The following is a 54,194-nucleotide window of genomic DNA, read 5'->3' as shown; positions in this document are numbered from 1 at the left end:
GGCGTGGTGGCCGAGCTGGCGGAGGGCGGGGCGGACGCTGCCGCCGTTCTCGGCGGCATCCTCGCCGACCTGGAGCCGCACCTGGCCGACGGCGGAGTCGAGCTCACCGTCGAGGCGATCAGCAGCATCCTTCCCGAGGGGATGGACACCGACGCGGTCGCCGACCTGGAGGCGCTCGCGCACGCGCTGGATACCCTCCCGCCCGGCGTCAGCCTGCGTTTCGACCCGACGCTGGTGCGCGGAATGGGGTACTACACGGGCACGATCTTCGAGATTTCGCACCCGGGGTCGGGCAGCTCCGTCGGCGGCGGTGGCCGCTATGACGGCATGATCGGGCGGTTCCTCGGCACCGACGTGCCCGCGGCCGGCTTCTCGATCGGCTTCGAGCGCGTCGTCGACCTGATCGAGCTGCCGGAGGACGCCGTTCAGGAGTCGGTCGTTCTGGTGTTCGACCCGGCGGTCCCGCTCGACCGGCTGGTCGCGATCAAGTCGGAGCTCGTCGCCCGCGGGTGGCGCGTCCGCCTCGACCGGCGCGCGAAGAACCTGAAGGCGGTGCTCGACCGCGCGGCCGCCACGGGGTTCCGGTCGTTCGCGTTCGTGAATGCGGACACCGCCGACGCGTCGGCGCTCGAGGTCAAGCCGCTCGCGTAGGCGTTTCGCGCCGCCTCCGGCTCGGGGTCGGGTCGGCAGCCGGCCCCGGGCGAAAGGGAGGATTCTCGGCCCTTTCCGGCCCGCGGCGCCTCCGAACCACGTGATCCGGCCGTCCTGAACTCCATAGCTCCTCCGTTTCGGGGTGGGCCGCCTCAGGTGCCACCGGGCAGGAACGCCTCACTAGACTGACTTCGGAATCCCCGAAAAAACCACGCAAGGAGACAGTTGTGGCTGCAATCGAAGCTGTAGGCGCTCGCGAGATCTTGGACTCGCGCGGCAACCCGACCATCGAGGTCGAGGTGCTCCTCGAAGACGGCACGGTCAGCCGTGCCGCCGTCCCGTCCGGTGCCTCCACCGGTGCCTTCGAGGCCTACGAGCTGCGCGACGGCGACAAGGAGCGCTACCAGGGCAAGGGCGTGCTCAAGGCGGTGGATGCGGTGCTCGACGAGCTCGGCCCCGCTATCGAGGGCTTCGAAGCCGCCGACCAGCGCCTCGTCGACGAAGCGCTCATCGACCTCGACGGTACCGACAACAAGAAGCGCGTCGGTGCGAACGCCATCCTCGGCGTCAGCCTCGCCGTCGCCAAGGCCGCGGCCGACTCGGCCGACCTTCCGCTGTTCCGCTACCTCGGTGGCCCGAACGCGCACATCCTCCCCGTGCCGATGATGAACATCATCAACGGTGGCGCTCACGCCGACACCGGCGTCGACATCCAGGAGTTCATGGTGCTCCCGCTCGGCGCCGAGACCTACTCCGAGGGCCTCCGCTGGGGTGTCGAGACCTACCACTCGCTCAAGTCGCTGCTGAAGTCGAAGGGCCTCAACACAGGCCTTGGCGACGAGGGCGGCTTCGCCCCCGAGCTCGAGAACAACCGGGCCGCGCTCGACCTGATCTCCGAGGCCATCCAGCAGGCCGGCTTCACGGTCGGCCGCGACATCGCACTCGGCCTCGACGTCGCCTCCACGGAGTTCTTCGAGAACGGTTCCTACCGGTTCGAGGGCCAGGAGCGCTCCGCCGCCGAGATGAGCGCCTACTACGCCGAGCTCGCGGCGAACTACCCGCTGGTCTCCATCGAGGACCCGCTGGCGGAAGACGACTGGGAGGGCTGGGCCCACCTCAACTCCGAGCTCGGCGACAAGCTGCAGCTCGTCGGCGACGACCTGTTCGTCACGAACCCGAAGCGTCTCGCACAGGGCATCGCGCTCAAGGCCGCGAACAGCATCCTCGTCAAGGTGAACCAGATCGGCACGCTCACCGAAACGCTCGACGCTGTCTCGCTCGCTCAGCGCAGCGGCATGACCGCCGTGCTCTCGCACCGCTCCGGCGAGACCGAGGACACCACGATCGCCGACCTGGCCGTCGCCACGAACTCCGGCCAGATCAAGACGGGCGCCCCGGCCCGCTCGGAGCGCGTCGCCAAGTACAACCAGCTGCTCCGCATCGAGGAGGAGCTGGGCGACGCCGCGGTCTACGCCGGTCGCAGCGCCTTCCCGCGCTTCACCGCGTAACGCCTTCACCGCCTGCAACGGCCCCCGGGGATCCGTCCCCGGGGGCCGTCGCGCGGCCCGGCCGCGCCTCCCCGCTTCCCCCCTCGCACATTCGTGACGAATGTTCCTTCTCGCGCCTCCAAAAGGGACATTCGTCACGAATCTGCTCGCCCCGCACCCAGCCCGCCTCGCAGATTTGCGCCAATTCGCGGTTATGGCGCCGCTGAAACCGCGAATTGGCAAAAATCGAGTGGTGCCCCCACGAGCAACATTCGGCACGAAAGTCGCTTTTGGTGCCCCGATAACGACGATTCGGCACGAATGTCGCTTTTGGTGCCCCGATAACGACGATTCGGCACGAATGTCGCTTGTGGTGCCCGCGCTCGCGAGCGGCGCGAGCGGCGTGGTGATCCGAGAACGACATTTGGCGCAAATCTGGCGGGCGCGACGGCAGGGGCAGTCGCGCGGGCGGGCAGAGCGCGCGGCGTGCAGAATGAGGGGATGGTCCGAGTTGAGTCGGAGGTCGTGCCGCTGGCGCTGTTCGTGGCGCTCGCCGTGCTGTTCGCCGCCCTCGGCGTGTTCTGCCTGCTGCGGCCGGAGCGGGCGGCCGCCTTCTTCGCCGACGAGGATGCGCGTCGACCGTTCCGACCGAGGGATGCGCGAGCGCTCGGCGCCGTGTTCGCGCTGGGCGGTGCGGCTCTCGCCGCGGTCGGGATCGTGCGGCTGGTCACCGTCCTGAGCGCGGGCTGAGCGCATCCCGACACCCCGCCGCGCCGTCGGCCGGACGACCGTCATCGCCTACGATGGGAGGGGGCCGACCGGCTCCAGTCCGTACGCGCTCACGACCGGGAGGGCCCATGCCGAAGTCGCGCACGCGCCGCGTCCCGGTGCGCATTTCGCGCCCGACCGGCACTGGTCGGTGGCTGCGTCAGCTCCACTTCTCGGCCTTCTCGCTGGTCATGATGGGCGTGCTCGTGCTTGCCGTCGTCATCCTCGCGCCGACGGTCCAGGCGTTCCTCTCGCAGCGCCAGCAGATCGCCGACCAGCAGCACGCGGTCGACCAGCTGGCGACGCAGGTCGACACGCTGAAGGACCAGCGCGCGCGCTGGAACGACCCCAGCTACCTGCGCGCCCAGGCGCGTGACCGGCTGTACTACGTGCTGCCCGGCGAGGTCAGCTACCTCGTCATCGACGACCGCGCGCCTGCTGCGAAGCAGGACACGACCCCCGTCAGCTCCAAGCTGCAGAAGACCCAGACCGACTGGGTCGGCTCGCTCTTCGGCTCCTTCATGGGCGCCGGCCTCACCGAGGCCACGCCGCAGCAGCTGAACGGCACGCCGGCGCCCGGCCCGACCCCCACCCCGACCTCCGCACCGAAGAAGTAAGCCCGCATGACCAGACCACCCTTCGATCCCGTGACCGACGAGGACATCGCCGTCGTCTCCGAGCAGCTCGGCCGCCCGGCGCGCAACGTCGTCGGCATCGCCGCCCGCTGCGTCTGCGGCCGTCCCACTGTGGTGTCCACGGCCCCGCGACTCGACGACGGCACCCCGTTCCCGACGTTCTACTACCTGACGCATCCCGCAGCCACCGCGGCGATGTCGGCGCTCGAGGCGACGCAGGTGATGAACGAGTACAGCGAGCTGCTGGCCGCAGACGACGAGCTGAGCGCCCAGTACCGGGTCGCGCACGAGCAGTACCTGTCCGACCGCGAATCGGTCGCCGTGGTGGAGGAGATCGCCGGAATCTCCGCCGGGGGGATGCCCTCCCGCGTCAAATGCCTGCACGCCCTGGCCGCGCACGCGCTCGCGGCAGGGCCGGGAGTGAACCCGATCGGCGACCTGGCGCTCGCCCGCGGCAATTGGTCGCCGACGGTGTGCGAGTGCCGCATCGACGTCGCCGGCTAGGACCGTTGTGCGGGGGAGCAGCGTCATGCGGGGGAGCGGCAGCGGTGAAGGACGGATGCGGCGGCTGGCCGCCACCGTCGCAGCCGCCGCGCTCGCTGTCGCAGCGGCGGTCGTCCCCGCGACCGCTGCTCATGCCGACCAAGTGCGCGACCTCGAGTACTGGCTGAACGACTACGGCTTCTCCGAGGCCTGGAACACGACCCGCGGAGCCGGAGTGAAGGTCGCCGTCATCGACACCGGCGTCGACGGCTCGGTCCCCGACCTGGCCGGTGTGGTGGTGGGCGGCACGGACGTCTCCGAAGTCGGTGCGGCCAACGGCCAGAAGCCGATCGGCGACGCGGAGAGCGCCAACCACGGCACCTGGGTGGCGTCCCTCCTCGCCGGTCGCGGAACGGGCCCCGGGAGCGGAGTGCTCGGCGCGGCCCCCGAGGCGAGCATCCTCACCGTCTCGGTGGCGCTCGGCAAGGCGATGGGACCGGTCGGCAGCGACGAGCAGATCGCCCAGGCCGTGCGCTGGGCGGTCGACAACGGAGCATCCGTCATCAACATGTCCCTCACCCGGAACACCCTGGACTGGCCGGCCAGCTGGGACGACGCGTTCCAGTACGCTTTCGCCCACGACGTCGTCATCGTTGCCGCCGCGGGCAACCGGGGCAGCGGCACGAGCGAGGTGGGCGCGCCCGCCACGATTCCCGGCGTGCTGACCGTCGCCGGCGTCGACCGGGAGGGCAAGGCCAGCTTCGACGCCTCGGCGCAGGGCATCACCATCGGGGTCTCCGCGCCGAGCGAGCAGCTCGTCGGCGCGAATCCCGGAGGAGGCTACGTGCAGTGGGCCGGCACGAGCGGTGCCGCACCCCTGGTCTCCGGAGCCGTCGCCCTGGTGCGGGCGGCGCATCCCGAGCTGAAGGCACCGGATGTGATCGAGCGAGTCATCCGGACGGCAAAGCCTGCGGGCGGCACGGTTCCCAGTCCGATCTACGGCTACGGGCTCCTGGATGCGGCCGCCGCCGTCACCACGGACGTGCCGCACGTCACGGCGAACCCGATGGGCGACCTCGGCGACTGGATCCGCATCCACCGGCGAGCTCAGTCGCCGTCGGCCACCGCGCCGCCGTCGTCGGACGAAAACGCACAGGCCGTTCCGGCCCCGGCGAAGCTGACTCCCGAGCGCGCGGTACCATGGAGGCAGATCTTGTGGCCGCAATGGAGCGTCCTCACCGCTTTCTGGCTTCCATTCGCTCTGATCGCCGGCTTCCTCGCCCTCGTCGCCCTCGGCGGCGTCGGCGCGTGGCTGCATTTCAGGCGAATGCGGAGCAGGGAGTAATGTAGGCCCAAACTTTCGTGTTGAGGAGACGCATCACTGTGCCCAAAATCCTGATCGTCGGCGGCGGCTACGCCGGCTTCTACACCGCGTGGAAGCTCGAGAAGCAGCTCCGCCCGGGCGAGGCCGAGGTCACCATGGTCGACCCGCTGCCGTACATGACGTACCAGCCCTTCCTCCCCGAGGTCGCGGTCGGTTCCATCGAGCCGCGTCACGCGGTGGTCGCCCACCGCCGCCACCTGAAGACGACGAACATCATCACGGCGAAGGTCACCTACGTCGACCACGCGCGCAAGGTCGCGACGATCCAGCCGCCGGTCGGCGAGGCCTACGAGCTCGAGTACGACATCGTCGTGGTCACCGCGGGCGCTGTGTCCCGCACTTTCCCGATCCCGGGCGTCGCAGACCAGGCCGTCGGGCTCAAGAACATTGAGGAGGCCGTGTACATCCGCGACCGCCTCCTGACCAATTTCGACAAGGCGGCCGGCCTGCCCGCCGGCCCGGAGCGCGATCGCCTCCTGACCGTCGTCGTCGTCGGCGGTGGCTTCGCCGGCATCGAGATCTTCGCCGAGCTCCGTTCGTTCGCGAGCGCGCTGCTGAAGCGCTACCCGGAGCTGTCGTTCGAGGACACCCACTTCCACCTGATCGAGGCCATGGGCCGGATCATGCCCGAGGTGTCCCTGAAGACCAGCCACTGGGTGATCAAGAACCTCGCGGAGCGCGGGGCGCAGATCCACCTCGACACGCAGCTCCAGAGCGCGGTGGACGGCGTCATCCAGCTGTCGACCGGCGAGACTTTCGAGACGGACCTCATCGTCTGGACCGCCGGAGTCATGGCGAACCCGACGGTCGTCCGTCACACCGACCTTCCCATCGAGGAGCGCGGTCGTCTGCGCGTCCGCGCCGACCTGCGCGTGGGCACCGACGAGGAGATCATCGAAGACGCGTGGGGCGCGGGCGACGTGTCCGCCGTCCCAGACCTCACCGGCGCCGGTGTCGGCGGCTACTGCGTCCCGAACGCTCAGCACGCGGTGCGCCAGGGCAAGCTCCTGGCGAAGAACATCGTCGCCACGCTGCGCGGCGAGCTTCCGCGCCAGTACTACCACAAGAGCCTCGGCGCGGTCGCGGGTCTCGGTGTCGGCATCGGCGTGATGCAGTCCGGCAAGCTCGCGATCAAGGGAGTCGTCGGCTGGCTCGCGCACCGCGGCTACCACGGTCTCGCGATGCCGTCGTGGGAGCGCAAGTGGCGCGTCATCTGGGGCTGGTGGAACAACTTCTGGCTCGGTCGCGACATCGTGTCGCTGCAGGCCGTGCAGAACCCGCGCGCCAGCTTCGAGGAGTTCGCCTCCCGCCCGAAGCCGGCCATCGAGGCCGCTCCGCCCGCTGAGGAGCCCGCCAAGAAGGCGCCCGCCCGCAAGAAGGCGGAGGCTGCGAAGCAGCCCGCCGAGGTGACGGCTAAGTAGCGTCAGCGTTTCGTGACGGTGGTCGCGGCGCCCTGGTTCACCGGGGGCTGCGGCCACTGTTTCGTTTAAGCCCGCGAAGCCGGCCGACGTCGGAGGTCTCTGAACCGCTGACGGTGCGCGCATTCCTCCGTTTCGGGGCGGCCGCAGGAATCGGAGGAGAACACTCTCGAGGCGCGTCCCGACGAGCGGAAGGGAGGAGAAAAGGGGCTCGGCGAGCAACGGCTCCTCCGTCAGCGAGCGGTCACGCGTGTGTCCACGGCTGAGCGAAGCAAAGGACCGTACCCCCAGTGGGACTCGAACCCACACTCGAGCGAGTTTAAGTCGCGTGCCTCTACCGATTGGGCTATGGGGGCCGAAGCCGACGGCGTCCGCGCGACGGCGCGGTCGGAGGGTCTACCGGTTGCGGTACGGCGAACGGACCATCTGGATGACGGCCGCGGTGGCGAGGATTCCTCCGACGACCACGACGAGACCGATGAGACCGATGAGCAGACCTTCCATGCCTTCAACGCTACACCGTCGCCGCTGTCGGCCGCGTCTGCGAACACCCTCAGGGCATCCCAAGTCCCTGTCCAACCTGGCGGCTCACACTGGCGTCGACACCCTTTCTGGTGAGGTGTCCCTGACCCGGCCGGTGCCCGAGATCCCCCCGATGCGGCCACCGGCCGGGTTTTCATGCCCGGCCTGGACCGCGACGCAGACCCGCGCGGCTAGGCTCGACGGATGATCACGCGCTGCCCGTGCCTCAGCGGCGAGACGTACGACGCCTGCTGCGGACCGCTCCACCGGGGCGCTCCGGCGCCCACGGCCGAGCGACTCATGCGCTCCCGCTTCAGCGCGTTCGCCCTCGGTGACGCGCCCTACCTGCTGCGCAGCTGGCACCCGTCCACCCGGCCCTCCGAGCTCGCGCTCGATCCAGGTCTGCGCTGGTACCGGCTCGACATCGAGCGCACCGAACGCGGAGGCCCCTTCGACACGGACGGTGTGGTGGAATTCATCGCGCACTACAAGGGCGACGAGCGCGGCAGCCTCCACGAGGTCTCCCACTTCGTGCGCGAGGGACGCGACTGGTTCTACGTAGAGGCGAACCAGTAACCGTGGCGCGGCGGCAACGTCAGTTCTTGGGGAGGGTTCCCACCTTCTGACCGCCGTTCGCGTAGATCACCAGCTCGTCGCCGGAGACCTTTGCGGTGTGTGCGCGGCTCAACCACGGATTGACGCCCTCACACGCTTTCAGCGTGGAGGCGAACGGGCCGAAAGTGTAGGTATCCCCGCTCACTGTGCCCGTGCCCGCCAGATCGTTGCAGCCGTCGGATCCCTTGAACGCGCCGTCCGCGGTGATCGTGAGGTGCGGCTGTCCGGAGGCCGTCGACCCCCAGGAGCCGGTGAACGGGGACCCGGACGGCGAGCAGCCGCTCAGGGCGAGCATCCCGGCCACGATGACGGCGGCGAAGGTCAGACGGAGCGGGCGGGCGCTGATCATGCGCTCACAGTAGGATGCCGCGTCTTCGCCTCGCAAGACTCCACCGGCGGTCGCCGCGTCCGCGTCAGCGTCCGCGTCCGCGTCAGGCGTCCGCGTCAGGGGAGGGTGCGGTCCAGCGCGGGCGCGACGTAGCGCTCCCACAGCCAGAAAGCGACGCTCGCGGCCGCGAACCCCACCGCCACGCCGACGATCACCGTCACGCCGACTCCCCGTTCGACGAGGGATGCGACCGGCAGGAGGAGCGCGAAGAGCACCGTGTAGACGACGAGGCTCAGCCCTCCCCACAACCATCGCGACCACTGGGCGATCGCGCGCCCCGCCAGGCCGCCGATCGGGAGGAGCATCACCGCGGCCGAGCCGATGCCGACAAGTGCGAGCACGTTGACCAGCACGGAAAGGAACGCGGCGAGGGGAGTGGTCGGCGCGGCGACGAGGCCGACGGCGAGCCAGGCGAGCACCCCGAGGGCGGCCACCGCGGAGACCTGCAGGGCGGCGATCCGGCCCCGGCGCGCCCGGCCCGCGTGCGGACCGACCGCGAGGCCGAGCACCAGTACGAAGAGCAGCGCGGGGGAGAGTCCGAGCAGCCGAGAGCCGATCGCGGCGACGGTGACCACGAGCAGCAACCCCGGGCGGAGGGTGACCCGCGGCACCGGGAGGTGCAGGTGCGGCGCCATGCCGCGACCGGCGAGCACCCACACGGCGTTGACCGCGGCGACCGCGACGATCACCGCGAGGAGAACTGCCGGGTACGCGGCGGCATTCGGAACCGGCGTCGAGAGCGTCACCAGCACGGCGGTCACCAGGCCGGCTGCTGCGGCGGGCCAGAGCGGCAATCGGCCACCAGCCGACGTGCCGGCGGTGGATGCTGTTGCTGCAGCGGTCGCCGTCCCTCGGGCCGTTGCGCCGGATGCTGCCGGTGGCCGCCCGAACAGTGCCGAGGCGTCCGAGACATCCGACCGGGGCCGGTTGCGCCCGAACACCGAGGCTCTGCCGCCGTGGCGTGCGCGGTCGCGCCGTCCGCGGGCGAGGGCGGCGGCGAGCAGTCGCGCCGGGAGCACGAGCAGCAGGAGGGCGGCGACGGCGAGTCCGGCGGAGCGGATCCACCCCGGGAGCGCCTCGGCTGACACGGTCGGGGCGGCGGCGGTCGTGAACGGCGCGTCGAGCCATCCCCTCGGCTCGGGATGGTTCGGCCCGGTCGGCGGCACGGCGCCCGGTGCGGCAGGCACGGGCGCCGTCGGTGAGGGCACCGGCGTCGGTGTCCGTGTGGTCGATTGTGATTCGGCGGCGCTGCCCGCGGGGACCGTCAGCGCTACCGCGTTGCTGCCGGCGCTCACGTTGCCCGCAGCGTCCCGCTGTAGTGCGGACAGTGTGTAGGCGCCCGTTCCGAGCGAGCCCTGGCAGGACCAGGCGCCGGCAACCACATCCGCCGTGCAGACCACAGCAGCGCCCTGGTCGGTGGAAGCATAGAGGGTAACGTGCGCTCCGGTCTCTCCGGCGCCTCCGAAGGCGAGCGGTGCGCCCGGCGCGGGGGAACCGGCGGTCGGAGTCGTGATACTCGGCGCGGCGGGCGCCGTGCGGTCCACGTCGATGGAGACGCGGTCGCTGGTCGCCGAGCGCTGCGACGAGAAGTCGGCGACCTGGGTGGCGGTCACCGTGTGACGGCCGTCGGTCAGGTCGCCGCTGAGGACGCATCCCCAGCTGCCGTTCGAGTCGGCTGGGAACGTGCAGGCCGCGCCGGTGTCGGCCGTGACGGTGACGCTCGCGCCCGGGTACGCCGAGCCCCGGACGCCGCCGGTGGTGGGCACGACACCCTCCCCGGCGATCACGGGCGGGTGCAGCACCCGCACCCGGCCGCTGTCGCTGCCGCCCGAACGCGCCTCCGCGCGCACGGCGACCCCCGGACCGTCCGGGAGGGAGGCGATGCCGCAACTCCAGCGCTGGTCGTCGTCGACGGTCGCCTGGCAGCTCTCGGCCGCACTCGGAGCGGAACCGCCGGAGACCGCCACGACGTCGCCCGGCGTTCCGGAGCCGGCGACGGTGAACGGGAACGTGGTCACCACGCCGGAGGGGAGGGCGTCGAGGGTGAGCGGCCGCGAGGTCGGCGGCGGCGATGGTGTGCTCGACGGTGGGTCGGTGTCGGCGGGCCTGGCCGCGGACGGAGCGGCGGAGACGGTGGATGCGGTGGCGGGCGTGTGGACGCCGGTTGCGGACTGCTGTGGTGCGGTCGTCGGGGAGGCTGCCGCAGCGGGCGGCGCGTCTCCGATCAGCCCGACGGCGCTCAGCAGCAGCGCGGCGAGGGTGGCGACGGTCGCAAAAGACACCAGTCCGATCGACCCCCTCGGGCGGACTGGTGGTGACACGTCGCTCGTAAATCCCCGCATTCCACCCCATTCCAGGGGGTAGCGGAGGTCGCTGTCAAACGAATCGCCGCGATTTACGGCATACTTCCATCTGGGTCAACTGTCCCACTTTCTCCCGCGCGACGAAGCGCGGCGGAACCTTCAGGAGTCCGGATGACGCGCATCCCGGTCGCAGACCGACGCACGGCGCTGGTTCAGGCCGCGCTCCGCGTGGTCGCGCGCGACGGGGTCGCGGCTGCCACCACCCGCCGGGTGGTCGCCGAGGCCGGGATGCCGCTGGCCAGCTTCCACTACGTCTTCGCCTCGCGAGACGAACTGATGGCCGAACTCATCGAGGCAGCCGTCGCGAGCGAGCAGCGCGATCTTGCGCCCGTGCTCTCCGGCGACACCGGCGGTCTCGGCATGCGCGACGCGCTCCGCGCCGGGCTGCAGCACTACTTCGACGGCCTGCGCGCCGACCCCGACCGCGAGAAGGCGATGCTCGAACTCACTCAGTGGGCGCTGCGTGAGCCCGGATTCGAACCGCTGGCGCGGCGCCAGTACGCGCGCTATCACGAGGTCGCAGGGCAGGCCGCCGCCGGTGCCGCGCGTCTGACCGGGTGCGAGTGGACGCGTCCGCTCGCCGAGGTCGCGCGCATTCTGGTGTCCTTCACCGACGGTCTCACCGTCGCCTGGCTGGTCACCCGCGACGACGCAGCCGCGGCCGCGACGATGGACGTGGCCGCCGACGCGCTGGCCGCCCTCGCCCGCCCGCTGGACGCCTCCGCCCCCGCTCCCGTTTCCACCCTCGCTCCGTCGCCCCCCACCGAGAACGCAGGTACCCGATGACGAACACCTCGACGCCGGCCGTCTTCGCCGAGCCGACCCGCAAGGTCCCGGGCCGCTGGGTCGCCGCCTTCGCCGTCGCCTGGCTGGGCGTGTGGATGGCGCAGCTCGCGCCCATCCAGAAGCTGCTGCCCGACCAGGTGCAGACCGAGCTGAACACGACCTCGTGGGTCGACAACGTGGTCGCTTTCGGCGTCATCTCCGGGATCTCGGGCGTCTGCGCGATCGTCGCCTACCCGGTGACGGGTGCCCTGTCGGACCGCACCACGAGCCGCTTCGGCCGGCGCCGGCCGTGGATCGCCGCGGGCGCGGTGGTCTTCGCCGTCTCCCTGGTCCTCCTCGGGCTGCAGACCTCCATCGTCGGGATGGGCGTGTTCTGGTCGCTCGCGCTGACCGGTTTCTGCATCCTGACCGCCGCTCTGACCGCGACGATCAGCGACCAGGTGCCGGTGGATCAGCGGGGGTACGTCAGCGGCTGGATCAGTGCGCCGCAGGCCATCGGGATCATTCTGGGCGTCGCGCTCGTCACCTACGTCTTCGTCGGTGCGGTCGTCGGGTACACCGCGATGGCCGTGCTCCTGCTGGTGCTCGTCGTGCCGTTCCTATTCCTGCCGGATGCGGTGCTCGCGCCCGAGCTGCGCGAGCGGATGTCGCTGCGCGGCATCATCGAGGGGCTGTGGATCAGCCCGCGCGAGCATCCCGACTTCGGCTGGACGCTGCTCAGCCGGGTGCTCGTGAACTTCGGCAACGCGTTCGGCACGTCGCTGCTGCTGTACTTCCTCGAGTTCGGTCTGCGCGACCCGAACGCCGACGACGACCTGCTGATCCTCATCCTCATCTACATGGTGTTCGTGATCGTCTCGTCGCTTGTGCTCGGCCGGCTGTCCGACCGGCTCGGGCGCCGCAAGGTCTTCGTCTTCGTCTCGTCGGCCGTCCAGGGGGTCGCCGCGCTGCTGCTGGGCTTCGTCCCGGAACTCTCCGTCGCCTTCGTGGCCGCGGCCCTGCTCGGCATCGGGTACGGCTGCTTCCTCAGCGTGGATCAGGCCCTCGCCACCCAGGTGCTGCCCGATCCCGAGACCCGCGGCAAGGACCTCGGCATCATGAACATCGCGCTCGCTGTGCCGCAGGCCGTCGCTCCGCTGTTCGGCGCGATGATCGTCGCGGCCCTCGGCGGCTTCGCCGGCCTGTTCGTCCTGTCCGCCCTGTTCGCGTTCGCGGGTGCGCTCGCGGTCGCCCGAGTGAAAGCGGTGCGCTGATGCCGGACCTCGACCTCTCCACCCCGCCCGTCCCTTCCGAGCGCACCTGGACGACGCCGGAACTGTACTGGCCGTCGCTGTCGGCGGCGACGGCCCGGCTCGACCCGCCGCTCGCCGTTCTCCACCTCCCCGCCCTCCGGCACAACGCCCACGACATGCTGCGGCGCGTCGGAGGGCCGTCCGGGCAGCCGCCCAAGGCGATCCGCGTCGCCTCCAAGTCGGTGCGGATCCGCTCGGTGCTGGATGCGGTGCTCGCGTTACCCGGGTACGCCGGCGTGCTGGCGTACACGCTGCCGGAGGCGCTGTGGCTGGCGGAAGGGGATGCGGAGCACCCACCGATCGGGGACATCGTCGTCGGCTACCCGACCGCCGACCGCGCCGCGATCCGCCGGCTGGCGGCCTCACCCGAGCTCGCCTCCCGCGTCACCCTGATGGTCGACTCCGTCGCCCACCTGGACTTCATCGACGCCGTCGTCCCCCCGGGGCAGCGCGAGACCATTCGGCTGTGCCTCGAACTCGACTCGTCGTGGCAGGCCCCGGTGCTCGGCCACATCGGCGTGTTCCGCTCGCCGTTGTACTCGGCCGCATCCGTCCGCGAGGTCGCGGAGGCGATCGTCCGCCGCCCGGGCTTCTCGCTGGTCGGGATGATGGGGTACGAGGCGCAGATCGCCGGGCAGGGGGACAACCCGCCCGGGAAGCCGGCCTGGGGCGCGACGCTGCGCTGGGTGCAGAAGAACTCCCGCGAGGAGCTGCTCGGCCGGCGCGGTGAGGCCGTCGCGGCGGTTCGGGGACTCGCCGAGCTGGAGTTCGTGAACGGCGGGGGGACCGGCTCGATCGAGTTCACCGCATCCGACCCGTCCGTGACGGAGATCGCCGCGGGGAGCGGCCTCCTCGGCGGGCATCTGTTCGATACGTACCGGGGGTTCCATCCCGCGCCCGCAGCCGCCTTCGCGCTGTCGGTCGTGCGTCGCCCGGCGCCCGAGACGGCTACCCTGCTCGGCGGAGGCTGGATCGCCTCCGGGCCGCCCGGACCCGACCGCATGCCGAAAGTGGAGTGGCCGACCGGCCTCTCGATGGTGGCGCGCGAGATGGCCGGCGAAGTGCAGACTCCCCTCACCGGGGCCGCTGCCGGTGTCCTGCGCATCGGTGATCGGGTCTGGCTGCGGCACACCAAGTCGGGCGAGCTGAGCGAGCACGTCGACGCCTTCCAGCTGGTGGACACGGTCGACGGCCGCGCCCGCGTGGTGGGCGAGGCGGCGAGCTACCGCGGCGACGGGCAGGTGTTCCTGTGACGGCTGCCGGAGGACTCTGGCGCAACTGGGGACGCACCGAAGCGGTCCGCCCGCAGCGTGTTGAGCGGCCGGCCTCCGCCGAGGCGGTGCAGCGCGCGGTCCAGGCCGCCGCCGGCAAGGGGATGCGGATCAAGGCGGTCGGCGCGGGCCACAGCTTCACCGGCATCGCGGTTGCCCCGGGCGTTCAGCTCGACCTCGAGGACCTGAGCGGCATCGTGGATGTGGACCTCGAGCGAGGCCGCGTCACGCTCGCTGCAGGGACGCACCTCCACCAGCTCCCGAGGCTGCTCCATCCGCACGGGCTGGCGCTCGAGAACATGGGCGACATCGACCGGCAGACGATCGCCGGGGCGACCTCGACCGGCACGCACGGGACGGGCGGGTCGTTCGGCGGGCTCGCGACCCAGATCGTGGGCCTCACCCTCGTGACGGGGGAGGGCGAGCTGCTCCGGATCGACGAGACGCAGAACGCCGAGCTGCTCCCTGCCGCGCGCCTCGGTCTGGGCGCGCTCGGCGTCATCGTCGACGTCACGCTCCAGTGCGTGCCCGCCTACCTGCTCCAGGCGGTCGAACGCCCAGAGCCGTTGCAGGCGACCCTGGAGTCGTACGTCGAACGCTCGGCGGCTGAGGACCACTTCGAGTTCTACTGGTTCCCGCACACCGAGACCGCGCTCACCAAGACCAACACCCGGCTGCCGCTGACTGCCGAGCGCAAGCCGCTGTCCCGCACCGGGCGCTGGATGGACGACGAGCTGCTCGCGAACGGCCTGTACCGCGGCGTCTGCGCGCTCGGCACCGTGGCGCCCGCGGTGATCCCGCCCTTCAGCCGGCTCGCGCAGCGGCTGACCGGCAACCGCGACTTCGTCGACCATGCGCCGCGGGTGTACGTGACCAACCGGACGGTGCGTTTCCGGGAGATGGAGTACGCGCTGCCGCGGGAGGCCGTGCCCACGGCGCTCGCCGAGGTGAAGGCGCTCATCGAGCGGCGCGGCTGGCGCATCTCCTTCCCCGTCGAGGTGCGGAGCGCCGCGGCCGACGAGAACTGGCTGTCGACGGCGTACGGGCGCGAAAGCGGCTACATCGCGGTGCACCGGTACTACCGCGAAGACCAGCGCGAGTACTTCGCGGCGGTCGAGGAGGTCATGGTCGCCCACGACGGCCGACCGCACTGGGGCAAGCTGCACGGCCGGGATGCGGACTCCTTGCGGACGGTCTACCCGCGTTTCGACGACTTCGTCGCCGTCCGCGACCGGCTCGACCCGGAGCGCCGGTTCGAGAACGCCTACCTCCGCCGCGTGCTCGGGCCCTGACGCGCGGTATCCCGCCGAGTGCGACATCATGTCGCAACTCGACGCCCGAAGGAGCAACGACTCACCGCTCGGCACAACAGACCGGGGCGGAGACTAGAAGGTGCCGCCCATGGTCTCCAGGCGCTCGACGCGCTGCGGGATCGGCGGGTGGGTGGAGAACAGTCGAGCCATCAGGCCGGGCTTCAGCGGGTCGTTGATCCACAGGTGCGCCATCGACGAGTTCTGCTTGCGCATCGGCCGTCCGTACGCCTCCAGCTTGAGCAGGGCGCTGGCCAGCGCGTCCGGGTGACGCGTGGTCATGGCACCGGTCGCATCCGCCAGGTACTCGCGCTGCCGGGAGACGGCCAGCTGCACCAGGGTGGCGACGAGCGGCGCCACGATCGCGGCCGCCAGCCCGAAGATCAGAACGACCGGGTTCCCGCCGTTGTTATTGTTGTTCCGGTTGCCGCCGAAGAACGCCATCCGCAGGAAGATGTCGGCGATGAAGCCGATCGCGACCGTGAGCCCGAACACGATCATCCCGAGCCGGATGTCGTAGTTGCGCACGTGTCCGAGCTCGTGCGCCATCACGCCTTCGAGTTCGGCGTCCGTCATGATGTCGAGGAGCCCGGTGGTCGCGGCGACCGAGGCGTGCTGGGGGTCGCGGCCGGTGGCGAAGGCGTTGGGGGCCGGATCGTTCACGATGTAGACGGCAGGCATGGGCGTGCCGGTGGCGATCGACAGGTTCTCGACGACGTTCCACAGCCGGGGATTGTCGGCCTTCTGGATCGGGATCGCCCCCGACATGCTCAGCGCCTGACTGCTCGCCAGGTAGTACTGGAACAGGGCGTAGAGCACGGCCCCGATGACCACGACCACCAGGATCGTGTAGCTCTGGTAGATGTACGACGCCAGCCAGCCGAGCGCGCCGATGATTACCAGGAACAGCAGGATGATGAAGACGGTGTTGCGCTTGTTCCTGGCGATCGCCCTATACATCTAGGCCCTAGAACTGGACGCGCGGGGGCTCAGCGATCGCGGCGAGGTTGTCGACCTCGAAGAACTCGCGCTCGGTGAAGCCCAGCCGTCGGGCGAACAGGTTGTTCGGGAACACCTTGATCTTGGTGTTGAACTCGCGCACGCCACCGTTGTAGAACCGGCGCGACGCCTGGATCTTGTCTTCGGTGTCGACCAGGTCGGCCTGCAGACGCAGGAAGTTCTGGCTCGCCTGCAGCTGCGGGTACGCCTCCGCCACCGCGAAGATGCTCTTCAGCGCCGTCTGCATGTGGTTCTCGGCGGTGGATGCCTCACCCGGCGTCTGCGCGGACAGCGTCTCGGCACGCGCACGCGTCACCGACTCGAACACGCCCTTCTCGTGGGCCGCATAGCCCTTGACCGTCTCGATGAGGTTCGGGATGAGATCGGCGCGCCGTTTCAGCTGCACCGTGATGTCGCTCCACGCCTCGTCGACGCGGACCTTCAGCGTCACCAGGGAGTTGTAGGTGGCCCACAAGTAGATCCCGATGATCGCCACGATCACGACGACGATGATGACCGGAATGAGCCATTCCATGTTCGCAGAACTCCTTGTGTGCAGGGGGTGGATCGAGCAGATTCGCAGTCCATATCCTAGCTTCGGGGTGCTCTGCGCTCACCGCGTTCCCATCACACTCGAAGCAAGCGCCTCGGCGACGGACAGACGCGCGACAGGTCGCGCGCGGGTGCACAATGGCCTCGTGAGTGAGCTCGCCGAACGCCGTCGCCCGGGCCGTCCGCGCAAAGAGCGAGGCGCCGCTTCCGCGCGCTCGGCGATCCTTCGCGCCGCCGCCGACGAGTTCGCCGAGCGTGGCTACGAGGCCGCTTCGCTGCGGGCGGTCGCCCGGAGAGCAGGCGTGGATTCGGCGCTCGTCCACCACTACTTCAACGGGAAGGCCGACCTCTTCGCGGCCACGCTCGAAGTGCCGCTCCGACCGGACCGGCTGCTGGATGTCGTCCTCGCGGGCCCGCGCGACGACGTGGGGCAGTCGCTCGTCCGGTACGTGCTCGAGCGCCTCGACGACGAGAAGTCCGCGCGGCGGATGATCGTCGTCATGCGGACCGTGCTCGGGAGCGGGCCGGGGACCCGGATGGTGCGCGAGTTCCTGGCGCGCGAGGTGCTGTCGAAGCTCGCCTCGTTGAGCGATGCGCCCGACGCGGCATTGCGCGGTGAGCTGGCCGCCGCCCAGCTGGTCGGGATCATGATGACCCGCTATGCCCTCCAGGTCGAGCCCATCGCGAGCGCCCCCGCGGACGAACTGGCCCGACGGGTGGGCCCGGTACTCCAGTGGCACCTCTTCGGCAGCCCGGATGCACCGCTCTCTTGACGGGAGCCGCACGGGGGGCGAATAATTCAGCACATGATGAATTCGCCGGATGCGGCGGAGCCCGCCGTCGCGATCGAGGGCCTGCGCGTGCGCCGTGGCCGGACGGATGTCCTCCACGGGCTCGACCTCGACATCCCGCGCGGACAGGTGGTCGGGCTGCTCGGCCCGAGCGGATGCGGCAAGACCACCCTCATGCGGGCGATCGTCGGCGTGCAGAAGGTGAAAGCCGGCACGGTCTCGGTTCTCGGCCAGGCCGCCGGGTCGTCCGCGCTGCGACACCGGGTGGGTTACGTCACCCAGGCGGCAAGCGTCTACGACGACCTGACCATCCGCCAGAACCTGGAGTATTTCCGCCGAGTGCTCGGAGCCGGCCGCGCCGACGTCGACCGTGCCATCGCAGCGACCGACCTCGAGGAGCACTCCGCACGCCTGGTGTCGACGCTGTCCGGCGGCGAGCGCAGCCGCGTCTCCCTGGCTGCGGCGCTGCTCGGCTCTCCCGACCTCCTGGTGCTCGACGAACCGACCGTGGGGCTCGACCCGCTGCTCCGCGTCGAGCTGTGGGCGCTGTTCCACCGCCTCGCGGAGTCGGGGACGAGCCTCCTGATCTCCAGCCACGTGATGGATGAGGCGAGCCGCTGCGACCGGCTCATCCTGATGCGCGAGGGTGCGGTGCTGGCCGACGCGACGCCCGACGAGCTGCTCGCCGAGACCGGCGCGGCGGACGCCGAGGGTGCCTTCCTGGCGCTGCTGAGGCGCCGCCACGCCCGCCACGCGCTGCCCGGCGCGGAGGCGGACGAGGGGGGCGCCGGAGACTCCGCCGATCCCGAGGAGGGCGCGCGATGAACCCGACCCGGACGCTCGCGACCACCGGCCGCGTCCTGAACCAGATCCGTCACGACCCGCGCACCGTGGTCCTGCTGCTGATCGTGCCGAGTCTCCTCATCGGGCTGGTCGCGTGGATCTTCACCGACACCCCGGTCTTTCAGACGATCGGTCCGGCCATGCTGGCGCTGTTCCCCTTCATCGTGATGTTCCTGGTCACGTCCATCACCACGCTGCGGGAGCGGCGAACCGGCACGTTGGAGCGACTGCTGTCGATGCCGCTCGGCCGCGGCGACTTCATCCTCGGCTACACGATCGCGTTCGGAATTATCGCGATCGTGCAGGCGCTGCTCGCCTCGGGGTATGCCCTCTGGGTGTGCGGTCTCAACGTGAAGGGCGAGCCCTGGTTGCTGGTGGCCGTTGCGGTGACGGACGCGGTGCTCGGCAGCACGCTCGGCCTGTTCGCGAGCGCGTTCGCACGCACCGAGTTCCAGGTGGTGCAGTTCATGCCGCTGCTGATCTTCCCGCAGATCCTGCTCGGCGGGATCTTCCTGCCGCGTGACCAGCTGCCGGCCGGGCTGAAGGAGCTGAGCGACTGGCTGCCCCTGTCGCACGCGGTCGATGCGCTCAACGCTGTCGCGACGGATTCGCACGACGCCGCCTACGTCGGCGGCCAGCTTCTGATCATCGCCGCCTTCGCCATCGCCGCTGTCATCCTGGGCGCGCTGACGCTGCAGCGGCGCACGGCCTAGCGCCGCCGCCCGGCCCCGGATCGAAGGAGAGGGGTCAGGTGGTGGCGTCGTCGGGCGCCTGCAGCTCGGCCGTGCCGGTGTAGCGGTAACGGACGCGCGTGCCGGTCGTCGGCTCGTCGAGTCGACGCCACTCGGTGCCGACGTTGTCGCCGCCCACGATCGAGACGTCGCGGATGCTGTCTTTCGGCTGCCCGTCGACGAAGGACTGGATGACCTCGGCGTAGACCTCGGAGTCCGGGTTCAGCAGCACGGCCACGTAGTGGTCCGACTGCTTCACCTCGCGCGCCGGCACCCAGAGCCGCTCGTCGAACTGCACCAGCGTCTTGCCGTCCGAGGTGCCGCCCGGCTTCACGCCGGTCACGATGCCGTCGAGCCAGGTATCGCCGTCGTGGTACGCGTACAGCTCGCGCATCGGCGACTCGTAGTCGGCCTCGTCGGCCCCGTTCTCATCGAGGTAGTCCAGCGGTGACGTCATGTGCCGAACCCTACCCCCGGGCGCAGCGCGTCGGCGAGGAGCGGTGCGAGGTCGCCGCGGGCACCCTCGGCGACGGTCACCGATTCGAGCCCCTGCCAGGAAGCCGTCTCGTCGAGGAGGGGCAGGAGGCGGTCGAGCGTCGCGGGCGGGGCGCCCGGTTCGGTCCACGCCGACTGAACGCGCAGCACCCCCGCCTGGCGGTCGCTCTTCAGGTCGATGCGCCCGACCAGAGCGTCGTCGATCAGGATCGGCAGCGAGTAGTACCCGTAGACGCGCTTCGGCGCGGGCGTGTAGATCTCGATCCGATAGTGGAAGCCGAACATCCGCAGGGCCCGGTCGCGATACCAGACCACCGGGTCGAACGGCGACAGCAGCGCAGCCGCCTCGACCTGCCGAGGCTTCCGTGCGTCGCGGTGCATCCAGGCCGCGACTGGCCGGCCGGCGCTCTCCCAGCCGGGTACCCGCACCGGGATGAGGTCGCCCGCATCTTCCAGCTCCTGCAGGGCGACCCCGACGCGCGGCCCCTTGATCCGGTAGTAGTCGGCGAAATCGCGCGCGGTGCCGATGCCGTGAGCGACGGCCGCCCGGCGCAGGAGCTCACGGATGGCGTCCTCCTCGGACACCGTCCGGTCGAGCACGCCGGAGGGCAGCACCTGCTCCGTCAGCGCGTACCGGCGCTGGAATCGCATCCGCCCCGCGACCGCCACCTCGCCGAACAGGAACATCCGCTCCAGCGCCCGCTTCACCTCCGACCATCCCCACCATGGGCCGGTGCGGTGGTTCGCGTCGTGCTCGATCTCGCCCGCGACCAGGGGGCCGTTCGCCGCGAGTTCGCCGCGCAACCATTCCACGGTGTCGTCGTTGACGTCGAACCAGCTTCCCGGACCGCCGTAGCGCTCGCGGTACTCGCGCATCCGCCACGCGAACAGCGGCCAGTCCTCCTTGCGCATGAAGGCGGCCTCGTGGGCCCAGTACTCGGTGTGGGGGCCGCGGGCATCGAAGGTCAGCCGGTCGAGCAGGGTGCGGTCGTAGGCCCCGAGCCGAGCGAACGCCGGGAGGTAGTGGCTGCGTTCGAACACGTTGACCGAGTCGATCTGCAGCACCCCGAGCCGATCGACCAGTCCGTTGAGCTGGCGCGTGCCCACGACGGCGGGCCGCGGCCTCCCGAAACCCTGGGCGGACAGCGCGATGCGTCGAGCGAGTGCGGGGGAGACCTGTTCGACCACGCCTGAACCTTATCGACAACCTCGGACATCGGACGTTCACCGGTTCGTCACCGCTGCGCGGCCGCCCGGACGCCTGGCCTTCCTACCGTGGCGACGTCCGGGCGTTCCGCCCGGGCGACACCCTGCACTGGAGGAAACCCGTGATCAACAAGCGCGCACGTGTCGCCGGCCTCGCCGCCGCGGCAACCGTCGTCGCACTCTCGCTCGCCGCCTGCTCCGGCGGCGCGAGCGCCAGCTCCACCGACAACGCCTCGATCGCCACCGCCACGGACGCTGCGTCGGCCGGCGGAATGGATGCGCTGGTCGCCGCCGCGAAGAAGGAGGGCAGCCTCAACATCATCGCGACGCCCGGCGACTGGGCGAACTACCAGGAGATCTTCGACGGCTTCACCAAGAAGTACGGCATCACGATCAACCCGAGCCAGGACAGCGCCTCCAGCCAGGAGGAGATCGACGCCGCGAAGAAACTCAAGGGCCAGGACACCGCGCCGGACACGTTCGACATCGGCTCGTCGGTCGCGCTGGCGAACACGAAGTACTTCGCCGCGTACAAGCCGACCGGCTGGGACGACATCCCGGACGGCCAGAAGGAGAAGGACGGCCTCTGGAAGGTCGGCTACTACGGAGTGATGGCGGTCGGCTACGACGCCAACAAGATCAAGACCGCGCCGAAGTCCTTCGACGACCTGCTGAAGCCCGCCTACAAGGGCGCCGTCGCACTGAACGGCAACCCGACCCAGGCGGCCGCTGCGGCCGGAGCGGTCGCGTACGCGGACCTGCAGAACGGCGGAACGCTGGACGACCTGACCCCGGGCGTCGACTGGTTCTCGAAGCTCAAGAAGGCCGGCAACTGGAACGCGGCCGACGGCAAGCCGAACACCATCGCCTCGGGCGAGACCCCGGTTCTCCTCGACTGGTCGTTCAACCAGAAGGGATACGCCACCTCCGACACCATCAAGGGCGGCGGCGTGAACTGGAAGTACGTCGTCCTGCCGGGCACCGCGTACGTCGGCTACTACAACCAGGCCATCAGCAAGGACGCCCCGCACCCCGCGGCCGCACGCCTGTGGGAGGAGTACCTCTACAGCGACGCCGCCCAGAACGCGTGGCTGAAGGGCGGCGCCTACCCGGCGCGCGTCGACGCGATGGAGAAGGCCGGGACCGTGAACAAGGACGAGTTCCCGGGCAAGCTGGACAAGACCGCTGTCATGACCGACAAGCAGGCCACCGACGCCGGCACGCTGCTGGGCGCCAAGTGGGCCAACGCGGTCGGCTGATGACCGAGACCGTCACGGGCGCCGCGGCGCCCGCGGTCGACCGTGCTGCCGCCGGAGTCTCCGACACGGAGACCCGGCGGCAGCCGTCGTCGGCCCGGCCCGCGGGCGCGCGGGCCGGGCGCCGCCGCCGCACCGGTGTCGCCGCCGTGCTGGGGCTGACCCCCTTCGCCTTCTACGTGGTGATCTTCCTCGCGATCCCGACCGTCGTGGCCGTGGGCAGCGGCTTCGTGGACGGCGAGGGGCGGTTCACCCTCTCGAACCTCACCGGGCTGGCCGAACCGGCGATCGCGGGATCGTTCTTCGGCGCGTTCTGGCTTTCCGCTGTCACGGCGATCGTCGGCGCGATCGCCGGCGCCGCTCTGTGCTTCGCCATGCTGCGCTCGCGTCCCGGCGGGGTTCCTCGCTCGCTGGTGGATTCGGCCAGCAGCGTTCTCGCGCAGTTCGGCGGCGTCATGCTCGCGTTCGCGTTCATCGCCACGATCGGCGCGCAGGGCCTCGTCACCGTACTGCTGCGGAACGTCGCCCACATCAACATCTACGAGAACGGCGTCTGGTTGTACACCGTGCCCGGCCTCATCCTGCCGTACCTCTACTTCCAGATCCCGCTCATGGTGATCACCTTCATGCCCGCGCTGGAGGGACTGCGCCCGCAGTGGCTGGAGGCGACCGCGACCCTCGGCGGCAGCCGCTGGACGTACTGGACGCGCGTCGGCGGCCCCATCCTGCTCCCGTCCTTCCTCGGCAGCCTGCTGCTGCTGTTCGCGAATGCGTTCTCGTCGTACGCGACGGCCGCCGCCCTGGTCGGGCAGGCGAACAACATCGTGTCGCTGCAGATCCGTCAAGCCCTCATCAGCGAGACCGTGCTGGGGCGGGCGAATCTCGCAGGCTCGATGGCGCTCGGGATGCTGCTGGTCATGGTCGTCGTGCTGCTCGCCTACTCGGCACTCGTGCGCCGCACCGCGCGGTGGCAGCGATGACCCGGGCCGTCGACACCCGCCCTGCGCGCCGCCGCAGCGGGCAGCAGCTGCGGCTCGGCCCCGGCCCCGCCGTCCGTGCCGTCATCTGGACGCTGCTCGGGCTCTTCTTCCTCATCCCCCTGTTCTCGATGGTGGAGTTCACCCTCCGCACCGCGAAGCCGGGCGTGTACAACTTCGACCGCTGGGTCGCCGTGTTCTCGGGGGAGACCACCCGCTACGACCGCGTCTACCAGGGCCTCGGCAACTCGCTCGTGCTCGCGGTCGTGACCGTTGCGATCGTCCTGCTCGTGCTGCTGCCGACGATCGTGCTCGTCGAGTTGCGTTTCCCGAAGCTTCGCCGGGTGCTGGAGGCGGTCTGCCTGCTGCCGATCATGATCCCCGCTATCGTGATGGTGGTCGGTCTCGCGCCGACCTACGCCGTCGTCACGCAGATCTTCGGTTCGGGCGCCTGGACGCTCGCCTTCGCCTACGGCATCACCGTGCTGCCCTACGCCTACCGGGCCATCCAGAGCAACGTCGCCGCCGTCGACATGATCACCCTCAGCGAGGCCGCCCGCTCGTTGGGCGCCGGCTGGACGACGGTGTTCTCGCGCGTCCTCGTCCCGAACCTGCGCCGCGGTATCCTCGCCGCCGCCGCGCTCTCGGTCGCGGTGGTGCTGGGCGAATTCACGATCGCCTCGCTGCTCTCCCGCGTCAACCTGCAGACCTCCCTTCTGCTGGTGTCGCAGTCCGACCCCTTCGTCGCGGTCATCTTCGCGCTCCTCGCGCTGGTGTTCGCGTTCGTCCTCCTCGTCGTCGTCGACCGCCTCGTGAGCGTGCGACGGCGGCGTCCTGCGAAAGGCTGACATGACCGCCCTCGATTCCCCCGTGCTCTCCTCCCGTACCGGGTCCACCGTCGAGCTGCGCGAGCTCGTCCGCGACTTCGGCGGCGGAGCCGGGCTGTCCGGCTTCGACCTGGCGGCCGCGCCGGGCGAGCTCATCGCGCTGCTCGGCCCGAGCGGCTGCGGCAAGACCACCGCGTTGCGCTCGCTCGCCGGACTCGAACGGGTCGACAGCGGCAGCATCCTCATCGACGGCCGGGATGTGACCGACGAGCCCACCAACCGCCGCGACCTGGGGATGGTGTTCCAGTCGTACTCGCTGTTTCCGCACCTGACGTCCGGCCAGAATGTCGAGTTCGGTCTGCGGATGCGGAAGGTCGCCCCGGGGGAGCGCCGCCGCCGCGCCGCCGCAGCCCTCGAACTCGTCGGGCTCGACCACCACGCGGACCGGTACGCCCACCAGCTCTCCGGCGGTCAGCAGCAGCGCGTCGCCCTCGCCCGCGCTCTCGTCACGGAGCCGCGCGTGCTGCTGCTCGACGAGCCGCTGTCGGCACTCGACGCGAAGGTTCGCGTTCAGTTGCGGGATGAGATCCGCCGCATCCAGACGGCGCTCGGCATCACCACGTTCTTCGTGACGCACGACCAGGAGGAGGCGCTCGCCGTCGCCGACCGCGTCGCCGTGATGCGAGCGGGCCGGATCGAGCAGATCGGCAGCCCCGAGGAGCTGTACCACCGCCCGGCGAGCGCGTTCGTCGCCGAGTTCGTGGGACTGACGAACCGCCTGGAGGGCACGGTCGCCGACGGCCGTGTGCGAGTGCTCGGTCAGGAGGTGCCGCTCGCGTCGCCCGTTGCCGACGGCCCGGTCACGGCCTACCTGCGGCCGGAGGACGTGCTGCTCGCAGCGGACGGCCTCCCGGCGGTGGTCCTCACCACGAGCTTCCTCGGGGCGCTGCGCCGCACACGCGTCCGTCTGGAGGACGGCAGTGAGCTGGCCGTGCAGCACGGCACGCGCGAGCGGCCCGAGCCGGGCGAGCGGGTGTCGGTGGCGCTAAGCGGTTCGCCGGTGACGGTCGCGCCGCGGTAGCCGCGTGGCGCTGCCTGGGAAGGGGCTGGCCGCAATGCGCGGGTGTCGTTGACCGGGGGTCGCCCCGGCCTACACTGACGGGCATGCCAGACACCGACCGCCCCGTCCCGCCGCCCGCCCCTGCGCCCGGCCCCGGACCCGGACCAGCGGAGAACCGAGCCCCCGCACGCTCCTGGTTCCAGCGCCGCGGCCGCGCCCTCGGTGAGCCCGTCGAGGCCGTCGACGAAGCCCTCCCGCGCGGGATGCGGATCGCCGGCGCGTGGTCCTGGCGTCTGCTGGTCGTCGGGGCCGTCATCGCCGTGGTCATCTTCCTGATCATCCAGCTCAAGCTGATCGTCATCCCGGTGCTGATCGCGGTTCTGCTGGCCGGGCTGCTGGTCCCGTTCAAGGACTTCCTGATCCGCCACCGCTGGCCCAAGTGGCTGTCCATCCTCGTGGTGCTGATCACTCTCGTCATCGTGGTCGGCGGCCTGTTCTACCTCGCGATCTGGCAGGTGACCCGGCAGAGCGGGCAGCTCCGGCAGCAGTCGGTCACCGCCTTCAACGGGCTCCAGGACTGGCTCACCACCGGGCCGCTCGGCCTCAGCCACGATCAGATCGGCAACGCGTTCTCGTCGATCGGGAAGTCGATCCAGCAGGACGGCCAGGTCTTCCTCTCCGGTGCGCTGTCGGTCGGGTCCACGCTCGGGCACGTCTTCGCCGGCGCGCTGCTGGTGCTGTTCAGCACGATCTTCATCCTCATCGACGGCAAGAGCATCTGGGGCTGGATCGTCCGGGTGTTCCCCAAGCGGTCCCGTGCCGCCATCGACGGTGCCGGCAAGGCCGGATGGGTGACACTCCGGAACTTCGCCAAGGTGCAGGTCCTTGTCGCTTCGATCGATGCGCTCGGCATCGGCCTCGGAGCCTTCTTCCTCGGGCTGCCGCTGGTCATCCCGATCGCGGTGTTCGTCTTCCTCGGTTCGTTCATTCCGGTCGTTGGAGCCGTGGTCACCGGCGCGCTCGCGATCTTCATCGCCCTGGTCTTCAAAGGATGGGTGTTCGCGCTGATCATGCTCGGCGTCGTACTCCTCGTGCAGCAGATCGAGGGACACATCCTTCAGCCGCTGATCATGGGCAGCGCCGTGAAGGTGCACCCGCTCGCCGTCGTGCTGGCCGTGGCTGCCGGATCGCTGCTCGCGGGCATCCCCGGCGCCCTCTTCGCCGTGCCGTTCGTCGCGGTGCTCAACGTGATGGTGCACTACATCTCGAGCGGAGTCTGGCGCTCTGCACCCGCGGTCACGGCGTGGGACGAACCCGACCGCCCCATCTGGGAGACCGTCCCTCGACCCGTGCGGAGGCCACCGGAGAAGGGGTGACCGGTCGTTCCATGCGGTGCGGAGAATACGACCGCCGCTAAGCTGGCCCCGTGGAAATCGCGACGGATCACACGCGGACCCCGTTCGCCGGCCCCGGCCTGGACGAGTTCGAGGCTGCGCGCGCGATCGTCGCCACGGTAGCGCAGCCGACGCCGATCGAAAGCTCGCGGTACCTCACCGAACTGCTCGGCGCTCCGGTGCTGCTCAAGTGCGAGAACCTGCAGCGCACCGGCTCGTACAAGATCCGCGGCGCCTACAACCGGATGTCGAAGCTGACCGCCGAGGAGCGGGCGCGCGGAGTCGTCGCGGCGTCGGCCGGCAACCACGCGCAGGGCGTGGCCTTCGCGGCGCGAGAGCTCGGCATCCACGCGACGATCTTCATGCCGGTGGGTGTGGCCATCCCCAAGTTCCAGGCGACCCGCGCCTATGGGGCGGATGTCGTGCTCAGCGGCAGCTACGTCGACGAGACGCTGCGTGCGGCCGCCGACTTCGCCGCTGACACGGGCGCGGTCCTCATCCCTCCCTTCGATCACCGGGATGTGGTGGCCGGTCAAGGCACGCTGGGCCTCGAAATCCTCGAGTCGGTTCCGGATGTGCGAACCATCGTCGTGCCGATCGGCGGCGGCGGGCTCATCTCGGGCGTCGCCAGCGCGGTCAAGCAGCGAGCCGCCCTCGACGGGAGGCAAGTGCGCGTGATCGGCGTGCAGGCGGCGAACGCGGCCTCCTACCCGCCCTCGCTCGCCGCGGGGGAGCCGACGGACATCTCGCTCGTTGCGACCATCGCGGACGGCATCGCCGTCAGCAGGCCGGGCGCGCTGAACTTCGAGATCATCCGCGACGCGGTCGACCAGGTCGTCACGGTGTCCGAAGACGACATCGCGCGGGCGATGGTCGTGCTCCTCGAACGGGCGAAGCTCGTCGTGGAGCCGGCCGGTGCGGCGGGCGTTGCAGCCATCCTCGCCGGGGCGGTTCCGGCCGACGGCACCACCGTCGCCATCCTCTCCGGCGGCAACATCGACCCGCTCCTGATGCAGCGGGTGATCAGCCAGGGGCTCGCCGCCTCCGACCGCTACCTCAAGCTCACGATCATGATGCCCGACCGGCCCGGCCAGCTCGCGCGGATCGCGGAGATCCTCGCCGGAGTCAACGCCAACGTGGTCGAGGTGCTGCACACCCGGCACGGGCGCGGAATCCAGCTCAGCCAGGTGGAGCTCGACGTCAGCGTCGAGACCCGCGGTACCGACCACCGCCGTCACGTCATCGACGCCCTGCGCGCCGCCGGCTACGACCCCGTCGTCGACGACGACTAGCCCCCGCCTGGTCGCGGGCTACTGGCCGGTGTAGGTCTCGACCTTGGTGACCTGCACGGCGATCTGACGGCCGTTGGGGGCGGTGTACTCGGTCTTGTCGCCGACCTTGAGGCCGAGGATGGCGGAGCCGAGCGGGCTCTGCTCGCTGTACACCGGAAGGTCGGTGCCGGACGCGATCTCGCGGTTGCCGATGAGGAACACGCTCTCGTCGCCGGCGATGGTCGCGGTGATCACGGTGCCGGGCTCGACCACTCCGTGGCTTTCGGGAGCGGCGCCGACGGTGGCGCTGCGCAGCAGGTTGGTCAGCTGGACGATGCGGGCCTCGATCTTGCCCTGCTCCTCCTTGGCCGCGTGGTAGCCGCCGTTCTCCTTGAGGTCGCCCTCCTCGCGGGCTGCTTCGATGCGCTTCGCGATCTCGTTGCGGCCGTTGACGCTGAGCTCCTCGAGTTCGGCCGACAGACGGTCGTACGCGTCCTGGGTCAGAAACGAGACCTGAGACTCCTGAGACATGATGAAACTCCTTCGCGCCTGCGGCGGTCGCCACCGCAGCTGAACCCACCGCAGTTGAGCGCAGTGGCAGATGTGCCGGTTCTTAGCCGGTTCTAAAGTCGACGCCCCGGTCACAGCCGGGGCGTATCCGCACAATACTAGGTCAGCCAGCAGCTGTTGATCAAACCCGTGTTGGGCGTCATGATCGTCCGGATCGACTCCTTGTACGCGGTCAGACGCGTGTCGGATCCCGGCAACTCGACGATGCGCCAACCCACGATAGCGAAGTCTTCGTTGAGCGCCTGTATGGCGCACGTCACCGGCGTCCCCGGAGGGGCGTTGATCGAGAAGGAGATGTCGACGTGGTGGTCGTCCGGGATCGTGAAAGCGGTGTCCGTCGTCTCGAGGTTCGCCTGATCGTTGTCCCAGCCGGCCCAGAACACCCAGGCGGTGACGATGGCGACCAGCGCCACCAGGCCGCCGGTCAGCAGCCAGCGGTCGCGCCGCTTCCGCTCGCGCGTGCGGCCGTAGCGGGTGTCGAGCGTCGGGGTCGCCGTCATGCGTGCACCGCCATGCCGATCCAGCTCCGCTTCCCGCTCAGGGGCCTGCCGCCGGGCGACGGTAGGCTGAGACCAGACTAGGAGAGAAAGCTGTGAATGATGACGCCCGCCGCCTGCCGGCCGAGCTGCCCGAGACCGCCATCGTCGCGGGGGTGATGGCCGAGTGATCGCGGACGCCCTGCTCCGCGCCTCCGTCTGGCTTGCCGCGACTCCGACTCCGGCCCCCTCCGGCACGCCGGACGACGACTCCGTCACCCCGGGCGTGCTCGGATTCGTCGTCACGTTCCTGCTCGCCGTGGTCGTGGTGCTCCTCGTGCTCGACATGGTGCGCCGCATCCGCCGCGTGCGGTACCGCGCGGAGATCGCCGAGAAGTTGGATGCCGAGACGTTGGATGCGGAGCTGACGAGCGAGCCGGATGCCCGGTCCGACGACGGGCCGGACGCGCCGACGCGCTGATCGCACCGGTTACAGCCCCTGCGCCACCCGCTCCGCCAGGAGCGCGACCCCGATGAGCGTCATGGCGATCGCGGAGACGCGCGCCATCACGATCGTTCCTCGCGGCCGCGCTGCCAGCAGCTTCCGCGCGAGCACCGCGACGGTCAGGTAGACGACGGCGCAGGTCGCCACGAACAGTCCGCCGAGCAGCAGCATCTGCGCGGCCGGCGCCCATCCACCGCTCGCCGTGGTGAACTGCGGCACGAGCGCAACCAGCACGAGAAGGCCCTTGGGGTTGAACCCGCTGACGCCTGCACCACGCAGGAACGACGTCAGCGGTGAAGCCGCCGTCTCGGTCGAGTGGGCGGTCACCGGCCCGGCAGACCGGACCAGACCGCTGATCCCGAGCCAGAGCAGATAGAGCGCCCCGCCGACGGTGAGCGCATCCAGCAGCAGAGGGTTGGCGGCGACGAGCGCGCCTAGTCCGACCGCCACGGCCACCACGACCATCAGGTAGCCGAACAGGATGCCGCCGATCGACGGCAGGAGCGCCCGACCACCGAGCCCCGCGGTGACGGCGTAGGCCCAGTCGGCGCCGGGCGTGCAGACGAGGAGGGCAGCAACGGCCCAGAAGCCGATGACGAGCGCCGGATCCATAGCCGCTCCTTCCGTTCGTGTCACCGGAAAGCTATGCCGTCGGCGGCCGAAAGTGCTTGCGACTTCTGGGTCTTTGTGCACTGATTGTGGAAGAATCTCCCGCATGGATGCCATCGATCGAGAGATTCTTGCGGCACTGCAGGAGGATGGCCGACTGAGCCTCACCGACCTGGCCGCCCGGGTCGGCCTGACGCTGTCCCCGTGCCACCGTCGCGTGCGCGAACTGGAGAGCGCGGGCGTCATCGAGCAGTACCGCGCGGTCGTCTCGCCGGCGGCCGTCGGTCTCGACTTCGAGGCGATCGTGTTCGTGACCATCGCCCGCACCGACCCGGACACGGTCACCGCATTCGAGGAGGGTGTGCTCGCCATCCCGAACATCGTGCAGGCCGAGCGGCTGTTCGGCGACCCGGACTACATGCTGCGCGTGCTCACCGCCGATCTGACCGGCTATCAGCAGCTGTTCGACGGGCCGCTCGGCGCTCTTCCGGGCGTCCGCAAGCTGTCGTCCACCCTCGTCATGAAGCAGGTGACCGGGCGGCGCGCCCTGCCGACCTGAGCGCCGCGGAGGTGCGGGTCAGCCGACGTTGTAGGCCGGGTCCATCGCGATCAGGAGCACCGCCGTCCAGTGGCACAGGAACGCCAGCACGGTCAGCGTATGGAAGATCTCGTGGAACCCGAAGCGCCCCGGGAACGGGTTGGGCCGCTTCATCCCGTAGATGACGGCGCCGATCGTGTAGAGGATGCCACCCACGATGACAAGGACCATCATCGCCGCGTTCGCGTTGAACAGGTCGACGATGTACATCATTGCGGCCCAGCCGAGGGCCACATAAAGCGGAACGTACAGCCAGCGCGGGGCGTTGATCCAGAACACCCGGAAGGCGATGCCGAGGAGCGCCCCGGCCCACACCAGGCAGAGCAGGAGGATGCCTTTGCTCGGCGGCAGGGCGAGCACCGCAAGCGGCGTGTATGTGCCCGCGATCAGCAGGAAGATGTTGGCGTGGTCGATGCGCTTCAGCAGGACCTTCATCCGCGGTCGCCAGTCGAAGCGGTGGTAGAGCGCGGAGTTGCCGAAGAGCAGCATGGAGGTCACCATGAAGACCGCGGACGCCCACTTGGCCGGTGCACCGTGCGCGAGTGAGATCAAAGCGATTCCGGAGACGACAGTGACCGGGAAGGTGCCCGCGTGGATCCATCCGCGCCAGGTCGGCTTGACCTCGCCCGGGTCGGCGGGGGAGGCATCGAGCAGGGGGATGTTCGGGAGCTCCTGGCCCCTGTCGCGCGCTTCGCGCTCGTCCGCCTGCACGGCTGCGTCGGACGCGTCGAGTGCGCTCGTCGGCTCCCGCAGGAGCTCCGCGACATCCTCACCCGCGCGCGCGCCGGCGCGCTCTCCGTCCGGTTGGGCGGGGTCCGTGCTGTTGCGGGGCGACATGCGACAAGCGTACGGGAGGAGGGTGCCCGGATGCTGTGAGCAGCGGACACCGGGAGCCGCTTCCCGGACGGTGGCGCTAACGTAGCAGCGTGAGCAGAAGCGCATCGCCGGGCGGTCGGCTGGAGGCCAGCGGGCTGCTCTATGGGCTGTATCAGAAGCGTCTTCGCCGGGCTCTCAACCGCGATGCCATGCCGAAGCACGTCGCGATGATCATCGACGGGAACCGGCGCTGGGCGCGCCAGGCGGGGCTCACCACCGTGGCGCACGGGCACCGGGCGGGCGCGGCGAAGATGCGTGAGTTCCTGGAGTGGTGCGACGAGCTCGGGATCGAGGTCGTCACCCTCTACCTGCTGTCCTCGGACAACCTGACGAACCGCGAGAGCGGCGAGCTCGGTGACCTCATCGAGATCATCGCCCAGCTGGCCGACGACGTGTCCCACTACCGCGACTGGCGGGTGAAGCACGTGGGCCTCACCGCTGCGCTGCCCGTCCGGCTGGTGGAGGCGCTCGCCGATGCTGAGAAGCGGACCGCGGACAACCACGGGATGCACATCAACCTCGCCGTGGGCTACGGCGGTCGCAAGGAGATCACCGACGCGATGCGCAGCATCGTGGCCGCGCACCAGGCCGACGGAGGCAGCCTGGAGACGCTGGCCGACCTCCTGACGCCGGACCTCATCGGCGAGCACCTGTACACCGGCGGCCAGCCCGATCCCGACCTCGTCATCCGCACCTCGGGGGAGCAGCGGCTCAGCGATTTCATGCTCTGGCAGAGCGCGCACAGCGAGTTCTACTTCGTCGAGGCGCTCGGCCCCGACCTGCGCGAGGTCGACTTCCTGCGCGCGGTGCGGGACTACTCCCGCCGCCAGCGCCGTTTCGGCGGCTGACGCTCACCCCCTCCTCGGGTCCGCCGCGGCTGCCGTCGAGCACAGGAAGACTGTTGCTGGACGACCGTTTCCGCAACAGATTTCCTGTGCTCGGCGGCGTCGGCCAGAATCGGAGGGTGACGACGATCGAGGAGTTCGCCCGCGGGTTCGGAGAAGAGCCCGGATATCTGGACTATGGACGGGTCGGACCGCTGTCCGCGACAGTCCGCGCCGAGGTCACGGGACAGTGCGAGATCCTGTCGAAGGCGCGGTTCGGCACGATTGCGCGGATGGGCCAGGAGGACCAGCGGGTACGTGACGCGGTCAGCGAGCTCACGCGTTTTCCGGCCGACCAGGTCGTTTTCCAGCCGAACGCCTCCAGCGGGCTGCTGCACGCCGCCTTCGGCCTGACCGGCGGCGACGTGCTCGTGTCGCTCGCCGAGTTTCCGTCGCTGACGTACGCCGCTGAGCGCGCCGCCCAGGCACTCCGCGTGATCACCCCGGTGTGGCTGGAGACGGACCACGACCGCGTGACGCCCGCGCGCATCCGGGAGCAGCTCACCGACAGCACGGCCGCTGTCATGGTGAGCCTCGTCGACTCGCGCACCGGCTACCTCGCCGATATCGACGGCATCCGCCAGGTCATCGGGGACCGCCTGCTGATCGTGGATGCGATCCAGGGCTTCGGCGTCGTGGACGCCCCGTGGGAGGTGGCCGACGTCGTCGTCTCCGGTGGGCAGAAGTGGATGCGCTCCGGCTGGGGCACCGGCTTCCTCGCCCTCAGCGAGCGCGCGATCGACCACCTGACGCCGGTCTTCAGCGGGTGGACCGGTTCCGGGCCGGAGCAGCCCTGGGACGAGGTGCGGGAGCCGGTGCATGGCGCTGCGGCGTTCTCGATCTCGAACCCGGACCTCGTCGCCGAGGCGCGTTTCGCGGCCGCCCTTGAAGAGGTCGCCGAGGTCGGGGTGGATGCGGTCGCGGCCGCCGTCTCCGACAACGTCGAACAGGTGCTCCAGTTGGCCGACGAGTTCGCCGTCCCGGTCACCTCGTCGCGCAGCCCCAACGAGCGGGCGGGGATCATCGTGCTGGAACCGCTGCCGGAGCAGCTGACCGCGCTCGGCGCATCCCTCTTCAATCACGGGGTCACGGCGACGGTGCGGGCGACGAACGCGCGCATCAGCGTCCACGCCGGGACCACTGCTGAGACGCTCGACATGGTGCGGGCGGCCTTCACCTCGTACGCATCCGTCTCCTGAGGGACGCGTCTCGCCGGACGGTGGATGGCAACCTCCACAACTGGGGGCGAATGTTCACCTGAACGAAACACGACACGCGGCCACGCCTCGGGGGAGGGCCGCCGGCCGGGCGTAGTTTCAAGCCATCGGGCACCGCGCCCGATCGAGACGGCCACGTAAGTTCGTTTCGAAACCAGCGGCCGTCTCGCCAGTGAGATCCGCCGGCTCCCGAGGGAGCGGCGGGGTGGGAGTGGTCGTGGCGGAATCAACAACCCGACAGGCAGCAACCCGGTCGAACGAGTCGGCACCAGGGGCGGCGAAGACGGATGAGCGCACGTATGTGCTCGACACGTCCGTCCTCCTCTCCGATCCGAAGGCCATCTTCCGTTTCGCGGAGCACGCTGTCGTCATCCCCGTGATCGTCGTCAGCGAACTCGAGGGCAAGCGCAACGACCCCGAGATCGGGTACTTCGCGCGGCAGGCGCTGCGGAACCTCGACGAACTGCGGGTGCAGCACGAGCGGCTCGACTTCCCGATCCCCGTCGGCGACGGTGGCTCCTTGCGGGTCGAGCTCAATCACTCCAACATGTCCGTCCTCCCGAGCGGGCTGCAGCTCGGCGACAACGACTCCCGGATTCTGGCGGTCGCCCTCAACCTGTCGCACGACGGGCTCGACGTCACGGTCGTCTCCAAGGACCTCCCGCTCCGCGTCAAGGCCGCCTCGATCGGCCTGGCCGCCGAGGAGTACCGGCACGAGCAGGTCGTCGACTCCGGGTGGACCGGGATGGCCGACATCAGCCTCGGCAGCGACCAGATGGCGGCGCTGTACGACGACGAGTGGATGCGCAGCGACCAGGCGGCCGGGCTTCCGATCAACACCGGGCTCGTCATCCACTCGGATCGCGGCTCGGCGCTCGGCCGCGTGGTGGCGGAGGGCGAGGTCAAGCTGGTGCGCGGTGATCGCGACGTCTTCGGGCTGCACGGACGCTCGGCGGAGCAGCGCCTCGCGATCGACCTGCTGCTCGACCCGGAGATCGGCATCCTCTCGCTCGGCGGCCGGGCCGGAACCGGCAAGTCGGCGCTCGCGCTCTGCGCGGGACTCGAGGCCGTCCTGGAGCGCCGGCAGCACAAGAAGATCATGGTGTTCCGCCCGCTGTACGCGGTCGGCGGCCAGGAGCTCGGCTACCTGCCCGGCGACGCGAGCGAGAAGATGAACCCGTGGGGCCAGGCGGTGTTCGACACGCTCGGCGCGCTGGTGTCGCAGAACGTGCTGGACGAGGTGCTGGACCGCGGCATCCTGGAGGTGCTGCCGCTCACGCACATCCGCGGCCGGTCGCTGCACGACGCGTTCGTGATCGTCGACGAGGCGCAGTCGCTGGAGCGGAACGTGCTGCTCACGGTGCTGAGCCGGGTCGGACAGAACTCGCGAGTGGTCCTGACGCACGACGTCGCTCAGCGCGACAACCTGCGCGTCGGCCGCCACGACGGCGTCGCCAGCGTGATCGAGACCCTCAAGGGCCACCCGCTCTTCGCGCACGTCACCCTGACGCGCTCGGAGCGTTCCGCGATCGCCGCGCTCGTCACCGAGATGCTCGAGGCCAACGAGCTCGCCTGACCCCATCCATCGGTTCCTCGATTAATCCGGTGACACGCCGTGCGAACGCTGATTAATCGAGGAACCGTTGGAGGGCGGATCCTCTACGAAGCTCGGGCGCGGCTCCCAGTCGCGGCCGTGGAACAGTCCGTCGATCTCCTGTGCTCGGCGGCTAGCGGCGGAGGGGTCAGCCGGGGTGGGTCATCGAGAGGACGTCGAGAGCGGCGTCCAGCTGCTCGAGGGTCACCTCGCCGCGCTCGACGAAGCCGAGGTCGATGACGGCCTCACGGACGGTCATGCCCTGGGCCACGGCGTGCTTGGCGACCTTCGCGGCGGCCTCATAACCGATGACGCGGTTGAGCGGGGTCACGATCGACGGGCTCGACTCGGCGAAGGCGCGGGCGCGCTCGAGGTTGGCCTCCAGGCCCCGGATGGTCTTGTCGGCGAGCACCCGGCTGGCCTGGGTCAGCAGGCGGATGGACTCCAGCAGGGCGGTGCCCATGACCGGGATGGCGACGTTCAGCTCGAAGAGGCCCGAGGCACCGCTCCAGGCGATCGTCGCGTCGTTTCCGATCACGCGGGCGGCGACCATCAGCACGGCCTCCGGGATGACCGGGTTGACCTTGCCCGGCATGATCGACGAGCCGGGCTGGAGGTCAGGGATGCGCAACTCGCCCAGACCGGTGTTCGGGCCCGAGCCCATCCAGCGCAGGTCGTTGGAGATCTTCGTCAGCGAGACGGCGATCGTGCGCAGGGCGCCGGATGCCTCCACCAGCGCGTCGCGGTTGGCCTGCGCTTCGAAGTGGTTGCGCGCCTCGGTGATCGGCAGCTCGGTCTCCTGCGTCAGCAGTTCGATGACGAGCTGCGGGAAGCCGAGCGGCGTGTTGATGCCGGTGCCGACCGCGGTGCCGCCGAGCGGGACCTCCGCAACGCGGGGGAGGGCGGCGCGGATGCGCTCGATGCCGTAGCGGACCTGGGCGGCGTAGCCGCCGAACTCCTGGCCGAGGGTGACCGGCGTCGCGTCCATGAGGTGCGTGCGTCCGCTCTTCACGGCCTCCGCCCACAGTTCCGCCTTCTCTTCGAGCGCGACCGAGAGGTGGTCGAGGGCGGGGATCAGCTCGTCGGTGAGCGCGCCGGTGACGGCGATGTGCACCGACGTCGGGAAGACGTCGTTGGACGACTGCGACGCGTTGACGTGGTCGTTCGGGTGCACCGGACGGCCGAGGCGGGCGGACGCGAGCGTCGCCAGCACCTCGTTCATGTTCATGTTCGACGATGTGCCGGATCCGGTCTGGTAGACGTCGATCGGGAACTCGGCGTCGTGAGCACCGGCCGCCACCTCGTCGGCGGCGGAGGCGATCGCGTCCGCCACATCCTGGTCGAGCACGCCGAGGCGGGCGTTCGCCAGCGCAGCCGACTTCTTGATGCGCGCGAGCGCCGCGATCTGTGCGGGCTCGAGCACCGACCCCGAGATCGGGAAGTTTTCGACGGCGCGCTGCGTCTGCGCGCTGTACAGGGCGTACTTGGGGACGCGCACCTCGCCCATCGTGTCGTGCTCGATGCGGTATTCGGCGTCCGCCTGGGTGTCCACCACGGTGTGTATTTCCTTTCTGTTAGCGGAGTGGGAGTCAGTCGCGCAGGCCGACGACGACGTCGGGGACGACCCGGCCCTCCGCGAGCCGGTAGTTGGCGCCGACGATCGCGAGAGTGTTCTCGGCGACCGCGGAAGAGATGATCTCGGACTGCGCGAGCAGCTCGGCGACGGTGTCGCGCAGGTGCTCGCGACCCACCTCGCCGGCGTCGACCGCTGCGGGGTCGACTGCGCCGTCGCCCGCGACGCGACGAACGGCGGGGACGATCGGGGCGATGAGCTGCGCGATGTGCGGCGGGAGCGGGTCTGCATCTTCCGCCTGCGAGTCGATGGCCGCGGCGACCGCGCCGCAGCTGTCGTGGCCGAGCACCAGGATGAGCGGGACCTTCAGCACCGCCACCGCGTACTCCAGCGAGCCGATCTCCGACGCCGAGACGACCTGACCGGCGTTGCGCACCACGAAGGCGTCTCCGAGCCCCATGTCGAAGATGATCTCCGCCGAAAGCCGGGAGTCGGAGCATCCGAAGATCGCGGCGACGGGCTCCTGGCCTCCGGCGACCGTCGTGCGGCGCTCCACATCCTGATGCGGATGCTGCGGCTCGCCCGCGACGAAGCGAGCGTTGCCGTCGAGCATGGCGGTCCAGACTTTTCCGGGGCGCGTGGTGGGCACTACTTGTCTCCTCCGAGTGAGTGGATCTGACCGGCGAGCGACGACGCTACCGTGCGGAACTCGGTGTCGTCGGCCGTGCCGAACAGGATGACGGTGCTGTCGCCGGACTGGGTCACGAGCGCGTAGTCGACGTTGCCGTTCTTCGAGCCGGACGAGCGGTTGTCGTAGACATCCCACGTCACGCCGTCGATATCGCGGGTTCCCTTGATGCGGGACTTATCGACCTGCTCCGAGACCCAGCTGTCGTTCGCACCGAACCCCTGGGTGATCCCGATGAACTGCTGCTTCGGCGTGATCAGTCCGATGTACCAGGAGTCGACCTTGTCCGCAGTCTTGGTGCGCAGCTCGGCGTTGTTGGACTTCCAGCTCGACGGCAGCTTGGGGACGAGGAAGGCGTCGGGTTCGCTACCCTGCGCCTGCTGTGCGATCGACGTGTAGTCGACCGCGGGCTGGGTGGCCGTCGGGTTGCCGCGCGGTACGACGATCACGATGACGACCACCAGCGCGACGGTCGCGATGAGTGAGTAGACGAGGTTGTTGATCGTCTGACGGTTGCGGTGGTTCGCCGAGTTCTCGGCCTTGCGGGCCGCGGTCTCCTCGGGCGTTTCCGGGCGTCCGAGCTCAGCGACGACCGCCGGTGGTTTGTTGCGGGGGCTCATTCGCCGTCGAACGCTCCCGAGGTCGAGGATGCGCCGGGCGCGCCCGCGCGTGCGGCATCGAGCCGCGCCTTAGCACCGATCAGCCACTCCTCGCAGCGCCGAGCGAGTGCCTCGCCGCGCTCCCACAGCGCGATCGAGTCTTCCAGGGTGGCGGCGCCCTGCTCGAGTTCCGTGACCACGCGGATCAACTCGTCGCGCGCCTCCTCATAGCTGAGGGCGCTGAGGGGATCCGCGGCCGGGGATGTCGAGGTGTCGGGCATGGCATCCATTCTATTTGGCCTGCTGTGCGCCCGCTGGCCGCCCGGTCCCGGTTGTGGATGACTCGGTGTGCCCGGCGGGTGAGGACACTTCTGCACCGGCCGTGGCGCCGAGAGCGCCGCCCGAGACCGTCAGACGGAGCGCCGTGCCCTCCGGGGCCTCGGCGGGGTCGGTCACCACGTGGCCGGCCCCGGTCTGAACGATCGCGTAGCCGCGGTCGAGCGTGCCTTGCGGCGACAACGCCCGCAACTGCCCGCGCAATTCCGCCACCCGCGTGCTCTCGCGCTCGACGCAGCGACCCACCAGCTCGGTGCCGCGAGCGACGTAGCGCGTGAGCTCTTCGGCGCGCGCGTCCACGATCCACGAGGGCGACGCGAGGACCGGCCGGGTGCGCAGGTGGCCGATCCGATCGATCTCGTGGGCGATCAGGTGCGTGACGCGCATGCCGATCCGGGCGCGCGCCTGCTGCACGCGCGCGAGTTCCTCCGCCACATCCGGCACGACCCGCTTGGCCGCGTCGGTCGGCGTGGATGCGCGCAGGTCGGCGACCTCGTCGAGAAGGGGGCGGTCGGCCTCGTGGCCGATGGCGCTGACGATCGGCGTCCCGGACGCCGCCGCGGCTCGCACCAGCTTCTCGTCGCTGAAGCCGAGGAGATTCTGGAAGTCGCCGCCACCGCGCGCGACGATGATGACCTCGACCTCGGGGTCCGCATCCAGCGTCCGGATGGCGGCGACCACCTCCGGCACCGTCCGATCACCCTGCACCGCCGCGTGGACGACGCGGAACCGCACCTGCGGCCAGCGCAGCTGCGCGTTGCGGAGCACATCCTTTTCGGCGTCCGAGTCTTTACCGGTCACCAGACCGATGGTGTGCGGGAGGAACGGGAGGCGCTTCTTGCGCTCGGGGGCGAACAGGCCCTCGGCCGAGAGCTGCTGCCGGAGGCGCTCCAGACGTTCGAGCAGATCGCCGAGGCCGACGTGCTTCATGTCGTAGACCTGCATGGTCAGGGTTCCGCCCTTGACCCAGAAGTTCGGCTTGATCGCCGCGACGACGCGGTCGCCCTGCTTCAGATCGGCGGGGATGCGCGCCTTGACCGACGACCAGATCGTGAAACTGATCGTCGCATCCTCGTCGAGGTCTTTCAGCTTGCCGTAGACGTTTCCGCCCGAGGTGCCCCACTGGGTGATCTCGCCTTCGACCCACGCGGTGCCGAGGCGCTCGATCCAGCCCTTGATCTTGCTGTTCAACAGCGCGACGGGCCAGGGAGCGTCGGCGGTCGGCGGTGCCGCCTGCATGGCGACTGTCGGCTGCGCCGTCGTCTGGCTCACCGCGCCCTCCCATTCCGTGCTCAGCGGGCTCACGTAGGATCGAAGGGTGAGCGACGCAACCATCAGTCTCCCGATGCCGCGCATTCCCGGCGCCAGGCGACGGCTTCAGGATAACCCGGTCGTCGGACACAAGAAGGTCCTGCTGGCCGCGCCCCGCGGTTATTGCGCCGGTGTCGACCGCGCGGTTGTCGCCGTCGAGAAGGCGCTCGACCTCTACGGCGCCCCCGTCTACGTGCGCAAGCAGATCGTCCACAACGTGCATGTCGTCTCCGAACTGGAGCAGCAGGGCGCCATCTTCGTCGACGAGGTCGACGAGGTGCCGCCGGGCGCCCACGTCGTCTTCTCGGCGCACGGCGTCTCCCCGGCCGTGGTCAACGCCGCGGCCGAGCGCGGGCTCCGTGCGATCGATGCGACGTGCCCGCTCGTGACCAAGGTGCACCGCGAGGCCGTGCGGTTCGCGCGCGACGACTTCGAGATCCTGCTCATCGGCCACGAGGGCCACGAGGAGGTCGAGGGCACCGCGGGTGAGGCGCCCGACCATGTGACTCTCGTCAACGGGCCGGACGATGTCGACTCGATCGAGGTCCGCGACCCGGACAAGGTGGTCTGGCTCTCGCAGACCACGCTGTCGGTCGACGAGACGATGGAGACGGTTCGCCGCCTGCGCGAGCGCTTCCCCAACCTGCAGGATCCGCCCAGCGACGACATCTGCTACGCCACCCAGAACCGCCAGGTCGCCATCAAGAAGGTCGCCGAGCAGGCGGAACTCGTGATCGTCGTCGGCTCGGCCAACTCCTCCAACTCGGTGCGCCTCGTGGAGGTCGCGCTCGAGTACGGCGCGAAGGCCGCCTACCGGGTCGACTACGCGACCGAGATCAAGCAGGAGTGGCTCGACGGCGTCTCGTCCGTCGGCGTGACCAGTGGAGCATCCGTTCCCGAAGTCCTGGTCCAGGAAGTGCTCGACGACCTGGCAGGCGCCGGCTACCTGGACGTGCAGCAGGTCAAGACGGCGGAGGAGGACCTGATGTTCTCCCTGCCCAAGGAGCTCCGCAAGGACATCACCGGCAAGCAGGATTCGCGGGCGATCGGCGGCCGCGGCCGCTGACGTCGCACCCCGCGCGTCGCACCCTAGGGAGTCTGCGTAGGCGTGGTCGTGCCACTGTAGAAGCCGAGCAGCACCGGATCCGTCGCGAGCACGGCACCAGCGAAGATCAGCAACACGACCATCGCGACGATGCCGGCGACCAGGGGAACCCAGAACGCCAGGCGCCGCTTCGCGAGCATCCAACCGGCGATCACCGCTGAGACGGCCCAGATGATGGCCATGATGATGGAGCCGACCAGCACCAGGGTGCCGACGACCGGCGCGGGCGTGTAGTCGCCGAGGCCGTTCGTGCTGTGCAGGAGCTGCATAGACGCGGGGATCGCCTGCAGGGTCGCGATCGAGTACGACATCCCGAAGAACCCGAAGACGGCGAGCAGGATGGTGAGCGTCAGGTTCCAGGTCGGCGCGGGTTGGCCGCGGCGCGCCTGCTCGCCGGGGTGCAGCGGCGGGGCCGCCTGGTGCGGCGGCTGCATCCCGGAAAGCGGGGCCCCTGCGGGAGGCGGGACCGCATCATCCTCCCGCTCCAGCGGCCGGGAGGTGTCCAGGCGGTCGGCGTCAGCCGGGGGATGCCACACCCAGCCGGGAGGAGCCAGCTCCCCGAACTGCGGGCGCGGCCGGTCGTCCGGCTGCGGTTCCTGCTCGGCCATCGCGGGCCGCCTCCTTGCTGGTGCTGATGCGGTGTGCGGGCGGCGGTGCGTGACGCGACCGCCGCCCGTGCGACTACTTGCCCGAGTGACCGGCCGAGCCGAGCTGCTGCGTGGCCTCGATGACGCGCGCGGCCATGCCGGACTCGGCGACCTTGCCCCAGGCGCGCGGGTCGTAGACCTTCTTGTTGCCGACTTCGCCGTCGACCTTGAGGACGCCGTCGTAGTTCTCGAACATGTAGCCAGCGATGCTGCGGGTGAAGGCGTACTGCGTGTCGGTGTCGATGTTCATCTTCACGACACCGTTGCGGACGGCCTCGGCGATCTCCTGGTCGGTGGAGCCGGAGCCACCGTGGAAGACGAGGTCGAGCGGCTTCGGTCCGGTGCCGTACTTGGCGGCCAGGCCGTCCTGGATCTCCTTGAGGAGTTCGGGGCGCAGCTTGACGTTGCCCGGCTTGTAGACGCCGTGGACGTTGCCGAAGGTGAGGGCGGCCATGTACCGGCCGTTCTCGCCCAGGCCGAGAGCCTCGACGGCCTTCTCGACATCCGCGAGGGTCGTGTACAGGGCCTCGTTCGAGCCCTCGTGCTGGACGCCGTCCTCCTCGCCGCCGACGACACCGATCTCGACCTCGAGGATGGCGTTGATCGCCTTCGTGCGCTTGATCATGTCCCGTGCGATCTCGAGGTTCTCGTCGAGCGGCACCGCCGAGCCGTCCCACATGTGGGACTGGAAGATCGGGTTGCGGCCGGCCCGGACCTCCTCCTCGGAGGCGGCGATCAGCGGGAGGACGAAGCCGTCGAGGGCGTCCTTCGGGCAGTGGTCGGTGTGCAGGGCGACGGTGATCGGGTAATTCTTGGCGACCTCGGTGGCGAACTTGGCGAACGCGAGCGCGCCGGTGGCCCTGGCCTTCACGGTCTGACCGGCGAAGTAGTCGGCGCCGCCGGTGGTGACCTGGATGATGCCGTCGCTGCCCGCCTCGGTCAGGCCCTGCAGGACGGCGTTGATCGTCTGCGACGACGACACGTTGAACGCAGGATAGGCAAACCCGCCGGCCTTCGCTTTGTCGAGCATCTCTGCGTACTGGTCCGGCGTGGCGATGGGCATTGCAGCTCCTAGGGAAGGGAATGTCGAACGCCCTCATCATACCGAGGCGTGCGGAGGAGGCCGTGGCTGCGGCAACGCGGCAGCCGCGGCTGCGTGCACGTCCGTGCAGACCGCGACAGCCCTCTGACGGCGCGGGGGTCGGCCGATACACTGGCAGCGTCCGGCCGCGACGCCGCGTGCCGGTATCGACGACGTTACGAATCCGTCCGGGAGGACCCATCATGACCAGCACCGACAGCGCGTCACACTTCACCCATCCGGACCGGAACCTGGCGATGGAGCTGGTGCGGGCGACCGAGGCGGCAGCCATCCGGGCGACCCCCTGGATCGGGCGCGGGGAGAAGAACGCGGCCGACGGTGCGGCGGTGGATGCGATGCGCAAGTTCCTCGGGACGGTCAACTTCGACGGCGTGATCGTGATCGGCGAGGGCGAGAAGGACAACGCGCCCATGCTGTTCAACGGCGAGCATGTCGGTAACGGCCGGGGGCCGTCGGTCGACATCGCCGTGGACCCGATCGATGGCACGTCGTTGACCGCGGCGGGGCGCCAGAACGCGGTATCGCTGATCGCGGTCTCCGACCGCGGAACGATGCTGGACGCGTCCAGCGTCTTCTACATGTCGAAGATCGTCACCGGGGCCGAGGGCCGGGGCGTGGTCGACCTGTCGCAGTCGGTCGGCGACAACATCCGTGAGCTGGCGAAGGCGAAGGGCAAGCCGGTCGGGGAGATCCGGGTGGCCGTGCTGGACCGGCCGCGACATGCCGAGCTGATCGAGGAGATCCGTGCGGCCGGTGCCGGGACCCGGTTGATGCTGGATGGCGACGTCGCCGGCGGGATCAACGCGGCCCGGTACGAGTCGAACATCGACATGTGCATCGGGGTGGGTGGCAGCCCGGAGGGCGTCACCACGGCGTGCGCGATCAAGGCGCTGGGCGGGTTCATGCAGGCCCGGCTGGCGCCGAAGGACGACGCCGAGCGGGCGCAGGGCATCGCCGCCGGGCTGGACATGGAGAAGATCCACGGAGCGGACGACCTGGTGAAGGGTGACAACACCTTCTTCGTCGCGACCGGTGTCACCGACGGACAGTTGGTCGCAGGCGTCCGCCGCAAGGGCCCGATCATCCGGACGGAGTCGATCGTGCTGCGGTCGAAGTCCGGAACCGCCCGTCGCGTGATCGCCGACCACCTCGCGGAGAAGTGGCTGGAGCCCGACCAGCTCTGAGCGCGGCCGGCACTACGCGCTCTGGCGCGTGCGACGAGTCGTGAGTCGTTGTCGTTATTCGCCGCGAGTTGCGACGTCATGTCACCACTCGGCACGCTGCGGGCGCGGGTAGTGAGGCGGCAGGCGCCGAGGCGCGGCTTACGCCGTGCGGATGGTGGGGCCGCTCTCGGCGGCGCGCTCCTGCTCCTCGATGGCCAGCTTGTCGATCCCGTGCATGTCGCGCGGCTCCAGCTCGCTGACGAGTTCGAAGGCCGTCAGCTCGCGCGGTGCCTCTTCGATGCCGCCGAGGGCGCCGATCACCTTCGACTCGTCGAGGGCGTTGAGCTTGCGGGCGGCCGGGAACACCTGGCGCTCGAACGAGCCCACGAAGCCGTTGTAGTCCTTGACCGTCCGCTCCAGCGACCGACCCAGCTTCTCGATGTGACCGGCGGTCGTGGACAGGCGGCTGTACAGCGTCCGGCTCAGGTCGAACAGCTGCTTCGCCTCCTGGGTCAGCACATCCTGCTGCCAGCTGAACGCGACCGTCTTGAGGACGGACCAGAGGGTGACCGGTGACGCGAGCGCCACGCGCTTCCCGAAGGCGAACTCCATGATCGACGGGTCGGCTTCGAGAGCCGACGACACGAGCGACTCGCTCGGGATGAACGCGATGACGAGCTCGGGGGAGGACTCCAGGCCGGTCCAGTAGGCCTTGCTGCCCAGGGCCGTGATGTGGTCGCGGACCGCCTTGACGTGCTGCTTGAGCAACGCCTCCCGCTGCGCGGCCTCGGCTCCGGTGGCGGTGGCCGGGATCTGACTCGCTTCGAGGTACGCGTTGAACGGAACCTTCGCGTCGAGCGCGATGTTCTTGCCGCCGGGTAGCCGCACGATCATGTCCGGTCGGCCCGCACCCGACTCCGAGTGGATGCTCGACTGCACGTCGAAATCCACCCGCTCGAGCAGCCCGGCTGCCTCGACCACGCTGCGCAGCTGCGTCTCTCCCCAGACCCCGCGCGTGCTGTTCGAGCGCAGGGCCGACGCGAGAGCCTCGGCCGTGCTGCGGAGCCGTTCCTCGGACTCGACCGCCGTCTGCAGCTGCTGGGTCAACTGACCATGCTGCTGGCTGCGCTGCGTCTCAAGCTCGACGACCTTGCGCTGCATCTCGGTCAGGCTCTCGCGCACCGGGGCGAGGGCCTGCAGCACCTTGCTCTCGGCGCGCTCGCGCTCCGTGCGGGCCTCCGCGTCGGCGCGGTGGCGCTCCACGGTCTCGCGGTACTGCTCCTGGGCGGCGCGCAACTGCTCCTGCATCGCATCCACCCGGCTGTGCGCGGCGGCGAGATCGGCACGGATCTCGGCCTGTACAGCCGCCTCGGCCGCGCGGATCTCAGCCTGCACAGCCGCCTCCGCCGCCCGGATCTCGGCGATCTCGGCCTGGTGCTGGGCCGCGATCAGCGCCGGATCGACCACGGCAGCCGTCGGCTGGCTCGCAGCGGCGCGATCGCGCACGAGTTTCGCCACGGCGAAGCCGGCGACGACGGCGCCCGCGACGAGTCCGATCAGGAGGCCGAGGAGCAAGGCGAGGAGGTCCATGTCCTCAGTGTGTCAGCGGCCGCCGACACTGGACGTCGCGGGGGCCGCGAGTCGTGAGTGGATGCATCTATCCCGCGCGAATTGCGACATCATGTCGCCACTCGGCGAAGGGGGGACCGGGACGGGACACAGCCGGCGGCCGGCGGACGCGCGCACTCAGGCGGCGACCGGCACGCCGATCCGCCCGAGCCGGGCACCGGTCAGCGCGGCGAGGTCCGCGATCGTGGCGGCTTCGTGCCGCTTCGCCGCGTGGATCACGATCGCGGCGCATGCCTCAGCATCTGCGAGCGCGTCGTGGTGGTGGAAGCCCTCGAAGCCGGCCGCCATCGCCGCGACGGGGAGGCGGTACGAGTCGAGCGTGTAGGTCTGACGCGCCACCTGCAGGCTGCACAGGTAGCCGTACTCCGGGCACGCGACCATGGTTGCTGCGCAGGCGGCGCGGATCACGCCCATGTCGAAGCCCGCGTTGTGCGCGACAAGGTGATCGTCTTCGGCGAACTCGACCAGATCCGCGAGCTGGTCGACCCACCCGGCCGCATCCGCCACCTGCTCCGGCTGGATGCCGTGGATGCGCACGTTCCACTCCTGGAAGTGGTCATGCCCCAGCGGCGGCCGGATGAACCATCCCGCCCTGTCGACGACCTTTCCGTTGCGGACCTTCACCAACCCGACCGAGCAGGCCGATGCGGGGGAGGAATTGGCGGTCTCGAAGTCGATGGCGGTGAAATCCAGGGTCACGTTCGTCATGCTGGCACGTGCCACCGACGCGCCCCGGCAACCGCCCCGCGTGCCGTCGTATCCGGCACTCCGGACGGCCCCCGCGTAGCATCGCGGCATGCGATCCCGTCACGAACGCGACCTTCATGCGGCCTCCTTCGACCACGCGGCCGACGTGTACGACTCCGCCCGCCCGTCCTATCCTGCGGATGCGGTCACCTGGCTCGCCGAGGGCATCGAGGGACCCGTGCTCGATCTCGGCGCCGGCACCGGCAAGCTGGCCGCATCCCTCGTCGACCGTGGCCTCGAGGTGACCGCGGTCGACCCGTCTCCGGAGATGCTGCGCGTGCTTCGCGAACGCCTCCCCGGGGTTCGCGCCAGCGAGGGTGCCGCCGAGCGCATCCCGTTTCCCGACGCCTCCTTCGATCTGGTGCTCGCCGCACAGGCCTGGCACTGGGTGGATCCGGAGCGCGCTGTCCCCGAGGTCGTGCGTGTGCTGCGCCCCGGCGGCCGCATCGGACTCGTCTGGAATGAACGCGACGAGAGCGTCGGCTGGGTCCGCGAGCTGGGGGAGTTGATGGCGGCCGGCTCCGCGGCCTTCGACGACGAAGCGGACCCGGTGCTCCCGCCGCCGTTCGGAGCGCTGGAAAAGCACGAGACGCGGTGGGTTCAGGCGCTCAGCCACGACGGGCTGCTCGACCTGGCCCGCTCGCGCAGCTACTTCATCACGAAGGGCGCGGACGGTCAGGCGGCGGTCATCCAGTCGCTCCGTCGGCTGCTGCGCGAGCATCCCGACCTCGCCGGACGCGACACCGTGGAGCTGCCGTACGTGACCCGCTCCTACCGCGCCGCCCTGCAGAACTGAGCCCGGGCGCCCCTGTCGGCCCGCCCCCGTAGAATGGACGACCGTGGCTCTCACTATCGCAATCGTCGGGCTGCCCAATGTGGGCAAGTCCACCCTCTTCAACGCGCTGACCAAGAACGACGCTTTGGCGGCGAACTACCCGTTCGCGACCATCGAGCCGAACGTCGGCGTGGTTAACCTGCCCGACCCGCGGCTCGACCGTCTCGCCGAGCTGTTCCACAGTGAGCGGATCGTCCCGGCTCCTGTGTCGTTCGTCGACATCGCGGGCATCGTGAAGGGCGCGAGCGAGGGTGAGGGACTCGGCAACAAGTTCCTGGCGAACATCCGCGAAGCCGACGCGATCGCCCAGGTCGTGCGCGGCTTCAGCGACGCCGACGTCGTTCACGTCGAAGGCAAGACCGACCCCGCGGGCGACATGGAGACGATCAACACCGAGCTCATCCTCGCCGACCTGCAGACCCTCGAGAAGGCCGAGCAGCGCTACGAGAAGGAGGTCAAGGGCCGCCGGCTGGAACCGGTCGTGCTGGAGACCGCTCGCGCTGCCATCGAGTACCTCAACTCCGGCAAGCCGCTCTCAAGCTCGTCGATCGACCTGGAGCCGGTCCGCGAACTGGGCCTGCTCACCGCGAAACCCTTCATCTACGTGTTCAACGTGGATGAGGACGTCCTGACCGACGAGTCCCGCCGCGCCGAGCTGGCCGCCCTGGTCGCCCCGGCACAGGCCGTCTTCCTCGACGCCAAGCTGGAGTCCGAGCTGATCGACCTCGACGCCGCCGACGCCGCGGAGCTGCTCGCGTCCACCGGCCAGGAGGAGTCCGGCCTCGACCAGCTGGCCCGCATCGGCTTCGACACCCTCGGCTTGCAGACCTACCTGACCGCCGGACCCAAGGAGTCTCGCGCCTGGACGATCCCGCAGGGTGCCAAGGCACCGCAGGCGGCCGGCGTCATCCACACGGACTTCGAGAAGGGCTTCATCAAGGCCGAGGTCATCTCGTTCGAGGACCTCGTGGACGCCGGAACGGTCGCCGAGGCCCGTTCGCGCGGCAAGGCGCGCATGGAGGGCAAGGACTACGTCATGCAGGACGGCGACGTGGTGGAGTTCCGCTTCAACGTCTAGGTGTCCCCCGGCGTTCACCAGCCCTGTGACCCGGGCGACCCCTTGAAGGGCCCGACGACCGCACTCGTGATCCAGCCGCCGTAGAAGCCTCCGGGCTGTGGCGTGACGACCTCGCCGTCGACCGTGCACTCGTCCATCTGCTGCGCGTAGACGGCGACCCGGTCTCGGAGCGGCTCGAACCCGGGCGACGGATGCGGGTAGTTCCACGCGCAAGCGGACCGCACCTCGCCTCCGCCGCGCACGTCGAGATATCGTGCGGTGCCCTTGAACTCGCAGAACGACGAACCGTCGGCGTCGACCAGGGCGCCGGTTGCGAAGTCCGCGATCGGGAGGTAGTAGACCGGCGGATGGCTGGTCTCGAGCACCCGGACGACGTCTCGGGTTTCCACGATGAGCTGCCCACCCAGACGGATCGTGACAGGCGCGGTGACGCGCTCGATGCGCGGCGGCCTCGGGTAGTCCCACACAGACTCCTGTCCCGCTCCTGGGATCTCGGGGCGCGGTCGGGGCACCTGTTCACTCTACGTCCGCGGTGCTTCACTGGAGCATGGCCGCCTCACCGATGTTCCCGCTCGGATCAGTGCTGTTCCCCCACGTGCCCATCCCGTTGCGGGTGTTCGAGCCCCGCTATCTCACGCTGGTCGGCCGTTTGCTCGACGAGGACGAACCGGGGTTCGAGTTCGGCGTCGTGCTCATCGAGCGCGGATCCGAAGCCGGGGGCGGCGACCAGCGCGCCTCTGTCGGGACGATGGCGCGTCTTGTGAGCGCCGCCGCGGGCGCCGACGACCTGCTCATCGTCGGCGTGGGGACCCGGCGGTTCACGGTCGAGCGCTGGGACGACGACAACCCGTATCCCCGGGCCGAGCTCTCGATGCTGCCGGATCTGGAGTGGTCCGAGGCGCTCGCACCCCTCCGGGCCGAGGCAGAATCGGTTGTCCGCCGCGTGATCGCCCGCGTCGCGGAGCCGCAGTCGGATGCCGACATCGAGCTGTCGAACGATCCCGTCGAAGCCGCGTGGCAACTGGCGGCGATCGCCCCGCTGGGCGAGTACGACAGGTACACCCTGTTGCGGTCGACATCGATGGGGGGTCTCCTGCGTCAGATCATCGATCTGGTCCTCGAGGCCGAGGAGCTCTGGTCCGCCGAGTGAGGGTCGCGCCCCGTGTCGGTCCGATCCGCTCCGGCGCTGAGGTGGGCCGCGATGCCGCGCGAGATGAAGTCGGCGTACTGGTCAAGAGTCCAGCCGTTCCGAATCACGATGAGGTCGTAGAGCTGGGGGGAGCTGTAGGTGAGCAGGATGTCCGCGACGGCCTTCACGGGAAGGCCGGGAGGGATGTGCCCGGCGTCGGCGAGGCGCACGGCGTTCTCCGTCATCCGCGCCCGGCGAGCCTCCTCCAGCTCGCGAGCCAGGTCTGCCAGCTCGCGGTCGTGTCCGGCGGCCGCATCCAGGAGGAGCAGGATGGGGGCGACCCGCGGTCCCACCTCGGCCGAGAGTCGGCCCCAACCATGCAGCAGGCCCGGGAGGTCAGCTGCGCTGAGCGCGTCCGAGCGGGTTTCGGCCGCGATCGGCCCGATGCCCCGCAGTGCCTCCTCGACGACAGCGCGGACGAGGGCCGGCTTGCCCGCGAACCGTTTGTAGACCGACTCCACCGAGACTTCGCATGCCCGGGCGACCTTCGGGATCGTCAGTCCGGCGTATCCGTCGGCCACGAGCATCGCGCGAGCGGTCCCGATCAGAGACTCCCGCATTTTCTCGGCCCGAGCGCGCCGGGCGGTCCCGTCGTACTGCCGCTTGACTCCTGCCACCGCACGCTCCATACTCAGACTAATAGATACAGAGTAGTGTAATGAAATAGAGGGCACCATGTCCGCCGACACGCATCCGTTTCTCGTCCGACTGCAGCGGGCCACCAACGACCACGACCTCGATTCCCTCGTGGACTGCTTCGCCGCCGAATACCAGAACGAGACGCCGGCACATCCGGGCCGTTCGTTCGAAGGAACCGAGCAGGTCCGGAGCAACTGGCGGCAGATCTTCGAATTCGTTCCCGATGTCCGGTCCCGGGTTCTGGGGCATGCGGTCGCGGGCTCGGACGTGTGGTCGGAGTGGGAGATGAGCGGCACCCGCGTCGATGGAACCCCGCATCTCATGCGCGGGGTCATCGTCTTCGGGCTGCAGGGTGAGCGCGCCGCCTCAGCCCGTTTCTACCTGGAACCCGTGGATCAGACGGGATCGACCGTCGATGACGCGGTTCGAGGTCAAGTGCATGCGGACGGCCCGAGATGATCGTCGTCGCAGGGGGCAGCGGCTTGCTGGGACGGCATGTCGTCGCCGCGCTCATCGGCCAGGGCGAGAAAGTGCGGGTGCTGTCGCGCGACACGGAACATGCGAGGGCACTCTTCGACGACCGAGTCGAGGTAGTCCATGGCGACGTGCGAAGACGAGATGGACTCGACGATGCGATCGTCGACGCCGAAATGGTGGTCTCCGCTGTGCACGGCTTCCTCGGGGGCCGTGGGGCCGGACCCGCCGAGGTCGACGACCGCGGCAACGCCCATCTCGTGGAGGCCGCGGCAGCAGCGGGCGCCGGTGTCGTCCTCGTCTCCGCGTCCGGCGGCTCCGCTGACCATCCCGTCGACCTCTTCCGCGCGAAGTTCGCTGCCGAAAAGTACCTCCGCGGGATCGGAACGCCGTGGGTGATCGTGCGGCCGCCCGCCTACTTGGAGACCTGGCTTGGGGTCTTATCCAAGACGGCCGGCGCCTCCGGCCGCCCGCTCGTGTTCGGCCGTGGTGTTCAGCCGATCCCCTTCGTCTCGGTCCTCGACGTCGCCGCCGTCGTCACTCGCGCCACCACTGACCCGAGCGATCGGGGGCGCGTGATCGAGGTCAGCGGTGAGTCGATCACGATGAACGACCTGGCGCGCGCGCTGCAAGACGCCCGGGGGTGGAGCGGCCCTGCTCGCCACGTCCCACGGCCGCTGCTGCGCGCGCTTTCCGTCGTTGCGGCCCCGCTGAGCCCGGCATTCGCCCGACAGAATCGAGCGGCGCTCGCGATGGACACCGGGGTTCCGCGCGCCGAAGCTCCCGTAGCCGGTCCCATCGATGTGCCGCACCGGACGCTGGGCGACGTGCTGGCCGGATCTACCGCGGCCTGACCAACGGACCGATGACGACGCGACTGAAGGGCCGGCGCCGCGAGGCCGCGCGTGTGATGGATGCGGTGGCCCGCTGGGCCGAGTCCTCTCCGGATGTTCGGGCGGTGGCCCTCGTCGGGTCGTATGCTCGCAGCGCCGAGCGCATGGCAAGCGACGTAGACCTCGTTGTCCTCGCGGGCGACCCCGACACGCTTGCGGATTCCGACTGGTTCACCGTCCTCGAACCGGGGGCCCGGCTGCTGCGGTCTATGCGATGGGGGCCGGTTCGTGAGCGCCGCTACCGTCTTCCGTCGGGCCTCATCGTGGAGCTGGGAGTCGCTCCGCTCTCCTGGGCGGCGGTCCCGTTGGATCGCGGTACCAGACGAGTTCTCGTCGACGGTTTCCGCCTCCTGTATGACGACGACCTTCTCGGCCCGGCGGCCGAGGCCGCGACCTAGGACGTCACGGCAGGTCGAGCTCGAGTCTCGGCCCCGCGAACCGTTCGGCCAGCGTGCGGCCGTTGATGAGCAGGGCCGATGCGTCCTGCTCGACTGCCGCGTCCCTCATCCTCCGCGCCGCGGATTCGAGCGCGTCGAGTTGCGCGACCAGGGCTTGGGCCGGCGTAAGCCCGCCGGCCAGCACGTGCTCGGCGGCCCACTCGGACGGCAGAGCGAGGTAGGCCCGCAGGGTGTCGGGGAGGTAGACGGTCGCCGCCACCCGGACGGTCCTCTCCGGCTCGCCCGAGCCCGCCACCCGCGCAAGGGTCTCGGCGAGCAGTCCACCGATCCTTCCGACGGCCGCCACCGCTTCCGTTGGCACGCGCCGTCCGAGACGGGCCGCCAGGGTCAGGAGGTCGCTCGCGGGATCGGCATCATCGACGTGGATCTCCGACCCGGGCGGCAGGATCCCCAGCCTCTGCAGCGCGCGCGCCGAATCCGCTGAGTCTTCTGCGGCGTGCACTGCGAGGTCGGCGACGAGCTGAGCGAACGCCGTCAACCATTGGCCCAGAGTGATCTGACGGCTCGAGAGGGAGACGGTTCCGTAGCACTGCTCGACCTCGGCGATCCATCTCGGTCCCGGCTCCCACTGCAAGGACAGCGCCTCGGTAGGCCCGGACAGCCTGAGTCGCGTGATCGCGCCGGGGCGGTGGGCCAACCAGTCGGACAGCGAGCGCGTGCGTTCGACGACGAGCGCGCTCGAGGCGACGTCACCCGGGAGTGAACGCGTGACGCTGCCGATGAGCTCGCGCATGAGGGTCTCCGGGTCGGAATCCGTTCCCGCTCTCTTCAGCCTGTCCAGCTCCATGCTTGGCTCCCGCGACGTGCAGTCCGTGCAGGGCATCCACCGGATACCTCACGCGCTCATCCAAGCACTTCCGGTTGCGTTGCAGAACATGTTGTGCAACCCTCCCGGCGGCCGCTCAGGTGTAGAACCTCGGCTTTCACGAAGGGGGCGTGATGCCACCGCGGAGTTGTGCCAGGCTGTGCCTCACATTCGGTAGCCGACAAAAGGGACGCTCATGCCATCGTTTCGCACCACCATCCGTCAGGCCGGCAAGACGGCCACCGGCATTGCGGTCCCGGAGGCTGTGGTCGCGGAGTTGGGCAGCGGCAAGAAGCCCGCGGTCGTGGTGCGGATCGGCTCATACGAGTACCGCTCGACCGTCGCCAGCATGCGTGGTGAGTTCCTGATCCCGCTCAGCTCCGAGCATCGAGCCGCCTCCGGGCTGGCCGCAGGTGACGAGGTCGACGTGGCACTGACGCTCGATGAGCTGCCCCGGGAGGTCCCGCTTCCGCCCGAAGTGAGGCAGGCGTTGGATGCGGACCCCGCGCTCGCGGACGCGTACGCCGCCCTTTCGTACAGCAGGCAGCGGGCGCTGATCGAGCCGATCGATCAGGCGAAGACGGCCGAGACGAGGGAGCGCCGCGTCGAGAAGGCGCTGGCGACGCTGGGCGCGTCGTAAGGGTTCGCTCAATCGGCCGGGGCAGAAGTACGAGCATCCCTCAGCCGGAAGCTATGCTGTCTCAGCACATATCGGTTGATGAAGGGCCACGCACATGGGTTCGCTGTTCTATGGGGCGTCGCGCCTGGAGATCACGGTCGACGACGGGACGCTCGCGGTGCTGCAGCGCGTGATCGTGGCCAAGATGCGCCGCAACGAGCCGTTCGCCATCACCTGGGACGACGACGACTCCATCGGCGACGGTCTGAGCAGCGTCTGGGTCTCCCCGACGACCGAGCTCCACTTCAAGTTCGACAGCGGACAGTTCCCGGCCCTCGACTCCGCCGAGCTGGAGCGGATGACGATCGAGTCCGCCGGCGCCGCCGGGCTTCGCCTCCGCAATGCCAGCCTCATCGCCGAGCCGACCGGCTACGACAGCTGAGCTGAATCCCGGGGGCGACCAGCCGGCCTAGTCGACGTCGCTCGCGTCGATCGGGATGGGAACGATCGTCTCTTCGGTGATCATCAGCCCGAACGAGGAGTTGGCCGCTTCGGCGAGCTCGGTGATCCAGGTGCGGTTGATGGCCGGCGCCCTGCCGCCGTCGTATTCGCACAGGATCGGGATGCCGTTGTCGATCCACACGGACGCGCGTTTGCGCCCGACCGAGCTGTCTCCGCGCCAACTGAGGAAGAAGTGCTCGCCGCGCCGCAGCTTCAAGGTGATGACGACCTGCAGATGCGCGAGGACACGGTCGTCCAGCGAAAAGGTGTGCACGCCGTAATACAAGTTACCCACGCAGCTATTCTGCCGAATCCCGGGCACGGATGCCGATTCGCTGCGTGATCCAGCTATCAGGCGTCGTCCGCGCGCGGGCTGACGACTTCTTCGATCGCGACGGGGATGCACGGATTCACGGCGATCAGCAGCGCACCGCCATCGAACAAGGGGATGCGCGTGGTGGGCAACCCCTTGACCAGTTCGGTCTCTTCAACGGCGTACGCGGCGCGCAGCACCGCGGTGAGCTCGCTGGTGGAGAGTGCCGTCTTGTAACGCTGGCCACCGTAGTGCAGCTCTATCGGAAGAGTGGAGATCATGCTGGTGGACACGTTGTCGGCCGCCGTTCCGGAGGCGAGCCCGCGGCACCGCCGCAGAGTGGATCGCTTCCGGTGTGAAGTGTGGCCCAGCACAGGCAAGAGCGC

59 protein-coding genes, 1 tRNA gene and 1 pseudogene (1 of these 61 running past the window's edge) are annotated in these 54,194 nt (G+C 69.8%); 36 read left to right on the top strand and 25 right to left on the bottom strand.

What is annotated here, in order from left to right:
* The 7 genes from hisS to AB4Y74_RS11125 all read left to right on the top strand — a co-directional run.
* Nucleotides 1-651, top strand: the 3' portion of a protein-coding gene (hisS, locus tag AB4Y74_RS11155) for a histidine--tRNA ligase (protein WP_441799149.1). 642 nt of this gene lie to the left of the window's left edge; the window shows 651 of its 1,293 coding nt (coding positions 643-1,293); its start codon lies beyond the left edge, outside the window; the stop codon is at nucleotides 649-651.
* 227 nt (nucleotides 652-878) lie between these two features.
* Complete coding sequence (eno, locus tag AB4Y74_RS11150; RefSeq protein WP_441799148.1) at nucleotides 879-2,159, top strand: phosphopyruvate hydratase; 1,281 nt, start codon at nucleotides 879-881, stop codon at nucleotides 2,157-2,159.
* A gap of 480 nt (nucleotides 2,160-2,639) precedes the next feature.
* The gene (locus AB4Y74_RS11145; protein ID WP_441799147.1) at nucleotides 2,640-2,888 is read left to right on the top strand and encodes a hypothetical protein; all 249 of its coding nucleotides are present in this window, start codon (nucleotides 2,640-2,642) and stop codon (nucleotides 2,886-2,888) included.
* A 107-nt stretch (nucleotides 2,889-2,995) separates the two neighbouring features.
* A complete protein-coding gene (locus tag AB4Y74_RS11140) occupies nucleotides 2,996-3,523 on the top strand; it encodes an FtsB family cell division protein (RefSeq protein ID WP_441799146.1) in 528 nt (175 codons plus the stop codon).
* Nucleotides 3,524-3,529: 6 nt separating this feature from the next.
* Entirely contained in the window at nucleotides 3,530-4,045 is a 516-nt protein-coding gene (locus AB4Y74_RS11135; protein WP_441799145.1) for a DUF501 domain-containing protein, read from the top strand.
* A 25-nt stretch (nucleotides 4,046-4,070) separates the two neighbouring features.
* A complete protein-coding gene (locus AB4Y74_RS11130) occupies nucleotides 4,071-5,369 on the top strand; it encodes a S8 family serine peptidase (RefSeq protein ID WP_441799144.1) in 1,299 nt (432 codons plus the stop codon).
* A 38-nt stretch (nucleotides 5,370-5,407) separates the two neighbouring features.
* Entirely contained in the window at nucleotides 5,408-6,829 is a 1,422-nt protein-coding gene (locus AB4Y74_RS11125; RefSeq protein ID WP_441799143.1) for an NAD(P)/FAD-dependent oxidoreductase, read from the top strand.
* A gap of 279 nt (nucleotides 6,830-7,108) precedes the next feature.
* Here AB4Y74_RS11125 and AB4Y74_RS11120 read toward each other — a convergent pair.
* Nucleotides 7,109-7,182 (bottom strand) — tRNA-Leu (locus AB4Y74_RS11120).
* A 370-nt stretch (nucleotides 7,183-7,552) separates the two neighbouring features.
* Here AB4Y74_RS11120 and AB4Y74_RS11115 point away from each other — a divergent pair.
* A complete protein-coding gene (locus AB4Y74_RS11115; protein ID WP_441799142.1) occupies nucleotides 7,553-7,924 on the top strand; it encodes a YchJ family protein in 372 nt (123 codons plus the stop codon).
* Nucleotides 7,925-7,943: 19 nt separating this feature from the next.
* Here the strand turns inward: AB4Y74_RS11115 and AB4Y74_RS11110 are convergent, their stop codons facing one another.
* Both AB4Y74_RS11110 and AB4Y74_RS11105 read right to left on the bottom strand, forming a co-directional pair.
* A complete protein-coding gene (locus AB4Y74_RS11110; protein ID WP_441799141.1) occupies nucleotides 7,944-8,312 on the bottom strand; it encodes an META domain-containing protein in 369 nt (122 codons plus the stop codon).
* A gap of 95 nt (nucleotides 8,313-8,407) precedes the next feature.
* Nucleotides 8,408-10,633: an Ig-like domain-containing protein gene (locus AB4Y74_RS11105; protein ID WP_441799140.1), complete on the bottom strand. Its 2,226-nt coding sequence runs from the start codon at nucleotides 10,631-10,633 to the stop codon at nucleotides 8,408-8,410.
* Between the two features lie 192 nt (nucleotides 10,634-10,825).
* Here AB4Y74_RS11105 and AB4Y74_RS11100 point away from each other — a divergent pair, with 192 nt between their 5' ends.
* Genes AB4Y74_RS11100 through AB4Y74_RS11085 form a run of 4 tightly spaced genes read left to right on the top strand, consistent with a single transcriptional unit; the run spans nucleotide 10,826 to nucleotide 15,355 of the window.
* Complete coding sequence (locus AB4Y74_RS11100; protein ID WP_441799139.1) at nucleotides 10,826-11,500, top strand: TetR/AcrR family transcriptional regulator; 675 nt, start codon at nucleotides 10,826-10,828, stop codon at nucleotides 11,498-11,500.
* Complete coding sequence (locus AB4Y74_RS11095; protein ID WP_441799138.1) at nucleotides 11,497-12,753, top strand: MFS transporter; 1,257 nt, start codon at nucleotides 11,497-11,499, stop codon at nucleotides 12,751-12,753. Before AB4Y74_RS11100 ends, AB4Y74_RS11095 begins: the two co-directional genes overlap by 4 nt.
* Nucleotides 12,753-14,045, top strand: a complete 1,293-nt coding sequence (locus AB4Y74_RS11090; protein WP_441799137.1) for an amino acid deaminase/aldolase — start codon at nucleotides 12,753-12,755, stop codon at nucleotides 14,043-14,045. Before AB4Y74_RS11095 ends, AB4Y74_RS11090 begins: the two co-directional genes overlap by 1 nt.
* Nucleotides 14,042-15,355, top strand: a complete 1,314-nt coding sequence (locus tag AB4Y74_RS11085; RefSeq protein WP_441799136.1) for a D-arabinono-1,4-lactone oxidase — start codon at nucleotides 14,042-14,044, stop codon at nucleotides 15,353-15,355. The genes AB4Y74_RS11090 and AB4Y74_RS11085 overlap by 4 nt, the downstream gene beginning before the upstream one ends.
* A 93-nt stretch (nucleotides 15,356-15,448) precedes the next feature.
* On the opposite strand, the gene AB4Y74_RS11080 is transcribed toward AB4Y74_RS11085, so the two are convergent.
* Both AB4Y74_RS11080 and AB4Y74_RS11075 read right to left on the bottom strand, forming a co-directional pair.
* On the bottom strand, nucleotides 15,449-16,333 hold the full coding sequence (locus AB4Y74_RS11080; protein WP_441799135.1) for a M48 family metalloprotease: 885 nt from the start codon (nucleotides 16,331-16,333) through the stop codon (nucleotides 15,449-15,451).
* Nucleotides 16,334-16,340: 7 nt separating this feature from the next.
* On the bottom strand, nucleotides 16,341-16,907 hold the full coding sequence (locus tag AB4Y74_RS11075; RefSeq protein WP_441799134.1) for a LemA family protein: 567 nt from the start codon (nucleotides 16,905-16,907) through the stop codon (nucleotides 16,341-16,343).
* 163 nt (nucleotides 16,908-17,070) lie between these two features.
* On the opposite strand from AB4Y74_RS11075, the gene AB4Y74_RS11070 reads away from it, so the two are divergent.
* The 3 genes and pseudogenes from AB4Y74_RS11070 to AB4Y74_RS11060 all read left to right on the top strand — a co-directional run bounded on the left by AB4Y74_RS11070 (nucleotide 17,071) and on the right by AB4Y74_RS11060 (nucleotide 19,271).
* Complete coding sequence (locus AB4Y74_RS11070) at nucleotides 17,071-17,697, top strand: TetR/AcrR family transcriptional regulator (protein WP_441799133.1); 627 nt, start codon at nucleotides 17,071-17,073, stop codon at nucleotides 17,695-17,697.
* Between the two features lie 33 nt (nucleotides 17,698-17,730).
* A pseudogene (locus AB4Y74_RS11065) lies at nucleotides 17,731-18,235 on the top strand (ABC transporter ATP-binding protein); the annotation flags it as partial.
* Between the two features lie 301 nt (nucleotides 18,236-18,536).
* The gene (locus AB4Y74_RS11060; protein WP_441799132.1) at nucleotides 18,537-19,271 is read left to right on the top strand and encodes an ABC transporter permease; all 735 of its coding nucleotides are present in this window, start codon (nucleotides 18,537-18,539) and stop codon (nucleotides 19,269-19,271) included.
* Between the two features lie 34 nt (nucleotides 19,272-19,305).
* On the opposite strand, the gene AB4Y74_RS11055 is transcribed toward AB4Y74_RS11060, so the two are convergent.
* Together AB4Y74_RS11055 and AB4Y74_RS11050 are read right to left on the bottom strand one after the other, a co-directional pair.
* Nucleotides 19,306-19,746 carry a hypothetical protein gene (locus tag AB4Y74_RS11055; protein ID WP_441799131.1) on the bottom strand — a complete coding sequence of 147 codons (441 nt, stop codon included), beginning with the start codon at nucleotides 19,744-19,746 and terminating at the stop codon, nucleotides 19,306-19,308.
* On the bottom strand, nucleotides 19,743-20,972 hold the full coding sequence (locus tag AB4Y74_RS11050; RefSeq protein WP_441799130.1) for a winged helix-turn-helix domain-containing protein: 1,230 nt from the start codon (nucleotides 20,970-20,972) through the stop codon (nucleotides 19,743-19,745). Before AB4Y74_RS11050 ends, AB4Y74_RS11055 begins: the two co-directional genes overlap by 4 nt.
* Before the next feature lie 140 nt (nucleotides 20,973-21,112).
* Here AB4Y74_RS11050 and AB4Y74_RS11045 point away from each other — a divergent pair, with 140 nt between their 5' ends.
* The 6 genes from AB4Y74_RS11045 to ilvA all read left to right on the top strand — a co-directional run bounded on the left by AB4Y74_RS11045 (nucleotide 21,113) and on the right by ilvA (nucleotide 27,796).
* Nucleotides 21,113-22,249, top strand: coding sequence for an ABC transporter substrate-binding protein (locus AB4Y74_RS11045; protein WP_441799129.1), 1,137 nt, complete (start codon nucleotides 21,113-21,115; stop codon nucleotides 22,247-22,249).
* Entirely contained in the window at nucleotides 22,228-23,226 is a 999-nt protein-coding gene (locus AB4Y74_RS11040; protein ID WP_441799128.1) for an ABC transporter permease, read from the top strand. The genes AB4Y74_RS11045 and AB4Y74_RS11040 overlap by 22 nt, the downstream gene beginning before the upstream one ends.
* Entirely contained in the window at nucleotides 23,214-24,071 is an 858-nt protein-coding gene (locus AB4Y74_RS11035; protein WP_441799127.1) for an ABC transporter permease subunit, read from the top strand. Before AB4Y74_RS11040 ends, AB4Y74_RS11035 begins: the two co-directional genes overlap by 13 nt.
* 1 nt (nucleotide 24,072) lies before the next feature.
* The gene (locus AB4Y74_RS11030) at nucleotides 24,073-25,131 is read left to right on the top strand and encodes an ABC transporter ATP-binding protein (protein ID WP_441799126.1); all 1,059 of its coding nucleotides are present in this window, start codon (nucleotides 24,073-24,075) and stop codon (nucleotides 25,129-25,131) included.
* Between the two features lie 83 nt (nucleotides 25,132-25,214).
* Nucleotides 25,215-26,486, top strand: a complete 1,272-nt coding sequence (locus AB4Y74_RS11025; protein WP_441799125.1) for an AI-2E family transporter — start codon at nucleotides 25,215-25,217, stop codon at nucleotides 26,484-26,486.
* Nucleotides 26,487-26,536: 50 nt separating this feature from the next.
* Entirely contained in the window at nucleotides 26,537-27,796 is a 1,260-nt protein-coding gene (ilvA, locus tag AB4Y74_RS11020; RefSeq protein WP_441799124.1) for a threonine ammonia-lyase, read from the top strand.
* Nucleotides 27,797-27,814: 18 nt separating this feature from the next.
* On the opposite strand, the gene greA is transcribed toward ilvA, so the two are convergent.
* Together greA and AB4Y74_RS11010 are read right to left on the bottom strand one after the other, a co-directional pair.
* Complete coding sequence (gene greA / locus AB4Y74_RS11015) at nucleotides 27,815-28,306, bottom strand: transcription elongation factor GreA (protein ID WP_441799123.1); 492 nt, start codon at nucleotides 28,304-28,306, stop codon at nucleotides 27,815-27,817.
* 137 nt (nucleotides 28,307-28,443) lie between these two features.
* Complete coding sequence (locus AB4Y74_RS11010; RefSeq protein ID WP_441799122.1) at nucleotides 28,444-28,845, bottom strand: DUF4307 domain-containing protein; 402 nt, start codon at nucleotides 28,843-28,845, stop codon at nucleotides 28,444-28,446.
* Nucleotides 28,846-29,008: 163 nt separating this feature from the next.
* On the opposite strand from AB4Y74_RS11010, the gene AB4Y74_RS11005 reads away from it, so the two are divergent.
* Nucleotides 29,009-29,302, top strand: coding sequence for a hypothetical protein (locus tag AB4Y74_RS11005; protein ID WP_441799121.1), 294 nt, complete (start codon nucleotides 29,009-29,011; stop codon nucleotides 29,300-29,302).
* 9 nt (nucleotides 29,303-29,311) lie between these two features.
* Here the strand turns inward: AB4Y74_RS11005 and AB4Y74_RS11000 are convergent, their stop codons facing one another.
* A complete protein-coding gene (locus AB4Y74_RS11000) occupies nucleotides 29,312-29,938 on the bottom strand; it encodes a LysE family translocator (protein WP_441799120.1) in 627 nt (208 codons plus the stop codon).
* A gap of 103 nt (nucleotides 29,939-30,041) precedes the next feature.
* Between AB4Y74_RS11000 and AB4Y74_RS10995 the strand changes: the two genes are divergently transcribed.
* A complete protein-coding gene (locus tag AB4Y74_RS10995) occupies nucleotides 30,042-30,494 on the top strand; it encodes an Lrp/AsnC family transcriptional regulator (RefSeq protein WP_441799119.1) in 453 nt (150 codons plus the stop codon).
* 18 nt (nucleotides 30,495-30,512) lie between these two features.
* On the opposite strand, the gene trhA is transcribed toward AB4Y74_RS10995, so the two are convergent.
* Entirely contained in the window at nucleotides 30,513-31,370 is an 858-nt protein-coding gene (trhA, locus tag AB4Y74_RS10990; RefSeq protein WP_441799118.1) for a PAQR family membrane homeostasis protein TrhA, read from the bottom strand.
* A gap of 89 nt (nucleotides 31,371-31,459) precedes the next feature.
* Between trhA and AB4Y74_RS10985 the strand changes: the two genes are divergently transcribed.
* The 3 genes from AB4Y74_RS10985 (at nucleotide 31,460) to AB4Y74_RS10975 (ending at nucleotide 35,086) form a co-directional block, all read left to right on the top strand.
* The gene (locus AB4Y74_RS10985; protein ID WP_441799117.1) at nucleotides 31,460-32,257 is read left to right on the top strand and encodes an isoprenyl transferase; all 798 of its coding nucleotides are present in this window, start codon (nucleotides 31,460-31,462) and stop codon (nucleotides 32,255-32,257) included.
* 116 nt (nucleotides 32,258-32,373) lie between these two features.
* The gene (locus tag AB4Y74_RS10980; RefSeq protein WP_441799116.1) at nucleotides 32,374-33,492 is read left to right on the top strand and encodes an aminotransferase class V-fold PLP-dependent enzyme; all 1,119 of its coding nucleotides are present in this window, start codon (nucleotides 32,374-32,376) and stop codon (nucleotides 33,490-33,492) included.
* Between the two features lie 229 nt (nucleotides 33,493-33,721).
* Nucleotides 33,722-35,086, top strand: coding sequence for a PhoH family protein (locus tag AB4Y74_RS10975; protein WP_441800442.1), 1,365 nt, complete (start codon nucleotides 33,722-33,724; stop codon nucleotides 35,084-35,086).
* Nucleotides 35,087-35,252: 166 nt separating this feature from the next.
* On the opposite strand, the gene AB4Y74_RS10970 is transcribed toward AB4Y74_RS10975, so the two are convergent.
* The 5 genes from AB4Y74_RS10970 to xseA are packed head-to-tail and all read right to left on the bottom strand — an operon-like array spanning nucleotide 35,253 to nucleotide 39,539.
* Entirely contained in the window at nucleotides 35,253-36,659 is a 1,407-nt protein-coding gene (locus AB4Y74_RS10970; protein ID WP_441799115.1) for a class II fumarate hydratase, read from the bottom strand.
* Nucleotides 36,660-36,693: 34 nt separating this feature from the next.
* Nucleotides 36,694-37,290 carry a carbonic anhydrase gene (locus AB4Y74_RS10965; protein ID WP_441800441.1) on the bottom strand — a complete coding sequence of 199 codons (597 nt, stop codon included), beginning with the start codon at nucleotides 37,288-37,290 and terminating at the stop codon, nucleotides 36,694-36,696.
* A gap of 35 nt (nucleotides 37,291-37,325) precedes the next feature.
* Nucleotides 37,326-37,985 (bottom strand): DUF4245 domain-containing protein, encoded by a 660-nt coding sequence (locus AB4Y74_RS10960; protein WP_441799114.1) that lies wholly within the window; start codon nucleotides 37,983-37,985, stop codon nucleotides 37,326-37,328.
* Nucleotides 37,982-38,254 (bottom strand): exodeoxyribonuclease VII small subunit, encoded by a 273-nt coding sequence (locus AB4Y74_RS10955; protein WP_441799113.1) that lies wholly within the window; start codon nucleotides 38,252-38,254, stop codon nucleotides 37,982-37,984. Before AB4Y74_RS10955 ends, AB4Y74_RS10960 begins: the two co-directional genes overlap by 4 nt.
* Before the next feature lies 1 nt (nucleotide 38,255).
* Entirely contained in the window at nucleotides 38,256-39,539 is a 1,284-nt protein-coding gene (gene xseA, locus AB4Y74_RS10950; RefSeq protein ID WP_441800440.1) for an exodeoxyribonuclease VII large subunit, read from the bottom strand.
* 106 nt (nucleotides 39,540-39,645) lie between these two features.
* Here xseA and AB4Y74_RS10945 point away from each other — a divergent pair, with 106 nt between their 5' ends.
* A complete protein-coding gene (locus AB4Y74_RS10945) occupies nucleotides 39,646-40,677 on the top strand; it encodes a 4-hydroxy-3-methylbut-2-enyl diphosphate reductase (RefSeq protein ID WP_441800439.1) in 1,032 nt (343 codons plus the stop codon).
* A 23-nt stretch (nucleotides 40,678-40,700) separates the two neighbouring features.
* Here the strand turns inward: AB4Y74_RS10945 and AB4Y74_RS10940 are convergent, their stop codons facing one another.
* Both AB4Y74_RS10940 and fbaA read right to left on the bottom strand, forming a co-directional pair.
* Nucleotides 40,701-41,324: a DUF6264 family protein gene (locus tag AB4Y74_RS10940; protein ID WP_441799112.1), complete on the bottom strand. Its 624-nt coding sequence runs from the start codon at nucleotides 41,322-41,324 to the stop codon at nucleotides 40,701-40,703.
* A gap of 73 nt (nucleotides 41,325-41,397) precedes the next feature.
* A complete protein-coding gene (gene fbaA / locus AB4Y74_RS10935) occupies nucleotides 41,398-42,426 on the bottom strand; it encodes a class II fructose-bisphosphate aldolase (protein WP_441799111.1) in 1,029 nt (342 codons plus the stop codon).
* A 221-nt stretch (nucleotides 42,427-42,647) separates the two neighbouring features.
* Here fbaA and glpX point away from each other — a divergent pair, with 221 nt between their 5' ends.
* Nucleotides 42,648-43,649 carry a class II fructose-bisphosphatase gene (glpX, locus tag AB4Y74_RS10930; protein ID WP_441799110.1) on the top strand — a complete coding sequence of 334 codons (1,002 nt, stop codon included), beginning with the start codon at nucleotides 42,648-42,650 and terminating at the stop codon, nucleotides 43,647-43,649.
* A gap of 138 nt (nucleotides 43,650-43,787) precedes the next feature.
* On the opposite strand, the gene rmuC is transcribed toward glpX, so the two are convergent.
* Nucleotides 43,788-45,218 (bottom strand): DNA recombination protein RmuC, encoded by a 1,431-nt coding sequence (rmuC, locus tag AB4Y74_RS10925; protein ID WP_441799109.1) that lies wholly within the window; start codon nucleotides 45,216-45,218, stop codon nucleotides 43,788-43,790.
* Nucleotides 45,219-45,374: 156 nt separating this feature from the next.
* The gene (locus tag AB4Y74_RS10920) at nucleotides 45,375-45,956 is read right to left on the bottom strand and encodes an exonuclease domain-containing protein (protein ID WP_441799108.1); all 582 of its coding nucleotides are present in this window, start codon (nucleotides 45,954-45,956) and stop codon (nucleotides 45,375-45,377) included.
* A gap of 97 nt (nucleotides 45,957-46,053) precedes the next feature.
* Here AB4Y74_RS10920 and AB4Y74_RS10915 point away from each other — a divergent pair, with 97 nt between their 5' ends.
* Complete coding sequence (locus AB4Y74_RS10915; protein ID WP_441799107.1) at nucleotides 46,054-46,800, top strand: class I SAM-dependent methyltransferase; 747 nt, start codon at nucleotides 46,054-46,056, stop codon at nucleotides 46,798-46,800.
* Nucleotides 46,801-46,843: 43 nt separating this feature from the next.
* A complete protein-coding gene (gene ychF, locus AB4Y74_RS10910) occupies nucleotides 46,844-47,917 on the top strand; it encodes a redox-regulated ATPase YchF (protein WP_441799106.1) in 1,074 nt (357 codons plus the stop codon).
* Between the two features lie 14 nt (nucleotides 47,918-47,931).
* Here the strand turns inward: ychF and AB4Y74_RS10905 are convergent, their stop codons facing one another.
* Nucleotides 47,932-48,429: a DUF427 domain-containing protein gene (locus AB4Y74_RS10905; protein WP_441799105.1), complete on the bottom strand. Its 498-nt coding sequence runs from the start codon at nucleotides 48,427-48,429 to the stop codon at nucleotides 47,932-47,934.
* Nucleotides 48,430-48,464: 35 nt separating this feature from the next.
* Here AB4Y74_RS10905 and AB4Y74_RS10900 point away from each other — a divergent pair, with 35 nt between their 5' ends.
* A complete protein-coding gene (locus AB4Y74_RS10900; RefSeq protein WP_441799104.1) occupies nucleotides 48,465-49,067 on the top strand; it encodes an LON peptidase substrate-binding domain-containing protein in 603 nt (200 codons plus the stop codon).
* Here the strand turns inward: AB4Y74_RS10900 and AB4Y74_RS10895 are convergent.
* Nucleotides 49,016-49,723: a TetR/AcrR family transcriptional regulator gene (locus AB4Y74_RS10895; protein WP_441799103.1), complete on the bottom strand. Its 708-nt coding sequence runs from the start codon at nucleotides 49,721-49,723 to the stop codon at nucleotides 49,016-49,018. The two genes, AB4Y74_RS10900 and AB4Y74_RS10895, sit on opposite strands and share 52 nt — an antisense overlap.
* 58 nt (nucleotides 49,724-49,781) lie before the next feature.
* On the opposite strand from AB4Y74_RS10895, the gene AB4Y74_RS10890 reads away from it, so the two are divergent.
* From AB4Y74_RS10890 to AB4Y74_RS10880, 3 genes are read left to right on the top strand one after another with little or no spacing between them, the layout of a single operon-like run.
* Nucleotides 49,782-50,204: a nuclear transport factor 2 family protein gene (locus AB4Y74_RS10890; protein ID WP_441799102.1), complete on the top strand. Its 423-nt coding sequence runs from the start codon at nucleotides 49,782-49,784 to the stop codon at nucleotides 50,202-50,204.
* Entirely contained in the window at nucleotides 50,201-51,073 is an 873-nt protein-coding gene (locus tag AB4Y74_RS10885) for an SDR family oxidoreductase (RefSeq protein ID WP_441799101.1), read from the top strand. Before AB4Y74_RS10890 ends, AB4Y74_RS10885 begins: the two co-directional genes overlap by 4 nt.
* An 11-nt stretch (nucleotides 51,074-51,084) precedes the next feature.
* Entirely contained in the window at nucleotides 51,085-51,510 is a 426-nt protein-coding gene (locus AB4Y74_RS10880) for a nucleotidyltransferase domain-containing protein (protein ID WP_441799100.1), read from the top strand.
* A 4-nt stretch (nucleotides 51,511-51,514) separates the two neighbouring features.
* Here the strand turns inward: AB4Y74_RS10880 and AB4Y74_RS10875 are convergent, their stop codons facing one another.
* On the bottom strand, nucleotides 51,515-52,357 hold the full coding sequence (locus AB4Y74_RS10875; RefSeq protein WP_441799099.1) for a hypothetical protein: 843 nt from the start codon (nucleotides 52,355-52,357) through the stop codon (nucleotides 51,515-51,517).
* Nucleotides 52,358-52,571: 214 nt separating this feature from the next.
* Here AB4Y74_RS10875 and AB4Y74_RS10870 point away from each other — a divergent pair, with 214 nt between their 5' ends.
* Together AB4Y74_RS10870 and AB4Y74_RS10865 are read left to right on the top strand one after the other, a co-directional pair.
* Nucleotides 52,572-53,015, top strand: coding sequence for a YdeI/OmpD-associated family protein (locus tag AB4Y74_RS10870; RefSeq protein ID WP_441799098.1), 444 nt, complete (start codon nucleotides 52,572-52,574; stop codon nucleotides 53,013-53,015).
* Between the two features lie 94 nt (nucleotides 53,016-53,109).
* On the top strand, nucleotides 53,110-53,436 hold the full coding sequence (locus AB4Y74_RS10865) for a DUF7882 family protein (protein WP_441799097.1): 327 nt from the start codon (nucleotides 53,110-53,112) through the stop codon (nucleotides 53,434-53,436).
* A gap of 27 nt (nucleotides 53,437-53,463) precedes the next feature.
* On the opposite strand, the gene AB4Y74_RS10860 is transcribed toward AB4Y74_RS10865, so the two are convergent.
* A complete protein-coding gene (locus AB4Y74_RS10860; RefSeq protein WP_441799096.1) occupies nucleotides 53,464-53,790 on the bottom strand; it encodes a DUF7882 family protein in 327 nt (108 codons plus the stop codon).
* Between the two features lie 56 nt (nucleotides 53,791-53,846).
* The gene (locus tag AB4Y74_RS10855; protein WP_441799095.1) at nucleotides 53,847-54,089 is read right to left on the bottom strand and encodes a hypothetical protein; all 243 of its coding nucleotides are present in this window, start codon (nucleotides 54,087-54,089) and stop codon (nucleotides 53,847-53,849) included.
* Nucleotides 54,090-54,194 lie beyond the last annotated feature (105 nt).

The sequence above is a fragment of the Leifsonia sp. RAF41 genome, assembly GCF_052114085.1.
Classification (GTDB): Bacteria; Actinomycetota; Actinomycetes; order Actinomycetales; family Microbacteriaceae; genus Leifsonia.
This window is presented reverse-complemented; position numbering and strand designations above follow the sequence as displayed.

Coding starts and splice junctions, on each gene's coding strand:
- xseA (WP_441800440.1), bottom strand. CDS start 39,539: ATGCAGGCGGCACCGCCGACCGCCGACGCTCCCTGGCCCGTCGCGCTG.
- AB4Y74_RS10995 (WP_441799119.1), top strand. CDS start 30,042: ATGGATGCCATCGATCGAGAGATTCTTGCGGCACTGCAGGAGGATGGC.
- AB4Y74_RS11025 (WP_441799125.1), top strand. CDS start 25,215: ATGCCAGACACCGACCGCCCCGTCCCGCCGCCCGCCCCTGCGCCCGGC.
- AB4Y74_RS10965 (WP_441800441.1), bottom strand. CDS start 37,290: ATGCTCGACGGCAACGCTCGCTTCGTCGCGGGCGAGCCGCAGCATCCG.
- AB4Y74_RS11110 (WP_441799141.1), bottom strand. CDS start 8,312: ATGATCAGCGCCCGCCCGCTCCGTCTGACCTTCGCCGCCGTCATCGTG.
- AB4Y74_RS10915 (WP_441799107.1), top strand. CDS start 46,054: ATGCGATCCCGTCACGAACGCGACCTTCATGCGGCCTCCTTCGACCAC.
- AB4Y74_RS10945 (WP_441800439.1), top strand. CDS start 39,646: ATGCCGCGCATTCCCGGCGCCAGGCGACGGCTTCAGGATAACCCGGTC.
- AB4Y74_RS10890 (WP_441799102.1), top strand. CDS start 49,782: ATGTCCGCCGACACGCATCCGTTTCTCGTCCGACTGCAGCGGGCCACC.
- AB4Y74_RS10875 (WP_441799099.1), bottom strand. CDS start 52,357: ATGGAGCTGGACAGGCTGAAGAGAGCGGGAACGGATTCCGACCCGGAG.
- AB4Y74_RS11100 (WP_441799139.1), top strand. CDS start 10,826: ATGACGCGCATCCCGGTCGCAGACCGACGCACGGCGCTGGTTCAGGCC.
- greA (WP_441799123.1), bottom strand. CDS start 28,306: ATGTCTCAGGAGTCTCAGGTCTCGTTTCTGACCCAGGACGCGTACGAC.
- AB4Y74_RS10885 (WP_441799101.1), top strand. CDS start 50,201: ATGATCGTCGTCGCAGGGGGCAGCGGCTTGCTGGGACGGCATGTCGTC.
- AB4Y74_RS11095 (WP_441799138.1), top strand. CDS start 11,497: ATGACGAACACCTCGACGCCGGCCGTCTTCGCCGAGCCGACCCGCAAG.
- AB4Y74_RS10865 (WP_441799097.1), top strand. CDS start 53,110: ATGGGTTCGCTGTTCTATGGGGCGTCGCGCCTGGAGATCACGGTCGAC.
- AB4Y74_RS11000 (WP_441799120.1), bottom strand. CDS start 29,938: ATGGATCCGGCGCTCGTCATCGGCTTCTGGGCCGTTGCTGCCCTCCTC.
- AB4Y74_RS10880 (WP_441799100.1), top strand. CDS start 51,085: ATGACGACGCGACTGAAGGGCCGGCGCCGCGAGGCCGCGCGTGTGATG.
- AB4Y74_RS10960 (WP_441799114.1), bottom strand. CDS start 37,985: ATGAGCCCCCGCAACAAACCACCGGCGGTCGTCGCTGAGCTCGGACGC.
- AB4Y74_RS11140 (WP_441799146.1), top strand. CDS start 2,996: ATGCCGAAGTCGCGCACGCGCCGCGTCCCGGTGCGCATTTCGCGCCCG.
- AB4Y74_RS10900 (WP_441799104.1), top strand. CDS start 48,465: ATGGCCGCCTCACCGATGTTCCCGCTCGGATCAGTGCTGTTCCCCCAC.
- AB4Y74_RS11010 (WP_441799122.1), bottom strand. CDS start 28,845: ATGACGGCGACCCCGACGCTCGACACCCGCTACGGCCGCACGCGCGAG.
- AB4Y74_RS11075 (WP_441799134.1), bottom strand. CDS start 16,907: ATGGAATGGCTCATTCCGGTCATCATCGTCGTCGTGATCGTGGCGATC.
- trhA (WP_441799118.1), bottom strand. CDS start 31,370: ATGTCGCCCCGCAACAGCACGGACCCCGCCCAACCGGACGGAGAGCGC.
- AB4Y74_RS11030 (WP_441799126.1), top strand. CDS start 24,073: ATGACCGCCCTCGATTCCCCCGTGCTCTCCTCCCGTACCGGGTCCACC.
- AB4Y74_RS11055 (WP_441799131.1), bottom strand. CDS start 19,746: ATGACGTCACCGCTGGACTACCTCGATGAGAACGGGGCCGACGAGGCC.
- AB4Y74_RS10855 (WP_441799095.1), bottom strand. CDS start 54,089: ATGATCTCCACTCTTCCGATAGAGCTGCACTACGGTGGCCAGCGTTAC.
- AB4Y74_RS10940 (WP_441799112.1), bottom strand. CDS start 41,324: ATGGCCGAGCAGGAACCGCAGCCGGACGACCGGCCGCGCCCGCAGTTC.
- AB4Y74_RS10955 (WP_441799113.1), bottom strand. CDS start 38,254: ATGGATGCCATGCCCGACACCTCGACATCCCCGGCCGCGGATCCCCTC.
- AB4Y74_RS10870 (WP_441799098.1), top strand. CDS start 52,572: ATGCCATCGTTTCGCACCACCATCCGTCAGGCCGGCAAGACGGCCACC.
- AB4Y74_RS11060 (WP_441799132.1), top strand. CDS start 18,537: ATGAACCCGACCCGGACGCTCGCGACCACCGGCCGCGTCCTGAACCAG.
- glpX (WP_441799110.1), top strand. CDS start 42,648: ATGACCAGCACCGACAGCGCGTCACACTTCACCCATCCGGACCGGAAC.
- AB4Y74_RS11115 (WP_441799142.1), top strand. CDS start 7,553: ATGATCACGCGCTGCCCGTGCCTCAGCGGCGAGACGTACGACGCCTGC.
- AB4Y74_RS11135 (WP_441799145.1), top strand. CDS start 3,530: ATGACCAGACCACCCTTCGATCCCGTGACCGACGAGGACATCGCCGTC.
- AB4Y74_RS11130 (WP_441799144.1), top strand. CDS start 4,071: ATGCGGGGGAGCGGCAGCGGTGAAGGACGGATGCGGCGGCTGGCCGCC.
- fbaA (WP_441799111.1), bottom strand. CDS start 42,426: ATGCCCATCGCCACGCCGGACCAGTACGCAGAGATGCTCGACAAAGCG.
- rmuC (WP_441799109.1), bottom strand. CDS start 45,218: ATGGACCTCCTCGCCTTGCTCCTCGGCCTCCTGATCGGACTCGTCGCG.
- AB4Y74_RS11145 (WP_441799147.1), top strand. CDS start 2,640: ATGGTCCGAGTTGAGTCGGAGGTCGTGCCGCTGGCGCTGTTCGTGGCG.
- AB4Y74_RS11090 (WP_441799137.1), top strand. CDS start 12,753: ATGCCGGACCTCGACCTCTCCACCCCGCCCGTCCCTTCCGAGCGCACC.
- AB4Y74_RS11080 (WP_441799135.1), bottom strand. CDS start 16,333: ATGTATAGGGCGATCGCCAGGAACAAGCGCAACACCGTCTTCATCATC.